General features: G+C 60.7%; 60 protein-coding genes and 1 tRNA gene (2 of these 61 running past the window's edge). 32 read left to right on the top strand and 29 right to left on the bottom strand.

Annotated elements, in window-relative coordinates; translation table 11 throughout:
* Positions 1-231 carry the 5' portion of a c-type cytochrome gene (locus ABWV42_RS17745; protein WP_500151002.1) on the bottom strand. 174 nt of this gene lie to the left of the window's left edge, so only the first 231 of its 405 coding nucleotides appear in the window; the start codon lies at positions 229-231; its stop codon lies off the left edge, out of view.
* Positions 232-412: 181 nt separating this feature from the next.
* Between ABWV42_RS17745 and ispH the strand changes: the two genes are divergently transcribed.
* Genes ispH through rnhA form a run of 5 tightly spaced genes read left to right on the top strand, consistent with a single transcriptional unit; the run spans position 413 to position 3,481 of the window.
* Positions 413-1,366 (top strand): 4-hydroxy-3-methylbut-2-enyl diphosphate reductase, encoded by a 954-nt coding sequence (gene ispH / locus ABWV42_RS17740; protein ID WP_353341339.1) that lies wholly within the window; start codon positions 413-415, stop codon positions 1,364-1,366.
* The gene (locus ABWV42_RS17735) at positions 1,366-1,824 is read left to right on the top strand and encodes a DUF3429 domain-containing protein (protein ID WP_353341414.1); all 459 of its coding nucleotides are present in this window, start codon (positions 1,366-1,368) and stop codon (positions 1,822-1,824) included. Before ispH ends, ABWV42_RS17735 begins: the two co-directional genes overlap by 1 nt.
* A gap of 13 nt (positions 1,825-1,837) precedes the next feature.
* Positions 1,838-2,452, top strand: a complete 615-nt coding sequence (locus tag ABWV42_RS17730; protein WP_255106926.1) for a LysE family translocator — start codon at positions 1,838-1,840, stop codon at positions 2,450-2,452.
* Positions 2,449-3,036, top strand: coding sequence for a class I SAM-dependent DNA methyltransferase (locus ABWV42_RS17725; protein ID WP_353341338.1), 588 nt, complete (start codon positions 2,449-2,451; stop codon positions 3,034-3,036). The genes ABWV42_RS17730 and ABWV42_RS17725 overlap by 4 nt, the downstream gene beginning before the upstream one ends.
* Entirely contained in the window at positions 3,029-3,481 is a 453-nt protein-coding gene (gene rnhA, locus ABWV42_RS17720; RefSeq protein ID WP_255106928.1) for a ribonuclease HI, read from the top strand. The genes ABWV42_RS17725 and rnhA overlap by 8 nt, the downstream gene beginning before the upstream one ends.
* Here rnhA and ABWV42_RS17715 read toward each other — a convergent pair whose 3' ends face one another.
* From ABWV42_RS17715 to def (ABWV42_RS17690), 6 genes are all read right to left on the bottom strand, one after another.
* A complete protein-coding gene (locus ABWV42_RS17715; protein ID WP_255106929.1) occupies positions 3,482-4,225 on the bottom strand; it encodes a class I SAM-dependent methyltransferase in 744 nt (247 codons plus the stop codon).
* A gap of 27 nt (positions 4,226-4,252) precedes the next feature.
* Entirely contained in the window at positions 4,253-5,281 is a 1,029-nt protein-coding gene (locus ABWV42_RS17710; protein ID WP_353341337.1) for a glycosyltransferase family 2 protein, read from the bottom strand.
* A 138-nt stretch (positions 5,282-5,419) separates the two neighbouring features.
* Positions 5,420-5,656, bottom strand: coding sequence for a hypothetical protein (locus ABWV42_RS17705; RefSeq protein ID WP_255106931.1), 237 nt, complete (start codon positions 5,654-5,656; stop codon positions 5,420-5,422).
* 29 nt (positions 5,657-5,685) lie between these two features.
* Complete coding sequence (gene fmt, locus ABWV42_RS17700) at positions 5,686-6,591, bottom strand: methionyl-tRNA formyltransferase (RefSeq protein WP_353341336.1); 906 nt, start codon at positions 6,589-6,591, stop codon at positions 5,686-5,688.
* A 35-nt stretch (positions 6,592-6,626) separates the two neighbouring features.
* Positions 6,627-7,121 (bottom strand): peptide deformylase, encoded by a 495-nt coding sequence (def, locus tag ABWV42_RS17695; RefSeq protein WP_353341335.1) that lies wholly within the window; start codon positions 7,119-7,121, stop codon positions 6,627-6,629.
* Entirely contained in the window at positions 7,118-7,630 is a 513-nt protein-coding gene (gene def, locus ABWV42_RS17690) for a peptide deformylase (protein ID WP_353341334.1), read from the bottom strand. Before def (ABWV42_RS17690) ends, def (ABWV42_RS17695) begins: the two co-directional genes overlap by 4 nt.
* A 101-nt stretch (positions 7,631-7,731) precedes the next feature.
* On the opposite strand from def (ABWV42_RS17690), the gene ABWV42_RS17685 reads away from it, so the two are divergent.
* The 3 genes from ABWV42_RS17685 (at position 7,732) to ABWV42_RS17675 (ending at position 10,390) form a co-directional block, all read left to right on the top strand.
* Positions 7,732-8,904, top strand: coding sequence for a MalY/PatB family protein (locus tag ABWV42_RS17685; protein WP_353341333.1), 1,173 nt, complete (start codon positions 7,732-7,734; stop codon positions 8,902-8,904).
* Between the two features lies 1 nt (position 8,905).
* A complete protein-coding gene (locus ABWV42_RS17680; RefSeq protein ID WP_353341332.1) occupies positions 8,906-9,709 on the top strand; it encodes a purine-nucleoside phosphorylase in 804 nt (267 codons plus the stop codon).
* Between the two features lie 156 nt (positions 9,710-9,865).
* Positions 9,866-10,390 carry a L,D-transpeptidase family protein gene (locus ABWV42_RS17675; protein ID WP_353341331.1) on the top strand — a complete coding sequence of 175 codons (525 nt, stop codon included), beginning with the start codon at positions 9,866-9,868 and terminating at the stop codon, positions 10,388-10,390.
* Here the strand turns inward: ABWV42_RS17675 and ABWV42_RS17670 are convergent.
* Complete coding sequence (locus ABWV42_RS17670) at positions 10,387-10,737, bottom strand: hypothetical protein (RefSeq protein WP_255106938.1); 351 nt, start codon at positions 10,735-10,737, stop codon at positions 10,387-10,389. The two genes, ABWV42_RS17675 and ABWV42_RS17670, sit on opposite strands and share 4 nt — an antisense overlap.
* A gap of 182 nt (positions 10,738-10,919) precedes the next feature.
* On the opposite strand from ABWV42_RS17670, the gene ABWV42_RS17665 reads away from it, so the two are divergent.
* Positions 10,920-11,894, top strand: a complete 975-nt coding sequence (locus ABWV42_RS17665) for a glutathione S-transferase family protein (protein WP_353341330.1) — start codon at positions 10,920-10,922, stop codon at positions 11,892-11,894.
* Positions 11,895-11,912: 18 nt separating this feature from the next.
* On the opposite strand, the gene ABWV42_RS17660 is transcribed toward ABWV42_RS17665, so the two are convergent.
* The gene (locus ABWV42_RS17660) at positions 11,913-12,281 is read right to left on the bottom strand and encodes a response regulator transcription factor (protein WP_353341329.1); all 369 of its coding nucleotides are present in this window, start codon (positions 12,279-12,281) and stop codon (positions 11,913-11,915) included.
* A gap of 192 nt (positions 12,282-12,473) precedes the next feature.
* On the opposite strand from ABWV42_RS17660, the gene ABWV42_RS17655 reads away from it, so the two are divergent.
* The 3 genes from ABWV42_RS17655 to ABWV42_RS17645 all read left to right on the top strand — a co-directional run bounded on the left by ABWV42_RS17655 (position 12,474) and on the right by ABWV42_RS17645 (position 15,589).
* Positions 12,474-13,424: a threonine-phosphate decarboxylase gene (locus tag ABWV42_RS17655; RefSeq protein ID WP_353341328.1), complete on the top strand. Its 951-nt coding sequence runs from the start codon at positions 12,474-12,476 to the stop codon at positions 13,422-13,424.
* Positions 13,421-14,329 (top strand): adenosylcobinamide-phosphate synthase CbiB, encoded by a 909-nt coding sequence (gene cbiB / locus ABWV42_RS17650; RefSeq protein WP_353341327.1) that lies wholly within the window; start codon positions 13,421-13,423, stop codon positions 14,327-14,329. The genes ABWV42_RS17655 and cbiB overlap by 4 nt, the downstream gene beginning before the upstream one ends.
* Positions 14,330-14,422: 93 nt before the next feature.
* A complete protein-coding gene (locus ABWV42_RS17645) occupies positions 14,423-15,589 on the top strand; it encodes a lytic murein transglycosylase (protein WP_353341326.1) in 1,167 nt (388 codons plus the stop codon).
* A gap of 222 nt (positions 15,590-15,811) precedes the next feature.
* On the opposite strand, the gene ABWV42_RS17640 is transcribed toward ABWV42_RS17645, so the two are convergent.
* Positions 15,812-16,162, bottom strand: a complete 351-nt coding sequence (locus ABWV42_RS17640) for a hypothetical protein (RefSeq protein ID WP_353341325.1) — start codon at positions 16,160-16,162, stop codon at positions 15,812-15,814.
* A 75-nt stretch (positions 16,163-16,237) separates the two neighbouring features.
* Positions 16,238-19,693 (bottom strand): chromosome segregation protein SMC, encoded by a 3,456-nt coding sequence (smc, locus tag ABWV42_RS17635; RefSeq protein ID WP_353341324.1) that lies wholly within the window; start codon positions 19,691-19,693, stop codon positions 16,238-16,240.
* 358 nt (positions 19,694-20,051) lie between these two features.
* Here smc and ABWV42_RS17630 point away from each other — a divergent pair, with 358 nt between their 5' ends.
* The 4 genes from ABWV42_RS17630 (at position 20,052) to ABWV42_RS17615 (ending at position 21,770) form a co-directional block, all read left to right on the top strand.
* Positions 20,052-20,510, top strand: a complete 459-nt coding sequence (locus ABWV42_RS17630) for a GNAT family N-acetyltransferase (protein WP_353341323.1) — start codon at positions 20,052-20,054, stop codon at positions 20,508-20,510.
* Entirely contained in the window at positions 20,507-21,196 is a 690-nt protein-coding gene (locus tag ABWV42_RS17625; RefSeq protein WP_353341322.1) for an aspartate/glutamate racemase family protein, read from the top strand. Before ABWV42_RS17630 ends, ABWV42_RS17625 begins: the two co-directional genes overlap by 4 nt.
* Positions 21,197-21,271: 75 nt before the next feature.
* The gene (locus ABWV42_RS17620; protein WP_353341321.1) at positions 21,272-21,496 is read left to right on the top strand and encodes a hypothetical protein; all 225 of its coding nucleotides are present in this window, start codon (positions 21,272-21,274) and stop codon (positions 21,494-21,496) included.
* On the top strand, positions 21,486-21,770 hold the full coding sequence (locus tag ABWV42_RS17615) for a type II toxin-antitoxin system RelE family toxin (protein ID WP_353341320.1): 285 nt from the start codon (positions 21,486-21,488) through the stop codon (positions 21,768-21,770). Before ABWV42_RS17620 ends, ABWV42_RS17615 begins: the two co-directional genes overlap by 11 nt.
* A 51-nt stretch (positions 21,771-21,821) precedes the next feature.
* Here ABWV42_RS17615 and ABWV42_RS17610 read toward each other — a convergent pair whose 3' ends face one another.
* Both ABWV42_RS17610 and ABWV42_RS17605 read right to left on the bottom strand, forming a co-directional pair.
* Entirely contained in the window at positions 21,822-23,369 is a 1,548-nt protein-coding gene (locus tag ABWV42_RS17610) for an alanine/glycine:cation symporter family protein (protein ID WP_353341319.1), read from the bottom strand.
* Between the two features lie 14 nt (positions 23,370-23,383).
* Positions 23,384-23,821, bottom strand: coding sequence for a universal stress protein (locus tag ABWV42_RS17605; RefSeq protein ID WP_353341318.1), 438 nt, complete (start codon positions 23,819-23,821; stop codon positions 23,384-23,386).
* A gap of 191 nt (positions 23,822-24,012) precedes the next feature.
* On the opposite strand from ABWV42_RS17605, the gene ABWV42_RS17600 reads away from it, so the two are divergent.
* Positions 24,013-24,465: an Lrp/AsnC family transcriptional regulator gene (locus ABWV42_RS17600; protein WP_255106950.1), complete on the top strand. Its 453-nt coding sequence runs from the start codon at positions 24,013-24,015 to the stop codon at positions 24,463-24,465.
* Here ABWV42_RS17600 and ABWV42_RS17595 read toward each other — a convergent pair.
* Positions 24,402-24,794 carry a hypothetical protein gene (locus ABWV42_RS17595; protein ID WP_353341317.1) on the bottom strand — a complete coding sequence of 131 codons (393 nt, stop codon included), beginning with the start codon at positions 24,792-24,794 and terminating at the stop codon, positions 24,402-24,404. The genes ABWV42_RS17600 and ABWV42_RS17595 overlap by 64 nt on opposite strands.
* A 106-nt stretch (positions 24,795-24,900) precedes the next feature.
* On the opposite strand from ABWV42_RS17595, the gene ABWV42_RS17590 reads away from it, so the two are divergent.
* Positions 24,901-26,115, top strand: coding sequence for a TsoY family (seleno)protein (locus ABWV42_RS17590; protein ID WP_255106952.1), 1,215 nt, complete (start codon positions 24,901-24,903; stop codon positions 26,113-26,115).
* A gap of 225 nt (positions 26,116-26,340) precedes the next feature.
* Here ABWV42_RS17590 and ABWV42_RS17585 read toward each other — a convergent pair whose 3' ends face one another.
* On the bottom strand, positions 26,341-27,564 hold the full coding sequence (locus ABWV42_RS17585; protein WP_353341316.1) for an aminotransferase-like domain-containing protein: 1,224 nt from the start codon (positions 27,562-27,564) through the stop codon (positions 26,341-26,343).
* A gap of 163 nt (positions 27,565-27,727) precedes the next feature.
* Here ABWV42_RS17585 and ABWV42_RS17580 point away from each other — a divergent pair, with 163 nt between their 5' ends.
* Positions 27,728-28,495 carry a FadR/GntR family transcriptional regulator gene (locus ABWV42_RS17580; RefSeq protein ID WP_255106954.1) on the top strand — a complete coding sequence of 256 codons (768 nt, stop codon included), beginning with the start codon at positions 27,728-27,730 and terminating at the stop codon, positions 28,493-28,495.
* 20 nt (positions 28,496-28,515) lie between these two features.
* Here ABWV42_RS17580 and ABWV42_RS17575 read toward each other — a convergent pair whose 3' ends face one another.
* Both ABWV42_RS17575 and ABWV42_RS17570 read right to left on the bottom strand, forming a co-directional pair.
* Complete coding sequence (locus ABWV42_RS17575) at positions 28,516-29,496, bottom strand: NAD(P)H-quinone oxidoreductase (protein ID WP_353341315.1); 981 nt, start codon at positions 29,494-29,496, stop codon at positions 28,516-28,518.
* 117 nt (positions 29,497-29,613) lie between these two features.
* A complete protein-coding gene (locus ABWV42_RS17570; protein ID WP_353341314.1) occupies positions 29,614-30,288 on the bottom strand; it encodes a COQ9 family protein in 675 nt (224 codons plus the stop codon).
* Between the two features lie 111 nt (positions 30,289-30,399).
* On the opposite strand from ABWV42_RS17570, the gene rpsU reads away from it, so the two are divergent.
* Both rpsU and yghU read left to right on the top strand, forming a co-directional pair.
* A complete protein-coding gene (gene rpsU / locus ABWV42_RS17565) occupies positions 30,400-30,606 on the top strand; it encodes a 30S ribosomal protein S21 (protein ID WP_005614280.1) in 207 nt (68 codons plus the stop codon).
* 171 nt (positions 30,607-30,777) lie between these two features.
* A complete protein-coding gene (gene yghU, locus ABWV42_RS17560; protein WP_353341313.1) occupies positions 30,778-31,659 on the top strand; it encodes a glutathione-dependent disulfide-bond oxidoreductase in 882 nt (293 codons plus the stop codon).
* A gap of 38 nt (positions 31,660-31,697) precedes the next feature.
* Here yghU and ABWV42_RS17555 read toward each other — a convergent pair whose 3' ends face one another.
* Positions 31,698-32,489: a hormone-sensitive lipase gene (locus ABWV42_RS17555; RefSeq protein ID WP_353341413.1), complete on the bottom strand. Its 792-nt coding sequence runs from the start codon at positions 32,487-32,489 to the stop codon at positions 31,698-31,700.
* Positions 32,490-32,592: 103 nt separating this feature from the next.
* Here ABWV42_RS17555 and ABWV42_RS17550 point away from each other — a divergent pair, with 103 nt between their 5' ends.
* The gene (locus ABWV42_RS17550) at positions 32,593-34,068 is read left to right on the top strand and encodes an NAD-dependent succinate-semialdehyde dehydrogenase (RefSeq protein ID WP_353341312.1); all 1,476 of its coding nucleotides are present in this window, start codon (positions 32,593-32,595) and stop codon (positions 34,066-34,068) included.
* A 40-nt stretch (positions 34,069-34,108) separates the two neighbouring features.
* Here ABWV42_RS17550 and ABWV42_RS17545 read toward each other — a convergent pair whose 3' ends face one another.
* From ABWV42_RS17545 to ABWV42_RS17515, 7 genes are all read right to left on the bottom strand, one after another.
* Positions 34,109-34,579, bottom strand: coding sequence for a hypothetical protein (locus tag ABWV42_RS17545; RefSeq protein WP_353341311.1), 471 nt, complete (start codon positions 34,577-34,579; stop codon positions 34,109-34,111).
* Positions 34,580-34,779: 200 nt separating this feature from the next.
* On the bottom strand, positions 34,780-35,247 hold the full coding sequence (locus ABWV42_RS17540) for an Hsp20 family protein (protein WP_353341310.1): 468 nt from the start codon (positions 35,245-35,247) through the stop codon (positions 34,780-34,782).
* A 141-nt stretch (positions 35,248-35,388) separates the two neighbouring features.
* Positions 35,389-36,216, bottom strand: coding sequence for a trypsin-like serine peptidase (locus ABWV42_RS17535; RefSeq protein ID WP_353341309.1), 828 nt, complete (start codon positions 36,214-36,216; stop codon positions 35,389-35,391).
* Positions 36,213-37,010: a trypsin-like serine peptidase gene (locus tag ABWV42_RS17530; protein WP_353341308.1), complete on the bottom strand. Its 798-nt coding sequence runs from the start codon at positions 37,008-37,010 to the stop codon at positions 36,213-36,215. The genes ABWV42_RS17535 and ABWV42_RS17530 overlap by 4 nt, the downstream gene beginning before the upstream one ends.
* A gap of 87 nt (positions 37,011-37,097) precedes the next feature.
* Entirely contained in the window at positions 37,098-38,420 is a 1,323-nt protein-coding gene (gene glcF / locus ABWV42_RS17525) for a glycolate oxidase subunit GlcF (protein WP_353341307.1), read from the bottom strand.
* Positions 38,421-38,424: 4 nt separating this feature from the next.
* Entirely contained in the window at positions 38,425-39,531 is a 1,107-nt protein-coding gene (locus ABWV42_RS17520; RefSeq protein ID WP_353341412.1) for an FAD-binding protein, read from the bottom strand.
* 15 nt (positions 39,532-39,546) lie between these two features.
* Positions 39,547-40,986, bottom strand: a complete 1,440-nt coding sequence (locus tag ABWV42_RS17515; RefSeq protein ID WP_353341306.1) for an FAD-linked oxidase C-terminal domain-containing protein — start codon at positions 40,984-40,986, stop codon at positions 39,547-39,549.
* An 89-nt stretch (positions 40,987-41,075) separates the two neighbouring features.
* Between ABWV42_RS17515 and ABWV42_RS17510 the strand changes: the two genes are divergently transcribed.
* On the top strand, positions 41,076-41,774 hold the full coding sequence (locus tag ABWV42_RS17510) for a DUF599 domain-containing protein (RefSeq protein ID WP_353341305.1): 699 nt from the start codon (positions 41,076-41,078) through the stop codon (positions 41,772-41,774).
* Positions 41,775-41,918: 144 nt separating this feature from the next.
* Here the strand turns inward: ABWV42_RS17510 and rlmH are convergent, their stop codons facing one another.
* The 3 genes from rlmH to ABWV42_RS17495 form a co-directional block, all read right to left on the bottom strand.
* Positions 41,919-42,389: a 23S rRNA (pseudouridine(1915)-N(3))-methyltransferase RlmH gene (gene rlmH, locus ABWV42_RS17505; protein ID WP_353341411.1), complete on the bottom strand. Its 471-nt coding sequence runs from the start codon at positions 42,387-42,389 to the stop codon at positions 41,919-41,921.
* 45 nt (positions 42,390-42,434) lie between these two features.
* Positions 42,435-42,752, bottom strand: a complete 318-nt coding sequence (gene rsfS, locus ABWV42_RS17500) for a ribosome silencing factor (RefSeq protein ID WP_303623718.1) — start codon at positions 42,750-42,752, stop codon at positions 42,435-42,437.
* A 207-nt stretch (positions 42,753-42,959) separates the two neighbouring features.
* Entirely contained in the window at positions 42,960-44,348 is a 1,389-nt protein-coding gene (locus ABWV42_RS17495; RefSeq protein ID WP_353341304.1) for a mechanosensitive ion channel family protein, read from the bottom strand.
* Positions 44,349-44,645: 297 nt separating this feature from the next.
* Here ABWV42_RS17495 and leuC point away from each other — a divergent pair, with 297 nt between their 5' ends.
* From leuC to ABWV42_RS17475, 4 genes are all read left to right on the top strand, one after another.
* Entirely contained in the window at positions 44,646-46,052 is a 1,407-nt protein-coding gene (gene leuC, locus ABWV42_RS17490; RefSeq protein WP_255106969.1) for a 3-isopropylmalate dehydratase large subunit, read from the top strand.
* 12 nt (positions 46,053-46,064) lie between these two features.
* Entirely contained in the window at positions 46,065-46,670 is a 606-nt protein-coding gene (leuD, locus tag ABWV42_RS17485; RefSeq protein ID WP_353341303.1) for a 3-isopropylmalate dehydratase small subunit, read from the top strand.
* A 366-nt stretch (positions 46,671-47,036) separates the two neighbouring features.
* A complete protein-coding gene (locus tag ABWV42_RS17480) occupies positions 47,037-47,870 on the top strand; it encodes a hypothetical protein (protein ID WP_255106971.1) in 834 nt (277 codons plus the stop codon).
* Between the two features lie 23 nt (positions 47,871-47,893).
* On the top strand, positions 47,894-48,895 hold the full coding sequence (locus ABWV42_RS17475; protein WP_353341302.1) for an endonuclease/exonuclease/phosphatase family protein: 1,002 nt from the start codon (positions 47,894-47,896) through the stop codon (positions 48,893-48,895).
* Here ABWV42_RS17475 and ABWV42_RS17470 read toward each other — a convergent pair.
* Positions 48,862-49,767, bottom strand: coding sequence for a Rossmann-fold NAD(P)-binding domain-containing protein (locus tag ABWV42_RS17470; RefSeq protein ID WP_353341301.1), 906 nt, complete (start codon positions 49,765-49,767; stop codon positions 48,862-48,864). The genes ABWV42_RS17475 and ABWV42_RS17470 overlap by 34 nt on opposite strands.
* A gap of 95 nt (positions 49,768-49,862) precedes the next feature.
* Between ABWV42_RS17470 and ABWV42_RS17465 the strand changes: the two genes are divergently transcribed.
* From ABWV42_RS17465 to xdhB, 5 genes are all read left to right on the top strand, one after another.
* On the top strand, positions 49,863-50,756 hold the full coding sequence (locus tag ABWV42_RS17465) for a LysR family transcriptional regulator (RefSeq protein ID WP_353341300.1): 894 nt from the start codon (positions 49,863-49,865) through the stop codon (positions 50,754-50,756).
* 59 nt (positions 50,757-50,815) lie between these two features.
* A complete protein-coding gene (leuB, locus tag ABWV42_RS17460; RefSeq protein ID WP_353341299.1) occupies positions 50,816-51,922 on the top strand; it encodes a 3-isopropylmalate dehydrogenase in 1,107 nt (368 codons plus the stop codon).
* 195 nt (positions 51,923-52,117) lie between these two features.
* Positions 52,118-52,194: transfer RNA gene (locus ABWV42_RS17455), tRNA-Pro, on the top strand.
* 272 nt (positions 52,195-52,466) lie between these two features.
* Positions 52,467-53,930 carry a xanthine dehydrogenase small subunit gene (gene xdhA / locus ABWV42_RS17450; protein ID WP_353341298.1) on the top strand — a complete coding sequence of 488 codons (1,464 nt, stop codon included), beginning with the start codon at positions 52,467-52,469 and terminating at the stop codon, positions 53,928-53,930.
* An 11-nt stretch (positions 53,931-53,941) separates the two neighbouring features.
* On the top strand, positions 53,942-55,327 hold the 5' portion of the coding sequence (gene xdhB, locus ABWV42_RS17445) for a xanthine dehydrogenase molybdopterin binding subunit (RefSeq protein WP_353341297.1). 948 nt of this gene lie beyond the right edge of the window; 1,386 of the gene's 2,334 nt are visible here — the first part of the coding sequence; the start codon lies at positions 53,942-53,944; its stop codon lies beyond the right edge, outside the window.

Raw genomic sequence — 55,327 nt, 5'->3', positions numbered from 1 at the left:
CTGCATATCCGGATGGTGCCAGGTATGGCCGCTCGCGTCATGCGGCGGGGCTTTCATCAGCCCGTCTTCGTCCGGTATCCGCCAGTCCGGCTCGCCTTCAAGGTTCGCACCATGGCACGAGGCACAGTTCTCGGCATAGATAACCTCGCCCCGCTGGATCGCGCCGCGATCCTCGTAGGGCAGGAACCCCTTACCCTGTTGCGCCCCTACGCTGACGCCAAGACCTGCCATCGCCATCGCGGCCACGCTGGCCAGGGTCCATTTCATCGACATTTCTGTCCCTCCGCTTGCAATCACCCTTTGCTAGCGGGCTTCCCACACGGGAAGGAAAGTCACATTTTCGCGCGTTCGGCGGGCTGGACGTACCGCGCCCAAAGCCTTACCTGTTGGCCAACACACGAAAGGAGCCCGCATGTCCAACCCGCCCCTGACCATCCATCTGGCCGCGCCGCGCGGGTTCTGCGCCGGGGTCGACCGCGCCATCAAGATCGTGGAAATGGCGCTCGAGAAATGGGGCGCGCCGGTCTATGTGCGTCACGAGATCGTCCACAACAAGTTTGTCGTCGACGGGCTGCGCGCCAAGGGTGCCGTCTTTGTCGAGGAACTCACCGACTGTCCGGATGATCGCCCGGTGATCTTTTCGGCGCACGGTGTCGCAAAATCCGTCCCCGCCGAGGCCCAGCGCCGCGAAATGGTCTATGTCGATGCCACCTGCCCGCTGGTCTCCAAGGTCCACATCGAGGCCGAACGGCACTCGGACAACGGCCTCCAGATCATCATGATCGGCCACGCGGGCCATCCGGAAACCATCGGCACCATGGGCCAACTGCCCGAGGGCGAAGTGCTTCTGGTCGAAACCGAAGAAGATGTCGCCACGATCGAGGTGCGCGACCCCGAAAAGCTGGCCTTCGTGACCCAGACCACCCTCTCGGTGGATGACACCATCGGCATCGTTGCCGCGCTGAACGCCCGTTTCCCCAAGATCGTCGGCCCGCACAAGGAAGACATCTGTTACGCCACCACCAACCGGCAGGAAGCGGTCAAGGCGATTGCCCCCAAGGTCGACGCTATCCTCGTTGTCGGCGCTCCGAACTCCTCGAACTCCCGTCGCCTCGTCGAAGTGGGTGCCAAGAACGGCTGCGACTACTCGCAACTGGTGCAACGCGCCGAAGACATCGACTGGCGCGCGCTGGAGGGCATCCGCCACCTTGGGATCACCGCAGGCGCCTCGGCCCCCGAAGTTCTGGTGAACGAGGTGATCGACGCCTTCCGCAGCCGCTATGACGTGACCGTCGACATCGTCGAAACCGCCGTCGAGCGGGTGAACTTCAAGGTCCCGCGCGTCCTTCGGGACATGCAGGCATGATGCTTGGTATTCCCCGCACTGCACTGCTTCTTGGACTGGCTGGTCTCCTGCCCTTTCTCGCCGGCGCGTTGACAGTGGCAACCGGCTTCGAGATCACCTCAGGCGAGGGTGGCACCAACACATCCCTCTTCGACCTGCTTGCCAGTGGCCGCGCCCTACTGCTGCACTATGGCATTATCATTCTGGCCTTCATGTCTGGTGCGCTTTGGGGGTTCGCGGCGCGGTCCGACCAACACCTTCCCTATGTCCTCTCCGTCCTTCCCGCACTCTGGGCGCTGTTCGCCACCACCGGCCCCGAGACCGGCGCTCTTCTCAACCTCGCGCTTGGCTTTACGGCTCTGCTTGGACTTGATGGATGGTTCATGATGCGCACCCTCGCACCACCGTGGTGGCTGCGTCTGCGCCTGCTGTTGACGGCGGTGGTTGTGCCATGTTTGCTGGTTGGTGCCTTCGTCTGATACAGGAACCAACATGCTGTCTGCCCAATTCCTTCTGACCGCGCTTGTGGTGGTCATCGCGCCCGGCACTGGGGTCATCTACACGCTGGCGATGGGTCTGGGCCAGGGTCGACAGGCCGCCCTCTGGGCCGCGCTTGGCTGCACTGTTGGGATCGTGCCCAGCCTTGCCGCCGCCACCCTCGGGCTTGCCGCCGTCCTGCACACCTCGGCGCTTCTTTTCAACATCGTGAAGTTCGCGGGCGTCGCTTACCTGCTCTACCTCGCGTGGCAGGCCCTGCGGGCGGGCGGCGCACTCTCGATCAGCGCCGAACGCGGCGGGGAACGCGGTCTTGTCATCGCCCGCCGCGCCGCGCTCATCAATATCCTGAACCCGAAACTCTCTGTGTTCTTCCTCGCCCTCCTGCCGCCCTTCCTGTCGGGCAATGCGGCAACCGCGACGATGGAAATGGCCCTGCTCGGCGGGGTCTTCATGGCGATGACCTTCGCGGTCTTCGTTCTCTATGGCCTGTTCGCCGCCAAGGCCCGTGACCTCATCCTCTCAAGCGCCCGCGTCATGGCCTGGCTGAACCGTGGCTTTGCCGCCATCTTCGTCGCCCTCGCGGGGCGCCTTGCACTGGAACGCGCATGAGGGATCGCGAAACCGTCGACGTCTATTCCCGCAAGGCCGAAGTCTATGCCGACCTGCCGATGACGCAGGAACAGACCGACGCGCTCGACATGTTCACCGCCGGCCTTGCCCCCGGCGCGCATATTCTCGACCTTGGCTGCGGCCCCGGCATTCACACCCTCGAACTGATGCAACGCGGCTTTAGTGCCCGCGCTATCGACGCCACCCCCGCCTTTGTCGAGGCCGCCCGTGCCCGCGGCGTTGATGCCCACCTCGGCACATTTGACGACCTGACCGAAGAGGATGCCTATGACGGCATCTGGGCCAGCTTCTCTCTGCTGCACGCCCCCAAGGCCGATTTCCCCCGCCACATCGCCGCCTGCAAACGCGCCCTGCGCGACGGCGGCTGCCTCTTCCTTGGCCTGAAGCTCGGCGAAGGCGAACACCGCGACGATCTGGGGCGGTTCTATGCCTTCTACACCCAAGACGAACTGCGCGAGATCCTGACCAACGCGGGGTTTGACCGCTTGCAGAGCCGGACAGGAAAGGGCAAAGGGCTGGCCGGAACCATTGACCCTTTCATTTTGCTGACCGCCCATGCCTGATCTTTTTGCCTATACCGACGGAGCCTGCTCTGGAAACCCCGGCCCCGGAGGATGGGGTGTCCTGATGCGCGCAATGGATGGCGACACCGTCGTCAAGGAACGCGAGCTTTCGGGGGGCGATGCCGCCACCACCAACAACCAGATGGAACTCATGGCCGCCATCATGGCGCTCGAGACGCTGTCGAAACCGTCGAAAATCACCGTCGTCACCGACAGCGCCTACGTCAAGAACGGCGTCACCGGCTGGATTTTCGGCTGGAAGCGGAACGGCTGGAAAACCTCGTCGAAAAAGCCGGTCAAGAACGTCGAACTCTGGCAGCGCCTTGACGCCGCCCAGGCTCGTCACGACGTGACATGGGAATGGGTCAAGGGCCACGCCGGCCATCCCGAGAACGAGAAAGCCGACGAACTCGCCCGCGCGGGCATGGCACCCTTCAAACGCTGATCACTCGGCCGCCTGCCAGCGCTGTTCATAATCCGTCTGGTAGACCCGCACCTCGCCATCCGCCTCTTCTGCGGGCTTGCGCACTGCATAGTCGAGGATCGTGCTGGTATTGGGCAGGTTGCCCACGATACGCGGCCGCACACCGGTCTGGTTCGGGTTCGACGGCCGGATCGAGCGATGCGCATACATCGGCAACAGCGGCTGCAAACGGCACTCCAGAACCTCGTAACCAAGCGTCTTTTCCCAGAACCCGAACACCATTTCCGGGCAGATCTGGTAGAACCCGTGGTTGATCCAGTTGTTGCAGGGCGAATGCCCGATCAGAACCCCGCCGGGCTTGAGCATCTTGTGGATGTTGCGATAGGCCGTCGGCAGATCGAAAATGTGTTCGCAGGTGCCCCCGTCATAGACCACATCGAACCGCCCATGCAGCTCTTCCGGCAACTCGCCGCCAAGATCCTGAACGATGCTCGCGTTTTCGAAATGCGAGATGTCCATTGAATCCACCTGGTCGAAACCGATCTTGCGAAAGAAGGTCTCGGAATAGGCGTCGTCACTATTGCGCAGATCATCTTCGCTGACGCCCGGCAGGTACTGCGCCAGCGCCTTGTCGAACATGTCCGCCGACCGCTTACGCCGCCGACCGACCCAGCGTTGCCGCCCAAGCATCACCACGTTGCCCGAAAGTTCGTGTTCCTTCACGTACTCAAGAATACGCACTGCAAGAATATCAGAAATTGCCATTGCCACCCTCCGGCCTGGACGTTCCCGTTACGCGGCCTTGGTGGCCGTGTCGCTTTCCGGTGCCGACTGCGCGTCGAGTGCCTTGAGGAACTCTTTGCAGCGGTCATCGCGCCGCGCCTTGCGCGCCATGCGGCGGGCCCAGTCAAAGGCCCCCTCGTGGTGCTTGCGCAGCGCCTCGTCCTGCGCCAGCAGACGGTTGCGGTACAGTTCCGCAGCAAAGAAATTCTCGGCCAGCGCGGTATCTTCCTCATCGTTGCGATCGAACTTTTTCCAGTAGGACATTTCGATCGTGCCGTGCTGGTGGTTGGCACGGCCCCGGCGTTGCTTGTTCAGGAAGGCATCCAGCGACCGCAGCGCATAGTGGTTCAGCTGCGCCACCTCGTAACCATAGGTGTCGCGCACGAACAGCGCCCCGGAAAGTTCGTCCTCGGGCAGCGGCGTGCCGTCCGGCAGCACCCAGTTGATCGGCGCATGTTTCTGGGTCAGGAACGGGCGGTGCACGCCCATCCGGTCAAACCGCGTCTTGTCGTTCCTGAACAGGGTTTTGAAAAAGCGGTGTTCGCCCGGCTTGCCCTCAAGGGGCTGGGCACGGGTAAAACACAATGGCACCGGATCGTCCGAAATCTCTGTCACGCCCGCGTTTCCGAAAATCCGCCAGGGAAAGGAAATCGCATCCGCCTCGGGGTTGGCTTCCAGCAGGGCCTGGAACGTCCCGTCGCCAACCTTGATCTGGAGGTATTCATCCACATCCACGACCAGGATCCAGTCGGCCTCGCGCACCGAGGGCTCGTGCTCGGCCCACATCAGCGCGCTTTTGTGCGGCCCACGGCGCATCACGCGGTTGAAACGATGGTGCACCTCGCCCATGGCATTCAACCGACGCAGGATATGGTCGGTTGGATCAGAGACGTCGTTGGTAAAGACCACGATGTCGGTTGCACCAAGAGATTTATAGTGGGCCACCCAGTCGAGGATATAGGCACCCTCGTCCTTCATGGTGGTGACCACGGTTACTTTGGGCGCGGTTGCACCGCCCCGGAATCCGAAGAAAGCCACTGCTTCTGCCTCTTTCTGCTCTGCGACCGTTTTTGTTTTTTGATGGTCGCTTGATGGCCCAAAGGTAGCGCGTTGGCAGCTTTTCGTAAACCTTGTTAATAGAAATTTAACCTATGCGTGATCGCGGAAAGGCCCGGGTTACTTGCGAAAATGCGTTGGCACGATCACCAGCGCCCCGATGGACGCGATGATGGCATTCAGCCCCGGACTGCCAAATCCGATATGAAACATCCGCGTCACCATAAAGAACAGAAAGGCACCGCCCACGCAGATGATGATCGAGGGAATATAGCCGTTCTTGGTGAACCCCGACCGTTCCGACGCATAGCCGATGATACCCGCGATGATCACGGTCCCGAAAAACGTAAAGAACATCCGCCGGTCCTCCCCCGCCTGATCACGCCCTAAAGCTGCGCGCCCTTGGCCACAGGGAACCCGCGCAGGAACACATCTGCATCCTGCGCGCCTTTGCCGGCCCGTTGCAAGCGCAACAACTGCACCGCGCCCTCGCCACAGGCCACGGTCAGGGCATCATCCAGCACCGCACCCGTAGCGCCGCCGCCCTCAACCAGCCGCGACGCCAGCAGCTTTACGCGCTGGCCATCAATCTCGCACCATGCGCCGGGAAAGGGTGAAAGCCCCCGGATCTGGCGATCAACCTCAACCGCCGGCGCGGCCCAATCCACCTTGGCCTCGGACTTGTCGATCTTGTGGGCATAGGTCACGCCCGCTTCCGGCTGCACCTCTGGCTGCAAGTCATCCAACTGCGCCAGCGCATCGACAATCGCCGCCGCCCCGATGTCGGACAACCGGTCATGCAGGCTGGCCGTGGTTTCCTCGGCCCCGATCACAGTCTCCCGCCGCAGCAGAACCGGACCGGTGTCCAGCCCCGCTTCCATCTGCATGATGCAGACGCCGGTTTCGGCATCACCGGCCATGATCGCGCGATGGATCGGCGCGGCCCCGCGCCAGCGCGGCAACAGGCTCGCGTGGATATTCAGGCACCCGCGTTCCGGCGCATCCAGAACCGCCTGCGGCAGCAACAGACCATAGGCCACGACAACCGCCACATCCGCCTGCAAAGCCGCCAGCGCCGCCTGTTCGTCTGCCCCCTTGAGTGACACCGGATGGCGCACTTCGAACCCCAACTCCAGCGCGCGGGCATGGACCGGCGTCGGGCGCTCTTTCTTGCCCCGCCCCGCCGGACGCGGCGGCTGGCAGTAGACGGCGGCAATCTCGTGACCGGCCGCGACCAGCGCATCCAGAACCGGAACCGAAAACTCCGGGGTTCCCATAAAGATAACGCGCATCCGCCGCTCCCTAACTGTTGGTCAGACCTGCCGCTTCAACGCAGCTTCCTGGCTTTCTTGATCAGCATGTCCCGCTTCACCTTGCTCAGGCGATCGAAGTACATCTTGCCGTTCACATGGTCGATCTGGTGCTGCACGCTGGTCGCCCACAGCCCCACGAAATCCTTGCGCGTAATGATCCCGTTCTCGTCCATATAGCGCACCGTGACGGCGCGCGGACGCTTGATCACCGCCGACACGCCGGGCAGGTTCGGGCTTGCCTCTTCATGATCGCGAAACTCGATCGAACTGTGCAGGATTTCGGGATTCGCCATGCGCACGGCCTTGCCGCGTTCCTCGCTGGCATCCACCACGATCAGACGCCGCAGCACCCCGATCTGGTTGGCCCCCATGCCGACGCCCGGCATCGCTTCCATCGTGTCGATCAGATCATCCCAGACCTGGCGGTCTTCGTCGGTCAGCTCGTCCACCTCTTCCGCCGCCGTGCGCAACCGCTTGTCCGGCCAGGGGATACACTTGCGAACCGTCATACCCGTGCCCGCTCACGCTTGAGCTTCTGCGACTTGCGGGTCATCATCTGGCGCTTCATCGGGCCAAGATAGTCAATGAACAGCTTGCCGTTCAGGTGGTCGATCTCGTGCTGCACACAGGTCGCCCAAAGCCCGTCGAAATCCTTTTCCTGCGGGTTGCCCTTCTCGTCGATCCAGCCAACACGCACCTCTTTCGGGCGGGTGACCTCGGCAAACTGCTCGGGGATCGACAGACAACCTTCCTCGTAGACATTGGTCTCATCCGAAGAGGCAAGGATTTCCGGGTTGAACATGACCAGCGGCTCGGGATCGCCATCCTTGACGCAATCCATCACGATCAGCCGCTCAAGCACACCCACCTGCGGCGCGGCAAGGCCGATGCCCGGCGCATCATACATGGTGGCCAGCATATCCTTGGCCAGCGCAAGACGGTCGTCCGACAGGTCGGCGACGGCATCACAGGTCTTTTTCAGACGCGGATCGGGGTGGATCAGAATGGGCAGTATCATGGCCCCCATCTAGGCCAAGCGGGCCTGTCATGCAACGCCCCCTTGCACCTGCCGCCCAATCCGCTAGCGTCAGCCTGTCAAACAGCAGGGGAAACGTGAGCATGAGTTTCGACGAGGTCATCAACCGGTTCGGCACCCACTCGGTCAAGTGGGACATGATGGAGAAAATCTACGGCGTGCCTGCCGACGACGGCATCGCCATGTGGGTCGCCGATATGGACTTCCGTCCGCCACAGTGCATCTCCGACGCCATCGGCAAGATGCACGACCACGGCGTCTATGGCTACTACGGGGATGAAACACCCTACAAGGACGCGATCTGCTGGTGGATGGAGAACCGCCACGGATGGAAAGTCGACCCCGGCGCGATCTTCACCACCCATGGCCTCGTCAACGGCACCGGCATGTGTGTCGACGCCTATACCCAACCCGGCGACGGTGTCGTTCTGTTCACCCCGGTCTACCACGCCTTTGCCCGCGTGATCTCGGCCGCCGGTCGTCAGGTGGTGGAATGCCAGCTGGTCAACAACGACGGCCGCTACGAAATGGACTTCGACGCCTATGACGCGCAGATGCAGGGCCACGAGAAAATGGTCATCCTCTGCTCGCCGCACAATCCCGGCGGCCGCGTCTGGAGTCGCGAAGAGCTCCAGGGCGTTGCCGATTTCGCCAAGCGCCACGACCTCATTCTGGTGTCTGACGAAATCCACCACGATCTGGTCTACCCCGGCCACACCCACATCCCCATGACCAATGTCGATGACTCGATCCTCGACCGGCTGGTGATGATGACCGCCACCACCAAGACCTTCAACATCGCCGGCTCGCATTCCGGCAACGTGATCATCCCCGACGAAGCCCTGCGCGCCCGCTTCGCCGCGCGTATGGCCGCGCTTGGCCTGTCGCCCAACTCTTTCGGCCTGTTCATGGCCGAAGCCGCCTATAGCCCCGAAGGCGCGGCCTGGGTCGATGATCTGGTCCAGTACCTCGATGGCAACCGCAAGCTGCTCGATGACGCCATCGCCAAGATCCCGGGGCTCAGTTCCATGCCGCTCGAGGCCACCTACCTCAGCTGGGTGGACTTCTCCGGCACTGGCATGATCCGCGAGGAATTCACCCGCCGGGTGGAACAGGGCGCGCGCATCGCCGTCAACCACGGCCCCACCTTCGGCACCGGCGGCGAGAGCTTCCTGCGGTTCAACATCGCCACCCCGCGCAGCCTTGTCGAACAGGCCTGTGAACGCCTCGCCGACGCCTTCTCGGACCTGCAATAACATGAGCACCGCCGAGGCCCTCGCCGCCATTCGCAACCGTATGGACACCCCAAACGCCAAGGTCGGGTTCATCCTTGGCTCGGGCCTCGGGCACCTGGCCGATCTGGTCGAGGGCACCTCCATCGACTATGCCGACCTGCCCGGCTTTCCCCACGCGGGCGTGTCCGGCCACAACCCCAAGCTGGTGATCGGCAAGCTCGAAGGCGTCGATGTCGCGATCCTTGGCGGGCGCGAACACTTCTATGAAAACGGCCGCGCCGATGCCATGCGCGTGCCGCTGGAAGTGCTGGCTGAACTGGGCGTCGACACGCTGTTTGCCACCAACGCCTGCGGCTCGTTCCTGCCTGAAATTCCACCCGGCAACCTTATGCTGCTGAACGACCACATCAACTATTCCGGCCGCAGCCCCCTGATCGGCGAACCGACCGACCGCCGCTTCGTCAACCTCACCAACGCCTATGACCCGGACCTGCGCGCCCGGCTTCAGGCCGCAGCCGAGGCCGAAGGCATTCCGCTCAAGGAAGGCGTCTATGCCTGGTACTCCGGCCCGAATTTCGAAACTCCGGCGGAAATCCGGATGCTGAAACTGCTTGGCGCGGATGCCGTGGGCATGTCCACCGTCCCCGAGGTGATCTTGGGCCGCTTCCTCGACATGAAGTGCTGCGCGATCTCGGTCGTGACCAATATGGCCGCCGGTCTTGGCAACGAACACATCAGCCACGAGCACACCAAGGCCAGCGCCCCCATCGGCGCAGCCAAGCTGGAACGGATCATCAAACGCGTCCTGCCCACGCTGGCCCAATGATTTTCTAGAAAATCATGCCCACCGGAAAGTCTTGCCAAAGACTTTCCCCTCACCCGCACGCGCGATTTGCCGCCGAAATTCGGCGTCACGCCTAAAGCGCCTTCCCCTCGGATCACCCCCAAGGCTAACTCTCGGTCAGTCCATGACGAGTGCCCTATGTCCCGCCTTCTCCGTTTTCTCTGGCTGTTCGCGATCCTCGCCGGGGCGTGGCTGTTGCTGCAACGTCCGGCCTCGCCGCCGCCCCCCCTCGCGCCCCTGACCGAACAGATCGACCGCATCCTGGTCGAGAAAGCCGCCCGCCGCCTCACCATCTATCGCGGACAAGAGGCGATCCGCAGCTATGACATCGCGCTTGGCTTTACCCCCGAAGGCGACAAGCAGGTCGAAGGCGATGGCAAGACGCCCGAAGGCCTGTTCACCATCAACCGCCGCAACCCGCAAAGCAGCTATCATCTCTCGCTCGGCATCAATTACCCGCAGCCCGAAGACATCGCCTTTGCCCGCACGCTAAACCAGTCCGCAGGCGGCGATATCTTCATTCACGGCCAGCCCAACAGCCTGCCAACGGCCATCACCCTTCCGGGCGACTGGACGGCAGGCTGTATCGCCGTGTCGAATGCGGAAATAGAAGAGCTGTGGCGGATCACGCCCAACGGAACACCCGTCGAGATCCGCCCCTAGGACTTCGCGATCAACGCTACGGGCGCGTTCTCACCCTTGAAGTAATCAGCCGGAGGGCGATCCTCGGCGGCGGTCGAGCGCTTGAACTCATAGTGCATCACGTCACCGTCCTCTTCCGAGGCCACGATCAGGCACTGGTAGACATGTCGCCCACCGTCATACAGATCGACAAACCCGCGCAGGTGCGGGGCATCCACGATATCCAGCGTGAAACCGCTTTCGCGAAACTTCAGCACGCGGAAAGACTGGCCATCGGCCTCAACCCGCATCTTGCTGCTTTTCTTCATGCTTTTCTTGCGGGCCGCATCCAGACCCGCCTGTACTTCTTTGGGGACCCAAGTCGACATTGTGCAATTCTCCATCCTTGCCCGTAGGGTCACCCATCCTATTGAACTGCGTCAAGAAAACTTTCCATGACATGACGGCAACTGTGCATATGCGCGCAACTCCTTTGCGCCCTGTTGCGTTTTCACATCACCGAAGCCGCGCTACCTCTGGGAGAAAGCAACATGCGTGAATGGAGATTCACATGGGCCTTCTGGTTGACGGCAAGTGGCACGACACATGGTACGACACAAAGTCTTCGGGCGGAAAATTCATCCGCTCCGAAGCGCAGTTTCGCAACTGGATCACCACCGACGGCAGCGCCGGCCCGTCGGGCGAAGGCGGGTTTGCCGCCGAATCCGGGCGCTACCATCTCTATGTGTCCTACGCCTGCCCCTGGGCGCACCGCACCCTGATCTTCCGCCAACTCAAGGGCCTGAGTGATCACATCTCTGTTTCGGTGGTGCATCCCGACATGCTGACCGAAGGCTGGACCTTCGAGACCGATGACCACGGCGCCACGGGCGATACGCTGTTCGGCAGCAGCCACGCCCACCAGATCTATACCCGCGCCGATGCCACTTATTCGGGCCGCGTCACCGTGCCGATCCTCTGGGACAAACAGCGCAACACCATCGTCTCCAACGAAAGCTCCGAGATCATCCGCATGCTGAACTCGGCCTTCGACCACATCACCGGCAACACCCATGACTACTGGCCGGAAGACATGCGCGAACCCATCGAGTGCATCAACGAACGCATCTACGACACCTTCAACAACGGCGTCTACAAATGCGGTTTCGCCACCTCGCAAGAGGCCTATGACGCGGCCATCACGCCACTGTTTGACACGCTCGACTGGCTCGAAGACATCCTGTCAGAGCACCGCTACCTGCTGGGCGATGTCCTGACCGAAGCCGACTGGCGCCTGTTCACCACGCTGATCCGTTTCGATCCGGTCTATCACCTGCATTTCAAATGCAACCGCAGGCGGCTGATCGATTATCCCAACCTCCGGGCCTATACCCGCGAACTCTACCAGATGCCGGGCATCGCCGAGACAGTGAACATGCAGCACATCGTGCGCCACTATCACTACAGCCACGACACCATCAATCCGCACCGCATCATCCCGATCAACCCGGACCTGAACTATACGGAGCCGCATGGTCGCGGCTGAGCCTGGCTGTGGCCCGGTTCAGACCCGGGCCGCCTCGCCATAGTGGGCAACCATCGCGGCAAGATCCTCGGGCGGCGTGCCGGACTGGACAAAAGCACAGGCATTGGCGCTGTGGTTGAAGATCGATCCGTCCGAGAAAAACGAGGTGTTGGTCACGAAGATGACCCGCGCCTCGGGCCGCCGGTAGCTTGCGAAATCCGCAATCGCCAGCGCTGCGCCTTCGGCCAGAACCAGATCAAGAACGATAATGTCGAACCCCCGCATACGCAGGGCGTGGATGGCGTCGGCCTGATCGCAGGCCAGCACCACCTCGGCTCCCGTTCGCTGTAGATGACGCATCCAGATACGCCCCAGGTTCGGGTCACTCTCAACAATCAATACCCGCATCGACATCCCCCTCAGGCACTTTCTGCGGTTTCAGAAACTGGTTAACTCACTAACCAATCTGATTTGTCCCGAATTTACTAACAATTCGTTAACGCCACCTTAACCAAGCCACTTCGGCCGCGGCACCGCGCGCAATGCTTGCCAAATCAGCGCTTTTCCGTTTGAAGGCGCTAAGGCGACAGGGAGGTCACCATGCCGGATTCGCACCAGACAACGCCCCGCGATCACGGGGGCGGCCTTGATGCCGCGATGGCCCGCTTTGGCGGCACCCGCGCGGATTGGCTGGATCTGTCCACCGGCATCAACCCGGTGCCCTATCCGGTCGGTGCTGTCTCTGACACCGCGTGGAACGCCCTGCCGGACCGCGACGCACAGAATGGCCTTCTCGAGGCTGCCCGCCAGTTCTGGAATGTCCCCGATGGGGCCGGCATCATCGCCGCCCACGGTGCCTCGGCGCTGATTGCCCGCATGCCTGCGCTGGCCGCACCGGGTATGGTCGACATCCCGACACCAACCTACAACGAACACGCCGCCGCCTTCACCGCGCAGGGCTGGCAGCTTGGCGAAACCGCGCCCTCTGCCCGCGTGCTGGTGCATCCCAACAACCCCACCGGCCACCTCTGGTCCCAAGCCGATCTCACCGCGCCGCTGACCGTCATTGACGAAAGCTTCTGCGACGTGACACCGGACCACAGCCTGATCAATCATGCCGATCAGCCGGGCCGCGTGGTCCTCAAGAGCTTTGGCAAGTTCTGGGGCCTTGCCGGACTGCGCCTTGGCTTTGCCATCTCACGCCCCGACACTATCCAGCGCCTGACCGACCTGACCGGCCCATGGGCCGTTTCCGGACCCGCGCTTGAAATCGGCACCCGCGCCCTGACTGATCACGACTGGGCCAACGCCACCCGCCGCCGCCTGGCCGATGACACCCGCCGCCTTGACGCCCTGATGGCCGGCAAAGGGGCCGCGCTGGTGGGCGGCACCACCCTGTTCCGCCTTTACGAGGTGAATGATGCTCAGGCCTGGCAGGACAAGCTGGCCCGCGCCCATATCTGGAGCCGCATCTTCCCCTATTCGAAAACCTTCCTGCGTCTCGGCCTGCCCGCGCCTGACCGCTGGGACCAACTCGACGCCTCCCTATGAACACCGCCGAAATCCTCCTTCTCGCGCTGCTTCTGGATGCGCTGCTTGGCGAACCCCGCTGGCTCTGGGATCGTGTCCCGCATCCGGCGGTCCTGATGGGCCGCTTGATCGGTGCCGCCGACAAACGCTTCAACACGGGCAGCGCCCGCATCCTCAAGGGGGGTGTGCTGATCGCCGCATTGGTGCTTGCCATGCTGCTGCTTGGCAAATTCATCGCGCTGTTCGGCTGGTTGCCGCAACTTCTTTTGGCGGCCATCCTTCTCGCCCAACGCTCGCTGGTCGATCACGTCCGCGCCGTCGGCAAGGCCCTGCGCCTGTCGCTGGGCGATGGCCGTCGCGCGGTGGCCATGATCGTCAGCCGCGACACGGCGCAGATGGATGAAAGCGCGGTCACCCGTTCCGCCATCGAATCCGCCGCCGAGAACCTCTCGGACGGGATCGTTGCTCCTGCCTTCTGGTTCCTGATTGGCGGCCTTCCCGGCTTGCTGATCTACAAGATCGTCAACACCGCCGACAGCATGATCGGCTACCGGACCGCGCGCCACGAGGAATTCGGCAAGGCATCAGCCCGCCTTGACGATGCGCTGAACTGGATTCCCGCACGCCTCACCGGGGTCCTGATCGCCGCAACCCACCATGGCCTCGGACAGTGGCAGGACATCCGCAGCGACGCCGCCAAACACCGCTCGCCCAACGCCGGCTGGCCGGAATCGGCCATGGCCCGCGCCCTGAACGCTGCCATCGCAGGGCCCCGCGCCTATGACGGTGAAATGCGCGACTTTCCCTTCGTGAACCCCAAGGGCCGCCGCAGCCTCGGCCCCGCCGACATCGACGCCACCTGCACCGCGCTGTGGAAGACATGGGGCGCGATGACCGCCATCATCTTCCTGATCGCGCTGTTCTGAGCGGCATCACGGACGCGCCTGACATCAAACTTTTGATTCAAGTTTTTCGCGAAACGTTTTAGGGTCGCGGCACATTCGTTAACGAGGATCCCGATGCGTATTGCCCTGACCCTTGCCGCCCTTGCCCTTTCGACCCAGACCGCCCTCGCCGCCCAATGCGGCGGCAGCTTTTCCGGCTTTGTCGAGGACATGAAATCCGAAGCCGTCGCCAAGGGCTACAAGCAGGGCCTTGTGAACAAGTTCTTTGCCAGCGTGAAACAGGATCCGCGCACCCTCAAGGCGGACCGCGCACAGGGCGTGTTCCAGAAACCCTTTGTTGATTTCTCGCGCCGCCTGATCAGCCAGAACCGCATCGACGTGGGCCGCTCCAAGGCCCGCACCTATGCCAACACCTTCAGTCGCATCGAACAGAAATACGGCGTCTCGCGCGGCGTTCTTCTGGCTTTCTGGGCGTTCGAGACCGACTACGGATCGTTCCAGGGCGATTTCAACACCCTGAACTCGCTGGTCACGCTCGCCCATGACTGCCGCCGCCCCGAACTGTTCCGCCCACAGGTCTTTGCCGCGCTCGAACTCTACAAACGGGGCGCCTTCAGCCCGACCAAGACCACCGGCGCTTGGGCTGGCGAGATCGGAATGGTCCAGATGCTGCCCGCCGACATCATCGAAAACGGTGTTGACGGTGACGGCGATGGCAAGGTCAACCTCAAGACCTCGCCACAGGATGCCCTGATGTCGGGCGGCAAGATGCTGTCCCACCTCGGCTGGCGCAAGGGCGAACCCTGGCTTCAGGAAGTCACCGTTCCCGCCAAGATGGACTGGTCGCAATCCGGCCTCGACACCACCAAGCAGGCCTCGGAATGGGCCCGTCTCGGGGTGAAACCGCGCGAAGGCAAACTGGCCAACCTGCCCGCCTCGCTTCTGCTGCCGCAGGGCCGCAAGGGGCCGGCCTTCCTCGCCTATCCCAACTTCCGCGTCTATTTCGAGTGGAACCAGAGCTTTGTCTACGTGGCCACCGCCGCCTATTTCGGCACCCGTCTGGAAGGCGCGAAACCCTACAACGCAGGCAACCCCGAACCGGGCCTTGCCGGGGCGCAGATGAAACAGCTGCAAAAGAAACTCAAGGCACGCGGCCATGACGTCGGCAAGGTTGACGGCATCCTTGGCGCCAAGACCCGTGCCGCCGTGCAAAAGGAACAAAAGCGCCTTGGCCTGCCCGCCGACGCATGGCCCACCCCGGCCTTGCTGAACAAGCTGTGACGCCCACATTCTTTACGAAACCTTGAGGATTATGGTATCCTCTGGGGATCGAAAGTTCCTTCAGTTTCATGACCGAAGAAACGACCCGGCAGAGCTGCTACTCTGCCGGGTCACTCTTTTTCAGCCCCTTACAGGCCTGGAAGAAGACGGAACCTCTTCACGCCGCGCGGGTTGCGCGAAATTCAGAAATTACGTTTCAAAGTGTTGGAAAATCGTTAGCACCTATGGCCGGACCGGGAACCTCTGGCCATCCTCGGTCAGCACCACCAGACGCCCTGCGTTTTCAACGATCATGTCGCAGCGCGTAACCTCGGTGACATAGTCAACACAGACCACGCTGCCCTCACTCACCCGCCACTTTCCATGCCACGTGCCGCCACCGCCATAGGTGTAGGTATAGAACCCGTCTGCGAGATACACCGACTGCCCGCCGTCATAGAACACCAGTTCCTCACCCGACAGCCGCGCCTGCAAATCCGCCTGCGCAAACAGGATATCCCCGTCGCGTGTCTTCCACTCCTGCGCCTGCGCGGCTCCGGCGGCCAGTATCGCGGCCAGTATCCATTTCCACATGATCGCCTCCCATTCCACGGCAGCTTGCCACGGAAACGGCCCAGGGCCCTGTCACGTTCGGGTGATCGGAAGGTATCAGGCGACCAGCGTTTCCGCCGCTTTCAGATCAACCGAGACAAGCTGGGACACCCCCTGCTCGGCCATGGTCACGCCAAACAGGCGATCCATCCGGGCCATCGTCACCGCGTGGTGGGTGATGATCAGGAACCGCGTATTGGTGCGGCGGCACATCTCGTCCAAAAGGTCACAGAACCGCGTCACGTTGGCATCGTCCAGCGGCGCGTCGACCTCGTCCAGCACACAGATCGGTGCCGGATTGGCAAGGAACACCGCGAAGATCAGAGCCATCGCCGTCAGCGTCTGCTCGCCCCCCGACAACAGCGAAAGCGTCGACAACTTCTTGCCCGGCGGCTGGCACATGATCTCAAGCCCCGCCTCAAGCGGGTCATCGCTTTCGACAAGGACAAGGTTCGCCTCGCCGCCACCAAACAGGTGTTTGAACAACATCGAGAAGTTCGAGTTCACCTGCTCGAAGGCCGTCAACAGACGTTCCCGCCCCTCGCGGTTCAGGCTGGCAATCCCGCTGCGCAGCGCCTTGATCGCCTCTTCCAGGTCCGACTTCTCGTTGGTCAGCGTGTCGAACTCTTCCTGGACTTCCTTGGCGTCTTCCTCGGCCCGCAGGTTCACGGCCCCAAGCGAATCCCGCTGCCGTTTCAACCGGTTCACATCGGCCTCGATGGCATGGGAATCCGGCATCGAATCCGGCGTGACATCAAGGCTCTCCAGCAAAGCGGCCGGAGACACCTGCTGCTCTTCATAGATACGTTCCGCGGCATAGGACACTGTCTCGCGCGCGGCATCCGCCCGCGCTTCCGAACGCGCCCGCGCCTCGCGCGCCTCGCTCGCAGCCCGCTCTGCGTCCCGCTCGGCATGTTCCGCCTCGCGCAGGGCGCTTTCGGCCTCGGCCAGCACATCGGCCGCCGCGCGGCGGCGCTCCTCGGCCTCGTCAATGGCATCGCTCAGCTCTTCGCGCTTGGCCGCGATTTCCTCGGGCGCGCTCTTGGCGTCGATCAACTCGTCTTCCGACCCGGCCTTGCGCTCGGCCAACTCACCAATCCGCTTCTCGGCGGTCTCGAGACGGTGACGCCAGCCGCTGATTTCCTTGGTGATCTGCTGGCTACGGCGCAACCGGTTTTCGCCTTCCCGGCGCAACTCGTCCTGCCCCGACCGACGCGACATCATGGTGATCCGCGCGGCTTCCACCGTCATCTTGACGTCTTCCACCTCGGCGCGCGCCGCATCCAGATCACCGAGATCGGCAAGCGCACCCTCGGCCTCGGCCAACTGCGCCCGCGCCGCCATCGCCTCTTCCTCGTGACGCGCCACGGCAAGCCCAAGGCTCTCCAGCTTGCCCTCGGCAAGGTTGCGGTCCGCCTCGGCGCGGCTCAGCGCCCGGTTGGCATCGGCCACGGCCCGATCCGCATCCCGGCGGGCAATCCGCGCCGCCTTATCCATTTCGGTCAACTCGCGCAAACGGGTCTGCAACATCTCATGCGCCTGCACAGCACCGTCGGTCCGGGCGGTGGCCTGCGCCATCTGCTGCTTCAATTCTTCCAGCCGGTTCAGCTGCTGCAACCGCAGCGCCGCCGCACTTGGCGCGTCTTCGGCCCAGGCCCGGTATCCGTCCCAGCGCCACAGGTCGCCCTCAAGCGACACCAGCCGCTGGCCGGGTTTCAGCAAGGCCTGCAACCGCACCGCATCCTCGGTGGTGGCAAGGCCGATCTGGCTCATCCGACGCTCAAGCACCTCCGGCACCGACACATGCGACGACAACGCCGTCACCCCGTCGGGCAGAGCCTGATCCGCATCGTAAGGCGGCAACACATGCCAGCCAGACGGGCCATCTTCATCCACTTCCGGCGCGCGCAGATCATCGGCCAGCGCCGCACCCAGCGCCTTTTCAAACCCCTGCTGCACCTGCAGGCGATCAAGGATCTGGCCGCCTTCCGCCGTGTCACGCTCAACCAGCTTGGCCAGCGCCGTCACCTCGGCCCGCAGCGCGTTCAACTCGCCCTCGGCTTCCGAGCGCTCCGCCCGTGCATCCGCCTCGCGCGATTGCGTCTCGGCACGGTCTTCCTCGGCCTGCGCCAGCGCCTCTTCCGCCGCCTGCGCCGCGTCAACCGCCGCCTCTTCCGCCGCCTGCGCCAGTTCGTATTCCTCGCTTGCCCGCACCAGCGCCGCCTTGGACTGATCAACTGCCTCGCGCGCCTTCACGGCCTCGGCTTCGCTCTTGGCCTGCGTCTTGCGCGAATCCTCAACAAGGCGATGCGCCGACTGGTGCCGCGCCGCAAGCCGCGCCACATCCTCGGTCAGCTGCGAAAGATCGCTTTCACGTTCCTGAAGGATGCTTGCCGCCTCGCGCGCCGCTTCCTTGGCCGCATCAAGCTTTTCCTCGTGGCCTTCCCCTGCCTTGGCAATCTCGCGGGCTTCCCACTCAAGCCGTTCGATGGTCTCACCCGCATCACGGTTCAGCCCCGACTCGCGCTCGATATCCTTGGCAAGCTGCTCGATCCGGTTCTGCAGGGTCTCGATGATCTGAAGCGCATGGGCTTCCTGATCGTTCAGCGTATCGCGCTGCACCTGAAGCCGCTGCAAAACCGCCGCCGCAATCGCCTCTTCCTCGCGCAACGGGGGCAGGGCATCGTCCCGCTCGCCCCGCAGCTTGGCCGCCGCACGGGCCGCGCCCTCGGCCTGCGCCGCCGCGGTGGTGCGCTCGCGCAACTCCTCGTCCGCCTTGGCCCGCGCCTCATCCGCCTCGCGCCAGCGACGGTACAGCAACATGCCTTCCGACTGCCGCAACTCCTCACCGATGGCCCGATACCGCGCCGCCTGCCGCGCCTGCCGCGCCAATTGCGCCAACTGGCCACCCAGCTGTTCGATCACGTCATCGACCCGGGCAAGGTTGGTCTCGGCCCCCTTCAACTTCAACTCGGCCTCGTGCCGCCGCTGGTAGAGCCCCGAAATCCCCGCCGCTTCCTCAAGGATACGCCGCCGCGCCTTGGGCTTGGCATTGATCAGCTCGGCAATCTGCCCCTGCCGCACAAGCGCCGGCGAATGCGCCCCGGTCGAGGCATCCGCAAACAGCATCTGCACATCCCGCGCCCGCACGTCCTTGGTGTTTACCTTGTAGGCCGAACCCACATCCCGCGTGATCCGCCGCACGATCTCGAGCGCGTCATCATCGTTGAACCCCGCCGGCGCCAGACGCTCCGAGTTGTCCAAATGCAGTGACACTTCGGCAAAGTTGCGCGCCGGTCGCGTCGCCGCCCCGGCAAAGATCACATCCTCCATGCCGCCGCCCCGCATCGCCGTCGGACGGTTCTCGCCCATCACCCAGCGCAGCGCCTCAAGCAGGTTGGATTTACCGCAGCCATTCGGCCCCACGACACCGGTCAGACCATCGGCAATGATCAGGTCGGTGGGGTCCACAAAGCTTTTGAAGCCTGTCAGTCTCAGTTTCGAAAAGCGCAAGGTAGGCTGCTATCCCTCATGATTCTTGTTATCCTCAAAGCCTGCCCAAGCGCAGCGGCCCGAGTCAACGGTTATCCACAGCATGTGCCGCCAGACCCCAAGTTATCCACAAGATATTGATCCCACCGGCCGCAAAACCCATGAAATCAAGGGCCATCCCCCTTCAATGCACCCGAAATACTCCGGGGTGAATTGCGCCGAACACCGTTCGGGGCAAGAGGGGCAGCGCCCCTGTCCTGCCCAATCCGGCCGCAAACACGGCCCTCATCCTGCCCATTCCCACCCGCACACTGTCGCAAGACTGGACGCCGAGACGCCACCCTGTCACACAGGCACCCAACACCACAGGGAGGACACCATGCCAGACATCAAGGTCGTTCCCGGCGATCCCCGCGATCCCCAGGCCACCGCACTCCTGCACCAGAGCCACGCGCTCATGCAGCAGCTGTTTGATCCCGAGGAAAACCACTTCCTCGACATCGACGAACTCTGCGTGCCCTCGATCCGTTTCTTCGTCGCCCGCGAAGGCCAGACCACCCTTGGCTGCGTCGCGCTTGCCAACAAGGGGGACTACGGCGAAATCAAATCCATGTTCGTCGACCCCAATGCCCGCGGCAAAGGCATCGCCCACCACCTGATGCGCCAGATCGAGACCGAGGCCCGCGCCCAAGGTCTGGCCACCATCAAGCTGGAGACCGGTGACAAGCTGGTTCAGGCCCACACCCTCTACCGCGCACATGGCTATGTGGATTGCGGCCCCTTTGGTGACTACGAGGCCAACAAGACCTCAATCTTCATGACCAAGGACCTGGCATGAAGACCATCGGCATCCTCGGCGGCATGTCCGCGGCCTCGACACAGGGCTACTACCGTCGCCTCTGTGACCAGACCCGCGCGCGCCTCGGTGGGCTGCATTCTCCCGAGCTCCTGATCCGCTCGCTCGATTTTGCGCCCATCGCCGAACTTCAGGCCAGGGGCGACTGGGACGCCGCAGGCGCCCTCCTGAACACTGAGGCCAAGGCGCTGGAACGCAGTGGCGCCGATCTCCTGATCCTGGCGACCAACACCATGCACAAACTAGCCGACCAGATGATGCAGGGCGTCACTATTCCACTCCTTCACATCGCGGATGCCACAGCCTCGGCAATCCGCGCGGCGGGCTACTCCCGTCCCGGCCTGATGGCCACTGCCTTCACGATGGAACAGGCCTTCTATACCGGCCGCCTTGCCGCCGCTGGCCTCACACCGGTGATCCCGAAAACCGAGGACCGCGCAGAGACCCATCGCATCATCTACGAAGAGCTCTGCAAGGACATCACCACACCGCAAAGCCGTGCAACCTATGTCGAGATCGCAACCCGCCTGATGGACGCCGGCGCCGATTGCCTGATCCTTGGCTGCACCGAGGTCGGCATGCTCCTGTCCGACGACAACAGCCCCCTGCCCGTCTTTGACACCACGCTGATCCACTGCGACAGCGCACTGGACGCCGCATTGTCGTAAAGGCGAACCGCAAGCAAGATTGAAAAATTAACGACAAATTGATAAGTATGGTGCGAGGATTGAACGATGACAGCGATGGCAAAACAATTTGGACGCCCCCAAAAGGGATCGACCCGCTCCAAGGTGCGGCGCGGGTTCGCTGTTGTCAGATCGCAGAATGTCGCGCTCCTTCGCAGCAACGCCAAGCTCAAGGCCGCCCTGCGTGAACAATCCGAAGTCCTCGAGGACCTCCAGCTCAATGCGATAGCCGACGAACGTGCCAATGGCCGCGTTATCGAGGTTTCGCTGGATGACCTATAGGCTCACGTTCAATGAACATGCCCTGTCTGAATGGCACTCGCTGCCGGAAACCGTTCGTGCGCGCCTGAAAAAGAAACTCGCTGAGCGGCTGGAAAACCCACACGTTCCGAAATCGCGCCTCCGGGGCGGTCAAAACCGATACAAGATCAAGCTCATGCGCCCTGCGATCCGGCTTGTCTATGAAGTCCACGACAATATCGTAACCGTGCACGTGCTTGCCATTGGCGCACGCGCCGGAAGCCGCGTCTACAAACTGGCGGACCGCCGCACATGAAAAAGGGGCCGCAAAACGGCCCCTTCTCCCTAGCTCTCAAAACCTGCGAACTCAGGCTTTCACACGCTTGATCTCGCCGCTTTTCAGCTTGGCTGCATAGGCCGCAAGCTCCTTGCGGACCACCTTCATCAGGAAGTACAGCGCGAAGATGTTGACCACGGCCATCGCAAAGATCGCCGCGTCCGAGAAGTCGATGACCGGACCAAGGCTGGCCGCCGCACCGATCACCACGAAGACGCAGAAGATCAGCTTGAACACCAGTTCCGTGGTCTTGCCTTCGCCGAACAGATAGGTCCATGCCTTCAGGCCATAATAGGACCAGGAGATCATGGTCGAGAAGGCAAACAGCACCACGGCAATCGCCAGCACATAGGGGAACCAGCTGATCGAGGCACCAAAGGCCGCCGAAGTCAGCGCCACGCCCGAGTTGCCATCAACAGTGGCAATCGCCGAACCGGCTTCGTTCAGGATATAGGTGCCTGCCTCTGCATCCCAGATCAGCTGACCGGAGATGGTGATCACCAGCGCAGTCATGGTGCAGATCACGACGGTATCGATCAGCGGCTCAAGCAGCGAAACGAAACCTTCGGTGATCGGCTCGTTGGTGCGCACCGCCGAGTGGGCAATCGCAGCCGAACCAACACCGGCTTCGTTCGAGAATGCGGCGCGTTTGAAACCCTGGATCAGGGCACCCACGAAACCACCGGCAATCCCCAGACCGGTAAAGGCACCGGCAAAGATCTGGCCAAAGGCCCAACCGATCATGTCATAGTTGATGATCAGGATGATCAGCGCCGCACCGACATAGAGAATACCCATGAACGGCACCACTTTCTCGGTCACGCGGGCGATCGACTTGATGCCGCCAACGATCACGAGGAACACGATGGTCGCAAAGACCAGACCGGTGATCCAACCCGGATAGTCGCCCACGATGCCGCTGATCTGCGCGTGTGCCTGGTTGGCCTGGAACATGTTGCCACCGCCCAGCGCGCCAAGGATACAGAAGATCGAGAACAGCACCGCCAGCGCCTTGCCACCCGGCAGGCCAAGTTCCTTAAAGCCCTTCGAGATATAGTACATCGGGCCACCCGAGACCGAACCGTCCGCGTATTCGTTGCGGTACTTCACACCCAGCGTACATTCGGTGAATTTCGACGCCATGCCCAGAAGACCGGCAAGGATCATCCAGAAGGTTGCGCCGGGGCCACCAATGCCCACGGCCACGGCCACGCCGGCAATGTTACCAAGACCAACGGTCCCCGACAACGCGGTTGCCAGCGCCTGGAAGTGGCTGACCTCGCCCGCGTCGTTCGGATCCGAGTAGTCCCCTTTCACAAGGCGGATCGCATGGCCGAAGAAACGGAACTGGACAAGTCCGAAGTAGAGGGTGAAGACCGAGGCGGCGATCACCAGCCACATCACGATCCAGGGAAAGCTCGTCCCCGGAAACGGTGCAAAGATCAGGCCGACGAAGGGGCCGGTGACATCAGCAAAGACCTGGTTCACCTTCTCGTCGATGCCCATGGCGTCCTGGGCAAAAGCCGGAGTCGCCATAAGGGTCGCTGCCGCAGCAGCAAGTGCGGATTTATTGAACATGATTTTCTCCGGATTTAGCCGACGACGGTGACAGGCACGTCTGCGTGCATCACCAGGTTCTGGGTCGAGCTGCCAAACAGGCGTTTGGCGAAACCGCCGGCCGATGCGCGGCCCACGATGATCTGCACGGCACCGTTCTCCACGGTGATCGCATTCAGGGTTTCGGCCACGTCACCGTGCCGCACAACACCCTCTGCATTGAACCCCGCGTCTTGCAGGCTCTTCACCGCCGGATCGACAACACGCGAGGTCGCCGTCGCGATCTCTTCCTCGCGGCGCTTGTGGCGCTGCGCGTTTTCTTCCGGAGTCTGGAAGGTATACGGCGACCATTCGATGACATAGGCAACGATCAGTTCGCAGCCCTCCATACGCGCCGCCATGTCCTTGGCAAATGCCAGGGCACGGTCTCCCGTGTCGGCCCCATCCAGGCCAACAACCAGCTTCACTGTCATGAGTTTTCCTCCATGGTTCTTATAGTACGGGAAGGATCCCGCCGAAGGCTTGGTTTTTTCGTTTTCCCCTACGCCTTCGCATGGTGTTATCAGTCATTTCCTCTAGGAATTGGTTGTTTTTTAGCAAGATTTACCCGCATAATTCTTAAAAAATAGACATTTCAAAGGGAAAATCACCATTGGACAGGGATTTGGACAGAATAGATGAGAGGATTCTCACCGAGCTCGAGGCCAACGGCCGCCTCTCCATCGTCGAACTTGCGCAGCGGGTGCACCTGACAAACACCCCGTGTTCGGAGCGGGTCAAACGCCTTGAGAAGAGCGGTTACATCCGCAAGTACAAGGCAATCCTCGACAAGGAGAAGCTTGGCCTCGGACATGTGACCGTGGTTCAAGTCTCCCTCGCGGCCACCGCCAACAGCTCTCTGACCGATTTCAACCGCGCCGTTGCCCGCATCCCAGAGGTGGAAACCTGCATGATGGTTGCCGGCTCATTCGACTACATGCTCACCGTACGCACCCGCGATATCGCGCATTTCCGCGATGTCCTTGGCGACACCATCAACAAGCTGCCCGGCGTTCACCAGACCAACTCGTTCGCAGTCATGGAAGTGGTCAAAGAAGAAAGCGCCTTCGTCCCCTGACCGATCTTGGCAAGGTCATCCGGCTTGCCGCATTTCAGGATCGCGATCATCATTGCCTGATCGCCACGGATCTCGCGGACGGGACAGCCATAGGTCTCTTCCACGGCAATCTCGGCCCGCCGCCCCAGCTGCTGTGACAGACGCGGGGCCCATTCCGAATTCACCCGGATCACCTCGACCAGCTTCCCATTCCGTCTCATCTCGAAGGTGCTTGGCCCCACGCTCATACGTTCCGGGTCGATTCCGGCAAAATGAACCGAGGGCGCGTTGCAGGCCGCCAACGCCATAAGGGCCATCCATTTCCACATGGCCATCACGAAACCACGCAACTGGTTAACAGAGGCTTACCCACCCTGTGCGCGTTTGTCGCATATATATTCCAATATTGCTATGTGTTATATATATTCCAAACACAGCATGTTTAGGAGAGTCGCAATGACCACCCCCACCAAACGTCCGGCGGACAGCTATTCGCCGCTCTACTTCCTCGCCTCGCTTGGCGCGGGTGGCCTGTCGGTCACCTTTTTCATGTACCTGATGTTCTGGGTGCCGCATCCCGGCAAACCGGTGCCAACCTTCGAAGACATCTCGGCCGCCTTTGCCACCGGCAACACCCCGATGCAGGTGGCCATCGTGGTGGCCGTGATCGGCATCGCCATCATGGCCTTCCTGAACCTGAAATACCTGTTCTGGAACATCTCGGCATATCGCGCCTTCAAAACGACCGAAAGCTACAAGGCCCTGCGCGCCTCGAACGCGGAATCCACCATCATGGCCATGCCCCTCGCCCTCGCCATGAGCGTGAACGGCATGTTCATCGTCGGCCTCGTCTTCGTGCCCGGCCTCTGGTCGATCGTGGAATACCTCTTCCCAATGGCCCTCGTCGCCTTTGCCGCAATCGCCTATCTGGCCTTCCGCATCCTCGCTGACTTCCTTGGCCGCATCCTGTCGCAAGGCGGCATCTTCGACGTCACCGCCAACAATTCTTTTGCCCAGATGCTCCCCGCCTTCGCCCTGTCGATGATCGCCGTCGGTTTCTCGGCCCCCGCCGCGATGAGCACGAACACCACCACCGCCGGCATCGCCCTGATCCTTTCGACCTTTGTCGGCACCATGGCCGCCGTCTATGCGCTGGTTGCCATCTTCACCGCCTTCAACTCGATGCTGCACCACGGCACCGCCCGCGAAGCAGGCCCGACCCTGATGGTGGTTGTCCCGATCATGACCGTTCTGGGCATCATGATGCTGCGCCAGAACCACGGCCTGCACGAGCTGTTCGGCGCTCACGGCACCCCCGCCGACACCATGATGCTGCTGGCCCGTCTGCTCTCGGTTCAGGTGGTCTTCCTGCTGCTCGGCCTGCTGGTCATGCGCCGCCAGGGGTATTTCACCGATTTCGTCTTTGGCACGAAAACCTCGCCCGGTTCCTATGCGCTGGTCTGCCCCGGCGTGGCCCTAGCCGTAATGCTGCACTTCTTCGTCAACAAGGGCCTCGTTGGTGCCGGTGTCATCGACAAGTTCGGCACCGCCTATTGGGCAATCACCGCCATCGCGCTGATCTCGCAGTTCGCCATGATCGCACTGGTCGTCCGCCTGAACCGCCAGCACTTTGCCAAACCTTCGGCAGTCGCGGCTGTCCCGGCGGAATGATCCCGACATCAAAACACGAAAAAGGGCGCCATTCGGCGCCCTTCCTTTTTCGACAAATGCCATCGCCAAACAGCAAAAAGCCCCTTGCCAGAACCTTTCCCTATCGAACGCGGGTAACGGAACGCGCGACGGCTTAATCGTAGCCATTGCGGTCGCCCACACCGACGCAATACCGACATAATACCGACGTTGCACCGACAGCCCGAATTGGTCAGGTCAGTTGCATTAACCCGAATCGCCCATCGCCTCGCGCAGCACCATGCCAAGGCGCAACATACCCTCGTCGATGGTCGCTTCGTCCGCGCAGGAGAAGCTCAGGCGCAGTGTGTTGCCGCCCGATCCATCCGCGAAAAACGCCCGCCCCGGCACAAAGGCCACCTTCTGGGTTTCCAGCGATCGGGCCAGCAATTCCGCCCCGTCCAACGCCTTGGGAAGGGTCAGCCAGACAAACATGCCGCCCTCGGGCCGCGTCCATTCCACGCCCTCCGGCATATGCCGCTCGAGCGCCTCGAGCAAGGCATCCCGACGCGCCTTATAGGCCTCGCGCACCGTGGCGACATGGCTGTCGAAATGCGCCTTGGCAACCTCGTGAATGGCCATCTGGTTGAGCGTCGCGGAATGCAGGTCTGCGGCCTGTTTCATCAACACCAGTTGCGAAATGACGGGCTTGGCCGCCACCACCCAACCGACGCGCAAACCGGGCGAGAGGGTCTTGGAAAAACTGCCGCAATAGATCGTCCGGCAGGCCTCGATTGTGCCCTTGCGGGCAATCTCGAGCGCAAGGATCGGCGACACCGCCTCGCCATCATAACGCAGGCTTTGATAGGCCGCGTCCTCGATCACGGCACAATCCATCTCCTCGGCCTGATCCAGCATCCAGTCGCGCCCTGCACGGTCTACGGTCTCGCCGGTGGGGTTGGCGAAATCCACTGATAAATAAGCAAATTTCACCGATCCACCCGCCGCCTTGGCACGTTCGGAAAAATCGGCCGCGCCCTGGTTTCCATTGATCGTCAACTGGTCATAGGTCGGCTCGTAAGGGTTAAAGGCGCCCAACGCCCCCATGTAGGTTGGCCAGCTCACAAGCGCGGTGTCACCGGGGGACAGGAACAGCTTGCCCAGGTAGTCCAGCGCCTGCTGCGATCCGCTGGTGATCAGGATGTTGTCGGCATCACAGGGGATCCCGATCTTGCCCATCTCTGAGGCCAGCCAGTCGCGCAACGGGCGATAGCCTTCGCTGACCGAATATTGCAGGGCCATCGCCTGCTTGTCGGGCATCATGCAGGTCGACATGGCGTCACGGAACGCATCGCCCGGAAACAGGTCGGGATCGGGGATGCCCCCGGCAAAGGAAATGATGCCCGGTTGATCCAGAAGTTTCAGCAACTCACGGATCTCCGACGCCTTCATCCGCGCGGTGCGTGTCGCAAAGATTTGTTCAAGGCTCATGGGGCAACGTCCTCATACGAATATTTCGCGAGACGCTACCCGAGATGAAATATAAGTCAATATTACTGACCCACTGTAACAATTTTTGTGAACACGCTCCCACCCCTTGCCCCCACACCCCCAAATGTGGTCAAATCATCTGACCACCGCGCACAGGTCCCCCATGCCCTTCCAGAAAGTCCAAACCGAAAAACTCTCCACCTCCGTCATCAAACAGGTTGAGTTGTTGATATTACGAGGAATTTTGCGGCCCGGTGAGCGCTTGCCGTCGGAGCGGGAGCTCTCTGAAAGGCTGGGCGTCTCCCGCCCCTCCCTGCGTGAGGCAATTGCCGAACTACAGGAGCGCGGTCTGCTCGAAGCCAAGGCCGGGGCCGGGATATTTGTGGCGGATGTCCTCGGAAATGCCTTCTCTGACAGCCTGATCAAGCTCTTTGCGTCACACGACGAGGCGGTTTTCGATTACATCTCATTCCGCCGCGACATGGAGGGGCTCGCTGCGGAAAGGGCGGCACTTTATGCCTCGGACACAGACCTGGCGGTTATCCAAGCCGTGTTTGACAAGATGGAAGCCGCCCACGCCAAGCGCAATCCTGCGGACGAAGCGCAACTTGATGCGGACTTTCACCTCGCCATCATCGAAGCAAGCCACAATGTCATCATGCTGCATATGATGCGGTCGATGTATCAGCTGCTGCGCGAAGGTGTTTTCTACAATCGCTCAATCATGTTCAAACAGCGCACCACGCGCGGCGACCTTCTGGACCAGCACCGCGCCATCAACACGGCGCTTCAGTCCCGGGATGCGGAAGGCGCACGTACGGCGGTGATCGCGCACCTCGACTATGTTGAGAGGTCCCTGTTCGACTACAAAAAGTCCGAACAGAACGAGGCAATCGCCAGACAGCGTTACGAGCACGAGCAACGCCGCTAGGGCGTTGCTCTAAGACTTTCTTAAACTTTCAGGACGATCTTGCCGATATGACCGCTGGTTTCCATGCGGGCATGGGCCGCCGATGCTTCTTCCAAGGCGAATTCGCTGTCCATAACGGGGGCTACGCGCCCTGCATCCAGAAGCGGCCAGACCTTTTCCCGAAGGTCAGCGGCGATCTTGGCTTTGGCCAGATCGCTTTGCGGACGAAGGGTACTGCCCGTAACGGTAAGACGGCGGGTCATGATCTGCGCAAAGTTCAGTTCGACTTTCGGTCCAGTCAGAAAGGCGATTTGAACCAGCCGACCGTCGTCTGACAGGGTTTTGATGTTGCGGGGGAAATACGAGCCTCCAACCATATCAAGGATCAGGTTCGCGCCACCTTCGGCCCGAAGGATTTCGACAAAATCCTCGTCGCGATAGTTGATGGCCCGCTCTGCACCCAGCTTCAGACAGGCTTCGCACTTGTCGTCTGATCCGGCCGTCGCGAACACGCGGACGCCGAAAATCTTGGCCAACTGAATGGCCGTTGTGCCAATGCCACTTGAGCCGCCATGCACCAGGAACCGCTCTCCGGCCTGAAGGCCGCCGCGCTGGAACACGTTGGACCAGACAGTAAAGAAGGTTTCCGGCAGACATGCTGCTTCGCGCAAGCCCATGCCCTCGGGAATGGGCAGGCAGTGCGCGGCAGGTGTCAGAACATATTCGGCATAGCCGCCGCCGGGCAGGAGAGCGCAGACCTTGTCGCCGACCTCCCACTCGCTCACACCTTCGCCAATCGCCACGATCTCGCCAGAGGCTTCCAACCCCGGCAGATCACTCGCGGTCGGCGGCGGCGCATACATCCCCGCCCGTTGCAGGGCGTCGGGTCGGTTGACACCGGCATAGGCCACCTTGATCACGACCTCTCCCGCTCCGGGGGTCGGGACAGGTCTCTCGCAAAGTTGCAGGACCTCGGGGCCACCTGCCTCGGTAATCTCGATTGCGCGCATAGTCTGGCTCATCTGCCCCTCCTCGAATGCCACATGGATTTGTCACGAGACATATCACCGGGCATCAGGCAGGCAAACGCCGAAAAGCGACGCGCTGCGCACGGGTCCGAACCAAGTTTTCGAAAGAGATCAGCTTTTCCACTGGCCCGGCATATTCGTCCGGGCCGTTGGGGCCTTGATACGCCCGAGCAACCCCAGGGGTCCCTCTGCCAACTTACCAAGTGGGCTCTTGCGGAACTGGGCCTTGGCTTTTTCGAACTGCATCACGTTCTCTATCCGACGATCCAGAAATGCCCAGGTCGCCTCGTTCCCTTCGCTTTCGTCGCCCAACCAATAGAGCACCGTCGAGCCATAGACCGCCGACAGGGTCATGCGCTTGGTGTACCAGTTCACATCATCCGAGGTATCGCCAAGGGCGTTCCAGATGGCATCGCACGTATCCCAAATCAGCTGAGCGCCGGTCGCCGCATATTGCGGCAAGGAAAACAGTGTCGAACCGCGACGCACGGCTTCCTTGTCTTCGGCTGCTTCAAGGCGGAACCGTACCAAAGCCGCAACCTTTTCGCTGTAGCGCAGGGTGCCTAGGTCTTCCTCATGAAATCGTGCCAACATCTCGGCATCGCCGCGCTTGTGGTAGGCAACAGCAAGGTCCACGGCTCCGCGTGGGCACAAGGCCCGCGCCAGCGCGGGATCTATATCGGTGTCAGCTATGGCCGCGTCGAAAGTCGCCTCGCTCCACCCGTCGAATACCACGTGAAGCAGGGCTGCATCCAACAGGGCTTCTTTGGGATCTGAGGTAGTCATGGCATACTCCTTGGCGCTCGCGCGGATACTAGACAAACTCAAGGGGCTTTGCTATAGGGCGGCTTCCTGCAATTCCTTGCAACACAAACTTAGAAAGGTGGTGAAAACCACATGCAGGTTAGCGTTCGCGACAATAACGTCGATCAGGCACTCCGTGCCCTGAAGAAAAAGCTGCAGCGTGAAGGCGTCTTCCGCGAAATGAAGCTCAAGCAACATTTCGAAAAGCCGTCCGAGAAAAAAGCACGCGAGAAAGCTGAAGCGATTCGCCGTGCCCGTAAGCTGGCACGCAAAAAAGCACAGCGCGAAGGTCTTCTCTAAGAACTTCTTCTCAGCTTTGACGCAAAAGTTAGACGACCCCCGAGGCCCTGCTTCGGGGGTTTGTCATTTCCAGGACACGAAAAGTTGTGTCACGGCTCGCATGATGTCCCCCCTAGTAAACTCGGGCGTATCCCCTAGATTGTGTTCAAATCAATTACAGGGCGCGCTCTTATGACTGATACCTACACCCCCCCGAAAGTCTGGACTTGGGATTCCGAAAGCGGTGGCAAATTCGCCAGCATAAACCGCCCGATTGCAGGGGCAACGCACGACAAGGACCTCGAGGTCGGCAAGCACCCACACCAGCTTTATTCGCTGGCCACACCGAATGGCGTGAAGGTCACCGTCCTGTTCGAAGAACTGCTGGCCGCGGGACATGCGAATGCGGAATACGATGCCTGGCTCATCAACATCGGCGATGGCAACCAGTTTGGCAGCGGTTTCGTGGATGTGAACCCGAACTCGAAAATCCCTGCACTGATGGACCATTCGACCACGCCCCCGACCCGCGTGTTCGAATCCGGTGCGATCCTTCTGTACCTTGCCGAGAAATTCGGCGCCTTCATCCCGGAAGATCCTGCCAAGCGCACCGAGATGATGTCCTGGCTGTTCTGGCAAATGGGCAGCGCGCCTTACCTGGGCGGCGGATTTGGTCACTTCTATGCCTATGCGCCAGAGAAGTGGCAGTATCCGATTGACCGGTTCGCAATGGAAACCAAGCGTCAGCTGGATGTACTCAACCGCCATCTGGCCGAGAACACCTATATGGCGGGCGACGAGTATTCGATCGCCGATATCGCGATCTGGTCGTGGTACGGGGCGTTGGCACTGGGCCGCCTGTATGATGCGGCCGAGTTCCTGGACGTGGAGAGCTATGAACACGTCCAACGCTGGGCCAAAGCCATCAACGATCGCCCCGCTGTCAAGCGCGGGGTTATGGTCAATCGCTCTTGGGGTGATCTCGACAAGCAGCTGCGTGAACGTCACGACGCCGAAGATTTCGAAACCCGGACTCAGGACAAGCTGGAACCGGAAGACAGCGAAACCGCGTAACTGATGAAACGCCGCCTCCTTGGGGAGGCGGCGTTTTTCTATGCAGATTGGCTCAGCAGACCAACCATTTCACTTCCTCTATCGGCGAGAGCATCAATCACGTCAAAGTGGTGACGGCCCTTCTCGATATGCAGGTCCGTGTGCCACGCCTCTGACAGCCATTGCGCCTGTTCAATAAAGACAGGGCGTTCGTCCGCCCCGACCCAAACAATCACTTTCGCCCCGGAAACCGGTTTCCCGAAGATCGGGCTTTCGGCTTTGGCGGTCTCTTCATCCAGACCGAAATCTGCGTTCATTGAGGTCAACATCAAGGGGCGCAGGTCTGAAAGGGGCGAAATCGGCAATACCGTTTGCAGGCGCGCGGCGATGTCTTTGGGAAGGACACCCTCGCAGGCCATGCGCGCCACGAGGTGCCCGCCAGCCGAATGGCCAGCAAGGCAAATTGGCCCCGCGATGCGTTGGGCGGCATGCGTCGTCGCCTCAGCGATCTGACGGGTGATATCGGGGATGCCCACGGCAGGGCAGAGATCGTAGCTGGGCATGGCCACGGTCCACCCCCTCGCTCGCATCCCTTCCGCCAAATGCGACCATGACGATTTGTCGAAGGCCCGCCAATATCCGCCGTGAACAAAGAGCAACAGTCCGCATGAAGGGCCATCCGGGTGAAACAGATCGTACACTTGCCGATCACCGGCCCCGTATTTCACGTCTATTTCGGCATGTGCAACAGGTGCCGCTCTATAAGCCTGCGCATCGGCGGACCAACGGGCGGGAAAGGCGTCGCTCCCCTCGATATAGGCAGCATTGGCATAGGCATCATCCAGTTGCATCAATTTACCTAACATGTTAATTATTATCTGGACTCACAAAGAGTGCTAGACAACAATATGATCAAATGTATTTGTTGCGCGAGAGGAATCCCGGGAGGCCACTATGCTTGATACCGTTACCAATCTGAAATCGCTTTTGAGCGACCCCACCCTTCTCGAAACCCGCGCCTATATCGGCGGTGCATGGGTCGACGGTGAAAACGGCACCTTTGCCGTGACCAACCCTGCACGCGGCGACGTGATTGCCGAAGTTGCCGATCTGAGTCGTGCCCAGGTTGCCGGCGCCATTGCCCAGGCTCAGAACGCCCAGAAGGAATGGGCGAAATGGACCGGCAAGGAACGCGCCAATGTCATGCGCAAATGGTTCGACCTGATGATCGAGAACCAACAGGATCTTGGTATCATCCTGACCGCCGAGATGGGCAAGCCGCTGGCCGAAGCGGTTGGTGAAATCGGTTACGGTGCCTCCTTCATCGAGTTCTTCGGTGAAGAAGCCAAACGCATCTATGGTGAAACCATCCCCGGCCATCAGCGCGACAAACGTATCACCGTGATCAAACAGCCCATCGGGGTTGCTGCGTCGATCACACCTTGGAACTTCCCCAACGCGATGATCACGCGCAAGGCGGGTCCGGCACTGGCAGCCGGCTGTGCGTTCGTCGCACGCCCCGCCGCAGAAACACCGCTTTCAGCAATTGTTCTAGGCGTTCTGGCAGAACGTGCAGGTATCCCGGCTGGCGTCTTCAACGTGGTACCCTCGTCGCGAGCAAGCGACATTGGCAAAGAGTTCTGCGAGAACGATGCCGTGCGCAAACTGACCTTCACCGGATCTACCGAAGTTGGCCGTATCCTGCTGCGCCAAGCCGCCGACAGCGTGATGAAGTGTTCGATGGAACTGGGCGGTAACGCGCCTTTCATCGTGTTTGACGATGCGGATCTCGATGCGGCAGTCGAAGGCGCAATCATGTGCAAGTTCCGCAACAACGGCCAAACCTGCGTCTGTGCGAACCGCATTTACGTACAGGCCGGCATCTATGATGCCTTTGCCGCAAAGCTGAAGGCCCGCGTGGAAGCCATGAAGGTCGGCGACGGCCTTGAAGTTGGTACGATCTTCGGCCCACTGATCAGCCAGGACGCCGTTGAAAAGGTTCAGGAACATATCGCGGATGCAACCGCCAAGGGTGCGGAAGTGATCCTGGGCGGCAATCCGTCGGAACTGGGTGGCACCTTCTTCCAGCCGACCATCGTAACCGGAGCCACCACAGAGATGGCCTTTGCCACCGACGAGACTTTTGGCCCGCTTGCCCCACTCTTCAAGTTCGAAGACGAGGGCGAGGTGATCGCGATGGCCAACGACACGATCTTTGGCCTCGCCTCCTACTTCTATGCCAAGGACCTGAGCCGCGTTTACAAGGTGGCGGAAGCGCTGGAATACGGCATCGTTGGTGTGAACACGGGCATCATCTCGACCGAAGTTGCGCCTTTCGGTGGCGTCAAACAATCCGGCCTTGGCCGAGAAGGCAGCCATCATGGCATCGAAGACTACCTTGAGATGAAATACATCTGCATGAGTGTCTAACCAATCTGGCGCCGTCCGAAGTCTATTCGGGTGGCGCCTTTCAAGCTCTTGGGAAAAGCTTGACGCTTTCATGCGACAAACGAACGACCATGCTTTCCACGTCGTCGTCGGTCTTCCCAGTCAAGTCGGCAAGCCAATGCAGTGCCTGCCTGATGTCTTCCGTCACAATCGTATGGTCTTCTGGTGATAGGCCGGAAAGCTCTGCGAACATATTTGCCATACGCAGGGTGGCCTGTCCGGCTATCCCTTTTACGAGGTAAGCACATGGAATTCGTGTCAACCTGGGATCAAGCGACGTCTTCTTCATCAAGTGGCGTCTAATGTCAGGTGCCTCGACACTGGCAAGATCAACGAACCGAAGATCCAGTAGTGTTGGCTGGGCCAATACCTCGGCAATCTGTGGGTTCTCATTCGCCTTGACCAGTAATTCGAACAACTCTCCCAATGTGAAGGGTTCGACGGCACGGACATAGTTGATGCCGAAATCCGGATAGAACTCGTGGTGAACCATGATGCATAGTTCCCGAAAAAGGTGACTTAACTATACCGTCAACGTACCTCTGGCACGGGGTGCCTGTCTACACCGAGACATGTAGTGAGACGAAATACGCTCATGCCAGGGTTGCGTCTGCCCGGCTGGTTGTCGGTGTCAAATACCCCGAGTGCCTTAGCACCCGGGGCGTATGTGAAAGCGGTATTTGACGGAAAACCCTAGTTTACTGCCTTGGCATCAACCACGTCTTTTTCGATCTGCTTGCCGCTGGAGATCGCGATGCGGCGCGGCTTGAGAGCTTCCGGAATTTCGCGTTCGAGATCAATGTGCAACATGCCGTCTTCGTGGCTTGCGCCGACAACCCGAACGTGATCGGCAAGGTGGAAGCGCCGCTCGAAGGCGCGCGTGGCGATGCCACGGTGGAGATAGGTTGCCTCATTGCCGTCTTCGGCCTTGCGCGCAGTCACAACCAGCGCGTTTTCCTTGACTTCGATCCCCAGATCGTCCGCCGAGAAACCCGCGACGGCGATCGAAATGCGATAGGCGTCATCGTCGGTTTTCTCGATGTTGTAGGGGGGATAGCTGGGTTGGGACACGTCGTTCGAAAGTACGCGGTCCATCAGGTTTGCCAGTTGATCAAAGCCAACCGACGAACGGTATAGGGGTGCAAAATCATAGCTACGCATGGGAATCCTCCATCATGAGCGATACCAAAGTGGGTGCCTTCCCAAAGGGACAGGCGGGTTATGCGAGACCCGATCATCGGCGTCCCGTGAAACCTAGGTGTGGATCGCTTTCGGGGTTTTCAAGTGGAGAAAATCATTCGCCTAGTCGACCCGGATGAACTTGGCGCCAGTCGTCGACTTGCGGGTGCCGATCTTGATGCGCTTGGCACCTGAATTCACCCGCACGGGCGCCGCATCGCCAGTGCGCATCCGGCGCTTCAGTTCCGCGACAACCGCGGGCAGTTCCATGCCAAAGGCGATCGTCTGGCCCTGGGCATCCTTATCCATCGCCGACACGAGCGACAGGATACGCACACGATCGCCGTATCGGGCAAAGACCGGTGCCCCCGATGAGCCGTAGGTGACATTGCAATCAAACGTCATGAGGCCACGGCCGCGGCTGAGAAGCCCGCAATCCCTTTGCCAGGACAGGTGTTCGCTGCGTCCTCTGCCGTAGCTCAGAACCGAAACCTTTTCGCCAGGACGCGGATCCGAGTAGATCGCAAACGGGTTGGCTTCGCTGGGTGAAATGGGCGAATCCAGCCGTAATAGAGCCACATCATGGAGCATCATGTTGCCGGAAATCTTTCCATCCCGACTTGGGACGTAACGGGCATTGGCGACCACCCTGTTCACGCCGCGTGCCGCGAAGGACGCCCCCGACACATACCCTGCATTGAAACGGATACTGCCCGCGTCTAGGAGTTTGCCGGTCTTGCGTTCAAATACACAGTGCGCTGCCGTCAAAACCAGATCGGAGGCGATCAAGGCACCGGTACAGTAACCCTCTCCCCGCAGGTCGACACGCCCGACGGCTTCCCATCCAATCAACTCTCCGCGGCTTTTCAAGGCACGCAGGGTTTCCTCGGCGCTGGCCTGAGAGGCAAGGGCCATCGAAAACAGGCACAGAATTCGCAGGATGGTTTTCATGGTCGCACAAACTTTGCACTCAAGGTCGTGCGACCCTGACCAGGTGTTGCACGCGACGAAACGAAGTGTCCGGAAGACATCTGCATCACCTCGAGCAAGAGCTGCAAGGGTTCACGCAAAGGCATCCCAAGAGCCACGGGCTGTCCATTCAGATCCGCCTTGGCCGAGACAACGGAAACGATGTGCGGCTCACCGCTTTCAAAGGAAAAGATCGGGGCGCCGCTGCTGCCGAAATCGACGTTGCACGAGGTCACGACAAGACCTTTTTCATGGCCGAGAAACTCACACCCTTCCTGGATCGAGGGCACCTCGGCACGGTCATGGGCATAGGAAACAACACCAACACGATCGCCACGACGCAAACCGACGGAGGTTTTGTAGGGCCTGATGGCCGTCGTGCGGATCGGATGGTAAAGCTGCAGGAGCGCCAGATCATCAGCGTCCGGCAACGCCCCATCCCGTTTCATTTCGAAATCGGGGTGGACCACGGCCTGTCGAATACTGCGATAGGCCTCGGCCCTGCCGTTGCGCCAACCGGCACGAAACTCGATCCGGTTGTGGTCGATACGACGTTTGCTCGCCTTGTCGAACAGGCAATGGGCGGCTGTCAAAACAAGGTCCGGCGCGATCAATGCCCCGGTGCAAAACCCCTTCCCGCCAATCTCCAGACGGCCCACTGCCTGCCAACCACGGATGTCATCCCCGGTTGTCATTTGGCGCAGCCCCTTTGAATCCGCGAGCGCGGTCTGGGCCAGCCCCATGAATGCAAACAGAAAAAGAAGATTTCGCAGCATGTTCATCCCTTGTGTCACCCTCTTCCTAACAAGGGGAGAGGGCAAAACTTGGGCAGGAACTGCGCAATCTGCGGGCGGTTTGGACTGTCAGCGCAGGATCGGGATGTCCGGCGTGCGCTTGCCTTCCTCGGTCAATGCGGGCGGTTGTGGGCCACCTGTTGCCCAATCCAATAGCTCGACCGTGTGCACGATCGGCACCTCGGTACCCGAACCAATCTGCATCATGCAGCCAATGTTGCCTGCTGCGATGATGTCGGGGTTTCGCGCCTCAAGGGTGCGCACTTTGCGTTCCTTGAGCTGGCCCGAAATCTCGGGCTGCATCAGGTTGTAGGTTCCCGCCGAGCCACAGCAAAGATGGCTGTCAGCGGGTTCGACAACCGTAAAGCCCGCAAGCTTCAACAGATCCTTGGGATAGGTCTTGATCTGCTGGCCATGTTGCAGCGAACACGCCGCGTGATAGGCGACCACGGTGTCCTTTGTCTCGCCTTCCGGCATCTCAAGCTTCATCAGGAGTTCCGAAACATCCATTGCCAAGGCGCTTACGCGTTCCGCATCCGCCGCTAGGGGATCATTGCGGAACATGTGGCCATAGTCTTTGACCGTCGTGCCACAGCCCGACGTATTGATGACAATCGCATCCAGGCCTTCGCCATCTATTTCGGAACACCACGCTTTGATATTCTTGGCGGCCGAGGCATGGCTTTCGCTTGTTCTACCCATGTGATGGGTCAGCGCACCACAGCACCCCGCCCCCTTGGCCACGACGATTTCGCAGCCCAGCCGCCGCAACAGGCGTATCGTGGCGTCGTTGATATCGGTGTTCAGCGCCTTTTGCGCGCAGCCCGTCATCAGGGCGACACGCATTTTCCGGGCACCCGTGGCTGAAAAGCTTTGGGGATCGTCATTTCGGCTCACTGGCGGAATGTGCTTTGGCGCCATGGCCAGCATCGCCTTCAACCGCGCATCCGGCATAAGGAAGGCGAAGGGGCGGCCGATCTTTGCGCCGAGAAGCGCGAGACGGAACCTTTTCGGGTAGGGCAGGATGCGGGCCAGAACCCAACGCAACGCGCGGTCCATGAATGGCCGTTTGTAGCGATCTTCGATGTACTCTCGCGCATGATCCACCAGGTGCATATAGTGAACGCCAGACGGACAGGTTGTCATGCAGGCAAGGCACGACAGGCAGCGATCGATGTGTTTCACGGTTTTCGGATCGGGGTCACGCTCGTTTTCGAGCATATCCTTGATTTGGTAGATCCGTCCCCGCGGGCTATCGAGTTCGTCTCCCAGCACTTGATAGGTCGGGCATGTGGCCGTGCAAAAACCGCAGTGCACGCAGGCACGCAGGATTTCGTTGGCGCGCTGCGTGCCGGGGTTCTTCAACTGGTCTTCGGTAAATGTCGTCTGCATCGTATTATCCCATCAGGCCCGGATTGAGGATGCCGCGCGGATCAAACTTGTCGCGGATGCCTTGGGAAAGCAAAGCAAGCGGCGCGGGCTCGGGGTGAAAGGCTGGTGGTTTGTGCTGGGATTGCCCCACAGAACGCACAAGAGTGGCGTGCCCACCAAGTGAAGCCACGACATCGCGAACCGGCAAGTCCGGATCATCGGTTGCAATCGAGATCAGACCGCCGCCCCAATCAAAGATCGAACGTGGGGCACCAAGCGCCTGAATGACTTCGGGGCCATCGCTCGGCTTTACAGAGACCCGCCAGACGAAACCGTCTTGTCCGCTGAACGCATCCAGGTTCTTGAGCGCCTTCCAGAGCATCGCGCTTTGCTCGCCTTCCACCAACTGCCAGCCATCGCAGATCGAAGACTGAAGCTGTTGCACGCGATAGGAAACGGACCGTGCCAGACCTTCAAGGCGTATCATCGCGCGCCCGTCAGCCCCAATGCCTGCACCGGTCAGGTCGAATGGCGAGCCCAATGCCTTGGACAAGGCGGAAATGGCATTCCCCAGATCAAGCTCTGGCGCAACGAGGGTCGCTTCGGTCTCTGGAATGGCCTGAACCTTCAGAGACACTTCGGTCAGCACGCCCAGTGTTCCCCGGCTTCCCGCCATGAGCTTGACCAGATCATAGCCGGTCACGTTCTTCATGACCCGACCGCCGTTTTTCAGGACACGCCCCATGCCGTCAACAAAGCGCACACCGAGAAGGGAATCCCGGCAGGCACCCACCTGTATACGGCGAGGGCCAGACACATTCCCCGCAACCGCACCTCCGATCGTGGGAGTACCGGACGTTCCAAGCAGTGCGCGATGGTCCATCGGTTCAAAGGCAAGCCGCTGGCCTTCGGCTGCAAGCGTGTCTTCGATCTCGCTGACGGGCGTCCCGGCCTTGGCAACAATAGTTAATGCGCCGGGTTCATAGAGCGTCACGCCCGACATTCCGGATGCCGAAAGAACCTCGCCTTCCACGGGATCGCCAATCGGGCGGGTGCCACCGCCGATGATCCGCAAGGGGCCATTCGCAGAGGCTATACACTCGGCCAAAGCCGCTTCGTTTTCTGGTTTGATCATGTTCATGTGTCTCTATTCCGCCGCAATACGCCGCGTTTCACTGGATGCCAGCGGAAAAACCTTGGCCGGATTCAAAAGCCATTTGGGATCGAACACGTCCTTGATCGCCATCTGGATGTCGAGATCTTCAGGGGCGTACTGGTCCACCATCAGATCGCGCTTTTCGATCCCGACCCCGTGTTCGCCCGTCAGGCAGCCGCCGACCTCAACACACAGGCGCAGGATGTCGGCGCCAAAGGCTTCGCACTTCTCGAGATCTCCGGGTTTGTTTGCATCAAACAGAATGAGAGGGTGCATGTTGCCATCGCCGGCGTGAAACACGTTACCCACATCAAGACCATAGTCCTTCGACAATTCACCGATTCGGCGCAGGACGAAAGGCAGCTGGCTGACAGGAATGGTTCCATCAAGGCACATGTAGTCGTTGATCTGCCCCATCGCGCCAAAGGCGGATTTGCGGCCAAGCCAGATGCGCGCGCTTTCGTCTGCCGAGCCGCTTTCGCGCAGTTCGACCGGATTGTGGGTCTTCGCAATTGCGACGATGCGCTCAAGCTGTGCATCGATTTCCTGGTCGCTGCCCTCCACCTCGACGATCAGCAGCGCCTCGCAATCAGGATAACCCGCACCGGCAAATGCCTCGGTCGCGCGGATACAGGGGCGATCCATGAACTCAATGGCAACGGGCAAGATACCCGCCTTGATGATGTCGCTAACGCATTGACCGGCAACTTCATTGCTATCAAACCCCATAAGTACCGGACGCGCGCCTTCGGGTTTGCGAAGAATCCGCAGCGTAGCCTCGGTCACGACGCCAAGCTGTCCTTCGGAGCCACAAATGACACCAAGCAGATCAAGGCCTTGAGCATCAAGGTGCGCGCCGCCAATTTCAACGATCTCGCCATCCATCATTACCATCTTCACGCCCATGAGGTTGTTCGTCGTCACGCCGTACTTCAAACAGTGCGCCCCGCCAGAGTTCATCGCAATATTGCCAGCAATGGCGCAGGCCAGCTGGGACGACGGGTCAGGCGCATAGAAGAAATCCTCTTCCTCTACCGCACCTGAAACACTCAGGTTCGTGCGTCCGGTTTGAACACGGATAAAGCGGTTGTCGTAGTCGACTTCGAGAACATCGTTCATTCGGGCAACACCGAGAATAACCGAATCGGCCGTTGGCAAGGCCCCGCCCGCCAAAGAGGTGCCGGCACCGCGGGGCACGACGGGAACACCTTCTTCGTGGCATATCTTAAGAATTTCCGAGACCTCTTGTGTTGTTGCGGGCAGCACGGCTGCAAGAGGGGGGCACCGGTATGCGGTTAACGCATCGCACTCATAGGCACGGGTTTCTATCTCGTCTTCAACCACTGCGTCGGTCGGCAAGACAGAACGCAGGCGGGCCACGATACGGGACTTGCGGGCAAGGATCGTTGGATCCGGGGCTGGCATCTCCATGGGGCGCACTCCTCACTCATAGATTGGTAAGGAAATATAACCAATTCTTACCTCTGGCAAGCCCGGAGCAAAGTCGTTAGTGTCCAATCATGATCTGGATGGACCGACTTTCACTTTTCTCCGCAATGGATTTCATTGCAGTTTCAATGCTTTGCCTTCTGTGGCTGGGGATTGGGTTTTTTATTGAAAATCCTCCAAAGATGCACCCATCTCTGTCATTTCTGATGGTCAAATACCGAAAAGAGTGGATGATCCAGTTCGTCCACCGCAATCCAAGGATGTTTGACGCCCAAATGCTTGGGCACCTACGTCAGGGAACGGCGTTTTTCGCGTCCACGACCATGATCGCCATCGGCGGCGGGCTTGCCCTGATTGGCAATACAGAGCGCCTCGCAGGGGTGGCAAGCGACCTAACTCTGGTGAGCGCCCCTGCCTTTGTCATCGAGGTAAAGCTCGTCCTCATGGTCCTGTTCGTGGCGAACTCATTTCTGAAATTTGTGTGGGCTCACAGGCTCTTCGGCTATTGTTCCGTGGTGATGTCCGCGGTTCCAAACGACCCTGAAGACGCGGCGGCCATTCCGCGTGCCATGCAAGCATCCGAGATCAATATTACGGCCGCTCGCAGCTTCAACAGGGCGATGCGGTCGGTTTATTTTGGGCTGGCTTCGGCGGCCTGGCTTTTTGGTGCGTCAGCGTTGATTGCGGCCTCTTTGTTAACGGTTTTCGTGCTTTGGCGGCGCGAATTTGCCTCGCAATCACGCAATGCGCTGTTCCAAGATCCGCTTTGAGGTTTACCAAGGTTAAGGTCAAAAACCCCTGTCGGTGCCACGTCGGTATTACGTCGGCATTGCGACGGTATGGATGCCGAAAATCGGACGGTTAACGCATCGCACGGATTGACGTTTCATGAAGATTTCAATTGGAGAGATTGGTCAGACGCGGTGGTAGGGAGAGCCTGCGAGGATCGAGGCCGCGCGATAAAGCTGTTCGCTCAGCATGACGCGCGCCAGCATATGTGGCCAAACCATCTTACCAAAACTGAGCTTGGCATCGACCTGCGATCGCAACGAGGGATCAATTCCATCCGCGCCACCGATGACGAAAGCGAGGTCGCCCCTACCTTCGTCCCGCCACCCCGCCATCATGTTGGCGAAGTCGGGAGAGGACATCAGCTTGCCGCGCTCATCGAGGGCGCAGATCACGGCCCCTTTCGGGATGACACCGGACAGGAGCGTAGCCTCGGCGGCCATGCCGCCACCTTTCTTGTCTTCGACCTCGTGAACGGCAACAGGGCCGAGACCCAAGGCCCGGCCCGTCTTGTCAAACCGTGAAAGATAATCGTCAAGGAGTTGGCGCTCGGGACCGGCGCGCAGCCGTCCCACGGCGCAGATATGCACCCGCAAAGGCATGTTTCACCCGTGGCCCTTCCTGGCCCGAAAGTTAATGGATCAGGCGGTACCGCCCGGCAGCCACATCTTTTCGAGCTGATAGAATTCGCGAACCTCGGGACGGAACACGTGAACGATCACATCGCCCGTATCAATCAGAACCCAGTCGCCGGTCTCTTTACCTTCGACCTTAGAGATTCGATTGAAGTCCTGCTTCACGCGCTCGATGAGCTTTTCCGAAATCGCCGCCACCTGACGCGAGGAGCGACCAGAGCAGATCACCATGTAATCCGCCATGGACGACTTGCCGCGCAGGTCGACCTGAACGATGTCTTCGGCTTTGTCATCTTCGAGCGAGGAAAGGACCCGAGCAAGCAATGCTTCGCTTGTCGCTTCGGCCTGAACTCCGTTGGTTTCGGAGTTGGGAGTAGCATCATGTGCCACGTCAGAATTCAGAGACAGAGATCTGCCCTCCTTGCAACGCACCGCAACGCCCCGGTGCTGGGCATGCTTTCAAGATAGCATCGCTTATGGGGCTGCTCAATGGCGCTCACGCAGGATTGTGGTGTTCCTGCCACAGGGGTGTCAGTCGGCCAGTGGGGGCGGGTCGCCGTCCTGAAGCATGCGCACTTCGCGCTGCGGGAAGGGCAAGGAGATCCCATTTTCGTGGAAAGCATCCCAAAGCGCGAGATAGACGTTGCCGCGGATATTGGTCAGGCCGCCAGTCGGATCTTCGATCCAGAAGCGAAGGATGTAATCAACCGAACTGTCGCCAAAGCCAACGATGTGGCAGACTGGTGTCTTGGGGAAACTCAGGACACGGTCCACGCTTTTGGCGGCGTCGATCGCCAGTTTGCGAACGACATGCGGATCGTCGCCATATGAAGTCCCGAAATAGATGTCGAGCCGCACATAGGCATCGGTATGAGACCAGTTCACCACCTGCCCCGTGATCAGGTCTTCGTTCGGAATGAGGTATTCGCGGCCATCGCGGGTAACGACGCTGACATAGCGGGCGCCAAGTGAATTGATCCATCCGAAGGTTTCGCCAAGCGAGATCACGTCGCCGGGTTTGATCGACTTGTCGAGCAGGATGATGATGCCGGACACAAGGTTCGAAACCACCTTTTGTAGACCGAAACCAAGGCCGACACCGATAAAGCCGGACATGAAGGCAAGGCCACGCAGATCAAAACCGACGATGCGCAGGCCGACCACGAAGGCGATTCCGTAAAGTACCACTTGCAGGAACTTGACGAAGAGCACCTGCATAGACGGTGAAATGTCTTCGTTGTTGCGGATCGACGTGGCGGATTGGGTGGACAGGAACCGGGCAAGCGCGAAGGTCAGGCCCAGCATCACAGCCGCCTGTGCCACCACCCAAAGCGAGATGCGGGTTTCCCCGATCTCGATGGCGGCATGATCCATCAACTGCATGGTTTCCTGGGACAGGCCAAGGATCGAGATGGTGACCCAAGCCCATGCGCCGTAGCGCAGGATCGCCCGCAGGAACGAATTCGAGACCAGACGGACGACAAGCACCACAACCAGCCAGGCCGTCGACAGATTGGCGAGAACCCCGAGAAGGTAGGAGCGGCTTGGCCAGGTGACCTCGCGCATGATCCAGACAATTGACCAGATCAATACAACGAACACCACAAGCGCCAGACGCCTGTGCAGCATCAGCATGTAGCGATAACGCCACTTGGGCCAATCCTCGCGCGCGCGCATCCACTCATAAAACCGGGGTTTGATGATCCGGGCCAAGAGAAGCGACACCGCGAGGACGGCCAGTGCGATGGCCACCTGATAGGCATTCCATGGGCGCAACAGCCCTTCGAGGAAGGTCAGGGTCTGATCCCAGACGCTTAGCGCGATTTCCTGGGCATCCTGTTCGACTGCCTCCGCAGGGGCATCGGTTGCCTGTTCAAGGGTGGTTTGCGATTCCGCCTGGGTTGTCTCTTCGTCTGCCATTGCCCTCATCATGCACGGGTGGGCGGCTTGCGGCAATCATCAACCGACCACTGGAAATCCGAAGGCGCCGACGGGTGATTTCGATGAGGCAGGCAAGTTGACTTGATGGAAAGCGATTCGAGGTGTATGTCGGGCGCATGAAACGCATCTATGACATTGCCGACCGCGCCTTTCTGCCCTGGCGCTTTCATGGTCAGAGCAAGACTGTCATCGCCGCGCTATGAGCGCGCCGGCGCGCCTTTTGGCGTGCCCGATTTGCAAGCCACACAGCCATTCTAAACAAATCGGAGAGGACCCATGTCCCCCAAGACCCTTTATGACAAGATCTGGGATGCGCATGTTGCGCATGAAGCGGAAGACGGCACCTGCCTTCTGTATATCGACCGCCACCTGGTACACGAAGTAACCTCGCCGCAGGCCTTTGAAGGTCTGCGCATGGCGGGCCGCAAAGTACGCGCGCCCGAGAAAACCATCGCGGTTCCGGACCACAACGTGCCGACCACCGCAGGCCGTGAAGACCCGGCGCAGATGACCGAAGAGTCGCGCATCCAGGTCGAGGCGCTCGACAAGAACGCCAAGGAATTCGGCGTGCACTACTATCCGGTGTCGGACGTGCGTCAGGGCATCGTGCACATCGTTGGCCCGGAAAACGGCTGGACCCTGCCGGGCATGACCGTTGTTTGCGGTGACAGCCACACCGCGACCCACGGCGCCTTTGGTGCCCTGGCGCATGGTATCGGGACGTCGGAAGTGGAACACGTTCTGGCGACCCAGACCCTGATCCAGAAGAAATCGAAGAACATGAAGGTCGAGATCACCGGCAAGCTCAAGCCGGGTGTGACCGCCAAGGACATCACGCTCGCGGTGATCGGCGAGACCGGCACCGGTGGCGGCACCGGCTATGTCATCGAGTATTGCGGTGAAGCGATCCGTGATCTGTCGATGGAAGGCCGCATGACCGTCTGCAACATGGCGATCGAAGGCGGTGCCCGCGCGGGCCTGATCGCGCCGGACGAGACCACGTTTGAGTACTGCAAAGGCCGCCCGCACGCACCGAAAGGTGGCGCTTGGGAGCAGGCTGTCGAGTACTGGAAGACCCTGTTCACCGATGAGGGCGCGCATTTCGACAAGGTTGTCACCCTGAAGGGTGAAGAGATCGAGCCGGTTGTGACCTGGGGCACCTCGCCCGAGGACGTGCTGCCGATCACCGGTGTTGTGCCCTCGCCCGAAGATTTCGAAGGCGGCAAGGTCGAAGCGGCCCGCCGTTCGATCGAGTACATGGGCCTGACCCCCGGTCAGAAGTTGGACGAGATCGAGATCGACACCGTGTTCATCGGTTCCTGCACCAACGGCCGTATCGAAGACATGCGCGCCGTGGCCGAGATCGTTAAGGGCAAGAAGATCAAGGAAGGCATCCGTGCCATGATCGTTCCCGGCTCGGGCCTCGTTCGTGCGCAGGCGGAAGAAGAAGGTCTGGCCGAGATCTTCAAGGACGCCGGTTTCGAATGGCGCCTTGCGGGCTGTTCGATGTGCCTTGCGATGAACCCCGACCAGCTTTCGGAAAACGAGCGTTGCGCCTCGACCTCGAACCGGAACTTCGAAGGACGTCAGGGCTATAAGGGCCGTACGCACCTCGTGTCGCCGGGCATGGCCGCCGCTGCCGCGTTGACCGGCAAACTCACCGACGTTCGCGAGCTGATGTAAGGAGCCAGCACAATGGAAAAATTCGAAAAACTGCACGGCATCGCCGCGCCCATGCCGCTGGTGAACATCGACACCGACATGATCATCCCCAAGGTGTTCCTGAAGTCGATCCAACGCACCGGCTTTGGCGCGAACCTGTTTGATGAAATGCGCTTCAACCGCGACGGCACCGAAATCCCCGATTTCGTGCTGAACAAGCCGCAGTACCGCGACGCCGAGATCCTGATCGCCGGTGACAACTTTGGCTGTGGTTCCTCGCGCGAGCACGCGCCCTGGGCGATTGCCGACTTTGGCATCAAGTGCATCGTGTCGACCTCGTTTGCCGACATCTTCTTCAACAACTCGTTCAAGAACGGCATCCTGCCGATCGTCCTGCCGCAAGAGCAGGTCGACATCCTGATGGCCGACGCGGAAAAGGGCGCCAACGCCCGCATGACCGTGGACCTGGAAGCGCAGGAAATCACCACTTCGGACGGCACCACCATCGCCTTCGAAGTTGACGCGTTCAAAAAGCACTGCCTGCTGAACGGTCTGGATGACATCGGTCTGACCATGGAAAAAGCCGAGGCGATCGACGCGTTCGAAGCCAAGGCATCGGCCGCACGCCCCTGGGTCTGACCCCAAAGGAATGTGGCAGAAATAAGGCGGGCCGCCCCATTCGGGCGGCCCGTTTTCTTTTGAACACCCCCCACATACCCCCGGTTTTGCCCCCCGGGATGCCTAGTGAACAGGGGATTCCACCCCCACAATATCTTGTAGAGCCTTGGGGAAATTGACAATTTTCCGGAAAAGTTGGTGCAAACGCGCACCAGTTTTCCAGCTTTGCCAAGGATTTCAGAGCTTTGGCAAACATTTGCTTGAGAACCTGCTACATTGGATGCAAGATTGAGGCAGAAATGAGGCAACCGTCCGAGCAGACGGTATCAAGTTGGAAAAAGATCGCGGCAATGTATCGTGACAGTCCAGTTTGAAAGGAAGAGAGCAGTGGTCGCAAAGCTGATTAGTGCGCTGACGCGTGCGGTGTTGATGTCGCTTCTGGTGGCGACCCCCGCGCTGATTCTGCCCAATGTCAGCACCGATGTGATCCATATCGTTGTCCTGTTCTCGATCTTTGCCGGCGCACTGGTCTTCTTTGAATACTTCGCCACCTATCCCAGCATCGTTGAATTCCGCTATGCGCCGCCGTTCAACAGGCTGCGGTTTGTTTCGATCTTCATGACGGTGTTCACCCTGTCGGTGATCGCGCGCGGCCAGTTCGAGCCCAACGCGCTGACGAGTTTCCTGCGGACGCTTGGCGTGATTGTCGGGAACTGGATCGATTTCCCCTATTCACCGGTCCGCCTGATGGTGATCATGATGCCGGACAATGCGTCGCCCGCATTGATCGCCGAGGTCCGGACGGCCTCTGGCATGTCCTACCTGATCTCGCTGATCACGCTGACGGTGTTCTTTTTCTTCGTGCGTATCCTTGGCTGGCCTGCGCGCAACGGTGCCTTCAATGTCTGGGTAAACCTGCCGCTGTTTGATCCGACGGCGGGTGGCGATGTCTTGCCGCGCCTGCAACGTGATGGACGTCTTAACATCGCGTTAGGGTTTCTGATGCCATTCTTGATCCCGGCGATCGTGCAGATGATGTCGGACCTTGTGGATCCCGTGCATCTGGATGATCCGATGACCCTGATCTGGACGATGAGCGCATGGGCCTTTATCCCGGCAAGCCTGATCATGCGGGGCATGGCAATGATCCGCGTGGCCGAGTTGATCGGCGAAAACCGGCGTCGCGCCTATGCGGCGGCAGAGGCCATTCAAACGGCCTGATTCTTCTTCTGTGTCTGTTCCTGATGCTGCCCGGCCTTGTCGGGGCGGATGTTGTGCGCGTTGCGACCTTTCATGTGGAAATGGGGCGCAAGGGGCCGGGGCTGATGCTGCGGGACATCCTGAAGGGGGATGCGCAGGCACGGGCGGTGGCGCAGGTGGTGGCCGAGGGCGGGCCGGATGTGCTGGTGTTGCAGGGAGTGGATTATGACCACGGTTTGCGCGGGCTGGGGGCCTTGCGGGACGTGATGGCGGCCGAAGGCACGACGTATGACCATATGTTCGCGCTGCGCCCCAATACGGGCATGGCGACGGGGATGGATTTGAATGGTGACAGGCGCACGGGTGGGCCGGCGGATGCACAGGGGTTCGGATATTTCGCGGGGCAACGCGGGATGGCGGTCTTGTCGCGCTGGCCGGTTGTGCGGGACGGGGTTCAGGACTTTGGCGCGATGTTGTGGCGTGATCTGCCGGGGGCGGAGATGCCCTTGGTGGAAGGTGCGCCGTTTCCTTCCCAAACCGCTTGGGAGGTTCAGCGGCTGAGTTCCGTAGGCCATTGGGTGGTGCCGGTTGAGACGCCGGGTGGGGTATTGTCGTTGCTGGTGTTTCACGCAACGCCGCCGGTGTTTGACGGCCCGGAGGATCGCAACGGGTTGCGCAATGCCGATGAGGTGCGGCTGTGGCAGCGGGTGTTGGATGGAGAGGTCGGCGCGGCGCCAGAGCCGCCCTTTGTGATTGCGGGGGTTGGCAATGTTGATCCCGAGCGTGGCGAAGGCAGGCGCGAGGTGATGCGCGGGCTGTTACAGGACGCGCGATTGCAAGACCCGGAACCCCGCGGCGCGGACGGACGGCTGGTGACGGTTGATTGGCCCGAGCCGATACCGGGCGATCTGCGCGTGAGTTACCTGCTGCCCTCGGCCGGGGTCACCGTGGTGGCCAGCGGGGTTTACTGGCCACCCAGCGGGAGTGGAGTGGATGTCGCAGCAGCGAGCCGTCACCGGCTGGTCTGGGTTGATCTTGAGATGTGAGCGGGCGTGATGCGGGTGTGGGCCGTTGCCATGCGCAGGGCTTCGTCGCGCGGGGTTGGCTGAAAGTCGGGCAACAGAGTGTTGAACCGCGTACCGTCCAGCGCGTGCGGCAGGTTCCAGAGATAGCGCATCTCGAGCAGGCAGCGCCCCATCGCCCAGAACGGAGCGGCAAGCCTCAGGGGCAGCCAGTTCATGGTCTTGGCGCGGACGGTCTGGCCGGTGGCCCTGGAGATCGCCTGTGCCATCTCGGCGCCGCTCAGGGTGTAGCCGGGAAAGGGAACATCTTCGTATTGCGCAAGGTCGTGGCGTTTTTCGGCCAAGGCGACGGCAGCACGAGCCAGATCGGGCAGATAGGCCCAGGAATGGGGTGCATCAAGGCGGCCGGGATAGGTCAGCCTGCCCTTGGCAAGCGGCTTGGTGATGATCCGATCGAACCAGTTGCCCGAGGCTTCGGTATCGAGGAAATCCCCTGCCCGCAGCAGGATCACCTGCACACCGCTTTCTCGGTAGGCGCGTTCCATCTCAATGCGGAGACGCCCCAGCGGGTTGGTGGCGCGATGGGCGGTGTGTTCGTCCCACGGCATGCCCGCGTCCGGCCCGAAGACATAGACGTTGCCCGGCACGATCACGGTTGCGCCCGATGTCTTGGCGGCGCGGATGATCTCGGCGTGGAGCTTGGGCACCTGCCTTGCCCAATCGGGATAGGCCGGGTTCCAGCCGGCAACGATCACGTCCTTGCCCTGCGCTGCGGTGATGAGGGTGTCGTGGTCGCGGTCGAATTGGTGAACATCCCATCCCGACGCTGAAAAAGCGCGGGTGGCGTTGCTGCCAAAGCGACCAGAGCCGCCGAGGATGAGTACGGATTTTGTCATGGTGTCCTCCATGTGTCTTGGGGTCATGGAGAGAATGAGGTGTTCACAGCCAAATATAAATTGGCAAATTTCTTACGTATGGTATTCATTTTTGAATGGATAAACTTGCCTCTCTCGACTGGTCGCTTGTGCAGTCTTTTCTTGCCGTGGCCGAAACCGGATCGCTTTCTGCCGCAGCCAAGGCCCTGCGCACGAGCCAGCCGACGGTGGGGCGGCACATCCGCAGCCTTGAGGCGGAGCTGGAAGTGGAACTGTTTCACCGCCACGCCCGGGGGCTGCACCTTACGCCGCTTGGGCAGGACATGGCGGCATCGGCCCGCGACATGCAGGAGGCGGTGCGCCGGATCGGCATAAGGGCGGCCGGTGCGCGCGAGGCGCTGGAGGGTGATGTGCGGATCACGGCCAGCGTGTTCATGTCGCATCACGTACTGCCGTGGATCATCGGCGACATTCGCCGCAAGGAACCGCATATCCGCATAGATCTTGTGGCAACGGACGAGACCGAGAACCTCCTGTTTCGCGAATCCGACATCGCGGTGCGCATGTATCGCCCGACCCAGCTTGATACGATCACCCGCCACCTTGGGGATATTCCGCTGGGGTTCTATGCCACCGAAGACTATGTCGCGCGCATGGGCCTGCCAGAGGTGCCTGACGATCTGACCCGGCATGACCTTGTGGGCTATGACCGCAACGAGGTGATCATCCACGCCATGCGCGAGCAGGGATGGCCGGCGACGCGGGACTGGTTCAAGGTGCGTTCGGACAACCAGAGCGCGGTCTGGGAGCTGATCCGGGCGGGATGCGGGATCGGATTTTGCCAGACCCACGTGGGGGATACGACACCGGGTATGGTGCGCATTCTGCCGGACTATCCGCTGCCCACCCTGCCGGTTTGGCTCACGGCGCCGGAAGCCATGCGGCACACGCCGCGCATTTCGCGTGTCTGGGACCTTCTGTCAGAGGGGCTTTTGCCCTTCGTTTCTTGATCTTTGCGCCCCATCCGGCTAGGGCAAGGCCAAGCAATTTCATCAAGGACGACACACCCATGAGCAACCCTTCGCTTCTCATCCTCGCCGGCGACGGCATCGGCCCCGAAGTCATGGCCGAGGTGCAACGCATCATCGACTGGTACGGTGACAAACGCGGCCTGAAATTCGACGTGAGCGAAAACCTCGTGGGCGGTGCAGCCTATGACGCGCACGGTGTTCCGCTGCATGACGACACGATGGCCAAGGCGCAGGAAGTGGACGCGGTTCTTCTGGGTGCCGTGGGCGGCCCGAAGTACGACGTTCTGGACTTCAGCGTAAAGCCCGAGCGCGGCCTGCTGCGCCTGCGCAAAGAAATGGACCTGTTTGCCAACCTGCGCCCGGCGCAGTGCTTTGACGCGCTGGCAGACTTCTCGTCGCTGAAAAAAGACATCGTGGCCGGTCTCGACATCATGATCGTGCGCGAACTGACCTCGGGGTCCTACTTTGGCGAACCGCGCGGCATCTTTACCGAGAACAACGAGCGCGTGGGCATCAACACCCAGCGTTACACCGAGTCGGAAATCGAGCGTGTTGCACGTTCGGCATTCGAACTGGCCAAGCGCCGCGGCAACAAGGTTTGCTCGATGGAGAAGGCCAACGTGATGGAATCGGGCATCCTGTGGCGCGACGTTGTCACCGAGGTTCACCAGGCGGACTATGCCGACGTGGAACTGTCACACATGTATGCCGACAACGGCGCGATGCAGCTGGTGCGTGCCCCGAAACAGTTCGACGTGATCCTGACCGACAACCTGTTCGGCGATCTTCTGTCGGATTGTGCCGCGATGCTGACCGGCTCGCTTGGTATGCTGCCCTCGGCAAGCCTTGGTGCGCCGATGGCGAACGGCCGCCCGAAAGCCCTTTACGAGCCGGTACACGGTTCGGCACCTGACATCGCGGGCGAAGGCAAGGCCAACCCCTGTGCCTGTATCCTCAGCTTTGCAATGGCGCTGCGCTATTCGTTCGACCAGGGCGCGGAAGCCGATCGCCTCGAAGCCGCGGTCGAGAAGGTACTGGCCGACGGCGTGCGCACCGGCGACCTGATGCAGGCCGATGGCGGCACCCCGGTTTCGACCTCGGAAATGGGTTCGGCCGTGATCGCTGCGCTCGACGCCAGCCTCTAAGACGTGTCTCCCTCGGCCTCTCACGGGGTCGAGGGAAACCGCTGATTGCGTCGTCGCAATCAAATGTCATGGGCGGTTCTTTTCTTCACCTTTGAAGGCAAAGCCGCACCATGCAAAGAATCCAACAAATCCCCCGTTTCAGGGGAAAAGACGCTTGCAAAAGCAGACAGCGCCGTATAATCCACCCGCCACGGTCGGAGCGTAGCTCAGCCTGGTAGAGCACTGTCTTCGGGAGGCAGGGGCCGGAGGTTCGAATCCTCTCGCTCCGACCAAATAAACAAGGCGCCTTAGGGCGCCTTTTTGTTTTTCTTCCCTGAACGGATTTTCTGGCGTCTCAATGCCCTAAGAAGTGGCGCAGGGAGCCTTGGAGCGCGAGATTCGCGAGGGCGCCGCCGGTTTTAGGATTGTTCGTTTTCCCAAAAGCCGTTCTGGCATTATCATGGAATTGTTGAAGGTACTTATCAAAGCTCGCCATTTAATCGCGCGCGGGCTGACCTTAGACTTCAAGGGCTGTGCAGAGCGATAATCCGCAATGGGAGGCCAGATGGCGCAACAAAACCACATTCGCTTTCTTCTCAATGATACCGAGATCACCGTTGAGGGTGCGAAGGCGACGCTGACGCTGTTGGATTACCTGCGTCTGGAACGCAGGCTGACCGGAACCAAGGAAGGCTGTGCCGAAGGTGATTGCGGGGCCTGTACGGTGCTAGTCGGGCGGCTTGCCAACGGGGTCTTGCGATATGAGACGGTCAACGCCTGTATCCGGTTCCTGGCCTCGTTGAACGGGTGTCATATCGTGACGATCGAGCATCTGCGGGGAGAGGGTGGCGCATTGCATCCGGTGCAGCAGGCGATGGTGGATTTCCACGGCAGCCAGTGTGGATTCTGTACGCCGGGTATCGTCATGTCGCTGTATGCGCTTTGGATGGAAAATTCGGACCCGAGCGTCGGGCAGGTCGAGACGGCCTTGCAGGGGAACCTGTGTCGCTGCACGGGATATGAGCCGATCATCAAGGCGGCGCTGGCGGTTGGCTCTTATAGCAGCCCGGCGCGGGATGCCTTGTCGGTTGAGCGGGAGACGATTGCGGCAACTCTGAACGGGATGCAGGCGCAGGGGCGGATCGTGGCTGGCCCGCAGGATGACATGGCGATCCTGCCGGTGGATGCCGCCGACCTTGCCGCCGTTTTGAGCGAATACCCCGAGGCGACGATTGTGGCCGGGGCGACCGATGTCGGGCTTTGGGTGACCAAGTTCCTGAAACCGATTTCGCCGGTCGTGTTCATCAACCATCTGGAAGAGTTGAAAACCATCGATGTTGGCGCGGATATGCTCAGCATCGGGGCCGGTGTCACCTATTCCGAGGCCGAAAATGTGATCAGAGAGGCCCTGCCGCATCTGTCGGAATATTGGGATCGCATTGCCGGATGGCAGGTGCGCAACATGGGCACGATCGGGGGCAATATCGCCAATGGCTCTCCCATCGGGGACACGCCGCCGGTTCTGATTTCGCTCGGCGCGCGGATTACGTTGCAAAGCATGGAAGGCGCCCGCGAGGTGCCGCTGGAGGCCTGTTTCATCGACTATGGAAAACAGGATCGCAAGGCGGGTGAGTTCGTGTCGGCAATCCATATTCCACGGCCAAAGGCCAACCAGATCGACGCGGCCTACAAGATTTCAAAGCGGCGGGACGAGGATATTTCGGCAGTGGCCGTCGGGATCAGCGTCACGGTAGACGCAGGCCAGATAACCGGGGCCCGGATTGCCTATGGCGGCATGGCGGCGACCCCGAAACGGGCCACTCATGCCGAGGATGCGCTGATGGGGTCGGCCTGGAGCGCGGCGGCGTTTGACGCGGCGGCACGGGCGCTGGCCGAAGATTTCGCGCCGTTGAGCGACTGGCGGGCGTCGGCGGAATACCGGCTTTTGGTTGCGGGCAACCTGTTGCGCCGCTTTCACCTTGAACATGACGCGGCCCACGAGGGGCCGGCGCGTCTTGCAGCGGTATGAGGGGTGTGGTCATGAAAGACAGACAGGATATCCGCGGCGCGACACGGCAATCGATCCCGCATGACAGCGCGGCAAAACAGGTGATGGGGCGGGCCGAGTATACCGACGACATCGCCGAACCGGCAGGGACGCTGCACGCCTACCTTGGGGTGTCCGATGTGGCCCATGCGCGGCTTCGGTCGATTGACCTGTCCGCTGTGCGCGCCGCGCCGGGTGTTGTCGATGTTCTGACGGCGGCCGACATTCCGGGGGTGAATGACGTGAGCCCGACCGGACGCCACGATGAGCCGGTGTTTCCGACGGACGCAATCGAATACCACGGCCAGCCCCTGTTCGCGGTTGTGGCCGAGACGCGGGATGCGGCGCGGCGAGCGGCGGAATTGGCCAAGGTCGACTGCGAGGTTCTGCCCCACGCAACAGACCCTGTTTCGGCGCGGGACGCGGGAATGCCACTGGTGACAGATCCTCTCAAGCTTGAGCGCGGGGACGTGGTCAGCGGGTTCGGGGCAGCGGCGCATCGGGTGACAGGGCGGATGGTCATTGGTGGTCAGGATCACATGTATCTTGAAGGGCAGATCGCCTTTGCCGTACCGGGCGAGGACGACGACGTTGTCGTGCATTGTTCGACACAACACCCCAGCGAGGCGCAGCACATGGTGGCGCATGTCCTTGGGGTGCCCTCCAACGCGGTGGTGGTGAACGTCCGGCGTATGGGTGGCGGGTTTGGTGGCAAGGAAAGCCAGATGAACCTGTTCTGTGCGGTTGCTGCCGTGGCCGCCAAGAAACTGGGGCGGCCGGTGAAGATTCGCCCGGATCGTGATCAGGACATGACCGCTACGGGCAAGCGCCATGACTTTGTTGTCGACTATGATGTGGGCTTTGATGACACGGGGCGGATCGCGGCGGTGGAAGGCGAGTTCGCGGCGCGGTGCGGCTTTTCCTCGGACCTGTCGGGGCCGGTCACGGATCGGGCGCTGTTTCACGCCGACAACGCCTATTTCTATCCCAATGTGCGCCTGACATCGCGACCGCAGAAGACAAATACAGTCTCTAACACGGCCTTTCGTGGCTTTGGCGGGCCACAGGGCGTTGTGGCCGCGGAGCGCATGATCGAAGAGATTGCCTTTGCGCTTGGCAAAGATCCTCTGGAGGTGCGGCGGGCGAATTTCTATGGCGATGGTGCGGATGACCGCAGCCTGACGCCCTATCACCAGACGGTCGAAGACAACGTGATTGGCCGGATCGTTGATGAACTTGAAGACAGCGCGGACTATCAGGCGCGTCGCAAGGCGATTGTCGAGGAGAACGCCAAGGGGGGTGTCCTGCGGCGGGGTATTGCGCTGACGCCGGTCAAGTTCGGGATTTCCTTTACCGCGACCTGGTACAATCAGGCCGGG

Source organism: Pelagimonas sp. KU-00592-HH, from assembly GCF_040369695.1.
GTDB lineage: Bacteria > Pseudomonadota > Alphaproteobacteria > Rhodobacterales > Rhodobacteraceae > Shimia.
Note: the sequence above shows the minus strand (reverse complement) of the source record. Positions and strands in the feature narration are given on the sequence as shown.

Coding starts and splice junctions, on each gene's coding strand:
- ispH (WP_353341339.1), top strand. CDS start 413: ATGTCCAACCCGCCCCTGACCATCCATCTGGCCGCGCCGCGCGGGTTC.
- ABWV42_RS17735 (WP_353341414.1), top strand. CDS start 1,366: ATGCTTGGTATTCCCCGCACTGCACTGCTTCTTGGACTGGCTGGTCTC.
- ABWV42_RS17730 (WP_255106926.1), top strand. CDS start 1,838: ATGCTGTCTGCCCAATTCCTTCTGACCGCGCTTGTGGTGGTCATCGCG.
- ABWV42_RS17725 (WP_353341338.1), top strand. CDS start 2,449: ATGAGGGATCGCGAAACCGTCGACGTCTATTCCCGCAAGGCCGAAGTC.
- rnhA (WP_255106928.1), top strand. CDS start 3,029: ATGCCTGATCTTTTTGCCTATACCGACGGAGCCTGCTCTGGAAACCCC.
- ABWV42_RS17715 (WP_255106929.1), bottom strand. CDS start 4,225: ATGGCAATTTCTGATATTCTTGCAGTGCGTATTCTTGAGTACGTGAAG.
- ABWV42_RS17705 (WP_255106931.1), bottom strand. CDS start 5,656: ATGTTCTTTACGTTTTTCGGGACCGTGATCATCGCGGGTATCATCGGC.
- fmt (WP_353341336.1), bottom strand. CDS start 6,591: ATGCGCGTTATCTTTATGGGAACCCCGGAGTTTTCGGTTCCGGTTCTG.
- def (WP_353341335.1), bottom strand. CDS start 7,121: ATGACGGTTCGCAAGTGTATCCCCTGGCCGGACAAGCGGTTGCGCACG.
- def (WP_353341334.1), bottom strand. CDS start 7,630: ATGATACTGCCCATTCTGATCCACCCCGATCCGCGTCTGAAAAAGACC.
- ABWV42_RS17685 (WP_353341333.1), top strand. CDS start 7,732: ATGAGTTTCGACGAGGTCATCAACCGGTTCGGCACCCACTCGGTCAAG.
- ABWV42_RS17680 (WP_353341332.1), top strand. CDS start 8,906: ATGAGCACCGCCGAGGCCCTCGCCGCCATTCGCAACCGTATGGACACC.
- ABWV42_RS17675 (WP_353341331.1), top strand. CDS start 9,866: ATGTCCCGCCTTCTCCGTTTTCTCTGGCTGTTCGCGATCCTCGCCGGG.
- ABWV42_RS17670 (WP_255106938.1), bottom strand. CDS start 10,737: ATGTCGACTTGGGTCCCCAAAGAAGTACAGGCGGGTCTGGATGCGGCC.
- ABWV42_RS17665 (WP_353341330.1), top strand. CDS start 10,920: ATGGGCCTTCTGGTTGACGGCAAGTGGCACGACACATGGTACGACACA.
- ABWV42_RS17660 (WP_353341329.1), bottom strand. CDS start 12,281: ATGCGGGTATTGATTGTTGAGAGTGACCCGAACCTGGGGCGTATCTGG.
- ABWV42_RS17655 (WP_353341328.1), top strand. CDS start 12,474: ATGCCGGATTCGCACCAGACAACGCCCCGCGATCACGGGGGCGGCCTT.
- cbiB (WP_353341327.1), top strand. CDS start 13,421: ATGAACACCGCCGAAATCCTCCTTCTCGCGCTGCTTCTGGATGCGCTG.
- ABWV42_RS17645 (WP_353341326.1), top strand. CDS start 14,423: ATGCGTATTGCCCTGACCCTTGCCGCCCTTGCCCTTTCGACCCAGACC.
- ABWV42_RS17640 (WP_353341325.1), bottom strand. CDS start 16,162: ATGTGGAAATGGATACTGGCCGCGATACTGGCCGCCGGAGCCGCGCAG.
- ABWV42_RS17630 (WP_353341323.1), top strand. CDS start 20,052: ATGCCAGACATCAAGGTCGTTCCCGGCGATCCCCGCGATCCCCAGGCC.
- ABWV42_RS17625 (WP_353341322.1), top strand. CDS start 20,507: ATGAAGACCATCGGCATCCTCGGCGGCATGTCCGCGGCCTCGACACAG.
- ABWV42_RS17620 (WP_353341321.1), top strand. CDS start 21,272: ATGGCAAAACAATTTGGACGCCCCCAAAAGGGATCGACCCGCTCCAAG.
- ABWV42_RS17615 (WP_353341320.1), top strand. CDS start 21,486: ATGACCTATAGGCTCACGTTCAATGAACATGCCCTGTCTGAATGGCAC.
- ABWV42_RS17610 (WP_353341319.1), bottom strand. CDS start 23,369: ATGTTCAATAAATCCGCACTTGCTGCTGCGGCAGCGACCCTTATGGCG.
- ABWV42_RS17605 (WP_353341318.1), bottom strand. CDS start 23,821: ATGACAGTGAAGCTGGTTGTTGGCCTGGATGGGGCCGACACGGGAGAC.
- ABWV42_RS17590 (WP_255106952.1), top strand. CDS start 24,901: ATGACCACCCCCACCAAACGTCCGGCGGACAGCTATTCGCCGCTCTAC.
- ABWV42_RS17585 (WP_353341316.1), bottom strand. CDS start 27,564: ATGAGCCTTGAACAAATCTTTGCGACACGCACCGCGCGGATGAAGGCG.
- ABWV42_RS17580 (WP_255106954.1), top strand. CDS start 27,728: ATGCCCTTCCAGAAAGTCCAAACCGAAAAACTCTCCACCTCCGTCATC.
- ABWV42_RS17575 (WP_353341315.1), bottom strand. CDS start 29,496: ATGAGCCAGACTATGCGCGCAATCGAGATTACCGAGGCAGGTGGCCCC.
- ABWV42_RS17570 (WP_353341314.1), bottom strand. CDS start 30,288: ATGACTACCTCAGATCCCAAAGAAGCCCTGTTGGATGCAGCCCTGCTT.
- rpsU (WP_005614280.1), top strand. CDS start 30,400: ATGCAGGTTAGCGTTCGCGACAATAACGTCGATCAGGCACTCCGTGCC.
- yghU (WP_353341313.1), top strand. CDS start 30,778: ATGACTGATACCTACACCCCCCCGAAAGTCTGGACTTGGGATTCCGAA.
- ABWV42_RS17555 (WP_353341413.1), bottom strand. CDS start 32,489: ATGCAACTGGATGATGCCTATGCCAATGCTGCCTATATCGAGGGGAGC.
- ABWV42_RS17550 (WP_353341312.1), top strand. CDS start 32,593: ATGCTTGATACCGTTACCAATCTGAAATCGCTTTTGAGCGACCCCACC.
- ABWV42_RS17545 (WP_353341311.1), bottom strand. CDS start 34,579: ATGGTTCACCACGAGTTCTATCCGGATTTCGGCATCAACTATGTCCGT.
- ABWV42_RS17540 (WP_353341310.1), bottom strand. CDS start 35,247: ATGCGTAGCTATGATTTTGCACCCCTATACCGTTCGTCGGTTGGCTTT.
- ABWV42_RS17535 (WP_353341309.1), bottom strand. CDS start 36,216: ATGAAAACCATCCTGCGAATTCTGTGCCTGTTTTCGATGGCCCTTGCC.
- ABWV42_RS17530 (WP_353341308.1), bottom strand. CDS start 37,010: ATGCTGCGAAATCTTCTTTTTCTGTTTGCATTCATGGGGCTGGCCCAG.
- glcF (WP_353341307.1), bottom strand. CDS start 38,420: ATGCAGACGACATTTACCGAAGACCAGTTGAAGAACCCCGGCACGCAG.
- ABWV42_RS17515 (WP_353341306.1), bottom strand. CDS start 40,986: ATGGAGATGCCAGCCCCGGATCCAACGATCCTTGCCCGCAAGTCCCGT.
- ABWV42_RS17510 (WP_353341305.1), top strand. CDS start 41,076: ATGATCTGGATGGACCGACTTTCACTTTTCTCCGCAATGGATTTCATT.
- ABWV42_RS17495 (WP_353341304.1), bottom strand. CDS start 44,348: ATGGCAGACGAAGAGACAACCCAGGCGGAATCGCAAACCACCCTTGAA.
- leuC (WP_255106969.1), top strand. CDS start 44,646: ATGTCCCCCAAGACCCTTTATGACAAGATCTGGGATGCGCATGTTGCG.
- leuD (WP_353341303.1), top strand. CDS start 46,065: ATGGAAAAATTCGAAAAACTGCACGGCATCGCCGCGCCCATGCCGCTG.
- ABWV42_RS17475 (WP_353341302.1), top strand. CDS start 47,894: ATGCTGCCCGGCCTTGTCGGGGCGGATGTTGTGCGCGTTGCGACCTTT.
- ABWV42_RS17470 (WP_353341301.1), bottom strand. CDS start 49,767: ATGACAAAATCCGTACTCATCCTCGGCGGCTCTGGTCGCTTTGGCAGC.
- ABWV42_RS17465 (WP_353341300.1), top strand. CDS start 49,863: ATGGATAAACTTGCCTCTCTCGACTGGTCGCTTGTGCAGTCTTTTCTT.
- leuB (WP_353341299.1), top strand. CDS start 50,816: ATGAGCAACCCTTCGCTTCTCATCCTCGCCGGCGACGGCATCGGCCCC.
- xdhA (WP_353341298.1), top strand. CDS start 52,467: ATGGCGCAACAAAACCACATTCGCTTTCTTCTCAATGATACCGAGATC.